This is a genomic window from Sphingomonas sp. UV9, assembly GCF_004101245.1.
Taxonomy (GTDB): domain Bacteria; phylum Pseudomonadota; class Alphaproteobacteria; order Sphingomonadales; family Sphingomonadaceae; genus Sphingomonas.
On record NZ_SCIN01000001.1, the window covers coordinates 1,050,351 to 1,105,798 of the forward strand.

The 55,448-nt window shown below is 65.3% G+C and carries 52 protein-coding genes, 3 tRNA genes and 1 pseudogene (1 of these 56 only partly in view); 35 read left to right on the forward strand and 21 right to left on the reverse strand.

Annotation, left to right across the window (positions count from 1 at the left end; translation table 11 throughout):
• Both rplM and rpsI read left to right on the forward strand, forming a co-directional pair.
• On the forward strand, nucleotides 1-142 hold the end of the coding sequence (gene rplM / locus EQZ23_RS04600) for a 50S ribosomal protein L13 (protein ID WP_060524218.1). It extends 338 nt beyond the left edge of the window; only the last 142 of its 480 coding nucleotides appear in the window; the start codon falls outside the window, past its left edge; it ends in the stop codon at nucleotides 140-142.
• Entirely contained in the window at nucleotides 142-699 is a 558-nt protein-coding gene (rpsI, locus tag EQZ23_RS04605) for a 30S ribosomal protein S9 (RefSeq protein WP_128453223.1), read from the forward strand. The genes rplM and rpsI overlap by 1 nt, the downstream gene beginning before the upstream one ends.
• A 284-nt stretch (nucleotides 700-983) precedes the next feature.
• On the opposite strand, the gene EQZ23_RS04610 is transcribed toward rpsI, so the two are convergent.
• Nucleotides 984-1,967 (reverse strand): polysaccharide deacetylase family protein, encoded by a 984-nt coding sequence (locus EQZ23_RS04610; RefSeq protein ID WP_128453224.1) that lies wholly within the window; start codon nucleotides 1,965-1,967, stop codon nucleotides 984-986.
• The gene (locus EQZ23_RS04615) at nucleotides 1,964-3,871 is read right to left on the reverse strand and encodes a histidine kinase dimerization/phospho-acceptor domain-containing protein (protein WP_240663235.1); all 1,908 of its coding nucleotides are present in this window, start codon (nucleotides 3,869-3,871) and stop codon (nucleotides 1,964-1,966) included. The genes EQZ23_RS04610 and EQZ23_RS04615 overlap by 4 nt, the downstream gene beginning before the upstream one ends.
• A 197-nt stretch (nucleotides 3,872-4,068) precedes the next feature.
• Here EQZ23_RS04615 and EQZ23_RS04620 point away from each other — a divergent pair, with 197 nt between their 5' ends.
• Nucleotides 4,069-4,536, forward strand: coding sequence for an Lrp/AsnC family transcriptional regulator (locus tag EQZ23_RS04620; protein WP_128453226.1), 468 nt, complete (start codon nucleotides 4,069-4,071; stop codon nucleotides 4,534-4,536).
• Nucleotides 4,537-4,925: 389 nt separating this feature from the next.
• Here the strand turns inward: EQZ23_RS04620 and EQZ23_RS04625 are convergent, their stop codons facing one another.
• Nucleotides 4,926-6,218: a hypothetical protein gene (locus tag EQZ23_RS04625; RefSeq protein WP_128453227.1), complete on the reverse strand. Its 1,293-nt coding sequence runs from the start codon at nucleotides 6,216-6,218 to the stop codon at nucleotides 4,926-4,928.
• Nucleotides 6,219-6,382: 164 nt separating this feature from the next.
• Between EQZ23_RS04625 and yaaA the strand changes: the two genes are divergently transcribed.
• The 5 genes from yaaA to EQZ23_RS04650 all read left to right on the forward strand — a co-directional run bounded on the left by yaaA (nucleotide 6,383) and on the right by EQZ23_RS04650 (nucleotide 11,646).
• The gene (yaaA, locus tag EQZ23_RS04630) at nucleotides 6,383-7,132 is read left to right on the forward strand and encodes a peroxide stress protein YaaA (protein WP_128453228.1); all 750 of its coding nucleotides are present in this window, start codon (nucleotides 6,383-6,385) and stop codon (nucleotides 7,130-7,132) included.
• Entirely contained in the window at nucleotides 7,129-7,815 is a 687-nt protein-coding gene (locus tag EQZ23_RS04635; protein WP_128453229.1) for an SDR family NAD(P)-dependent oxidoreductase, read from the forward strand. The genes yaaA and EQZ23_RS04635 overlap by 4 nt, the downstream gene beginning before the upstream one ends.
• Nucleotides 7,816-8,100: 285 nt before the next feature.
• Nucleotides 8,101-8,385, forward strand: coding sequence for a hypothetical protein (locus EQZ23_RS04640; protein ID WP_128453230.1), 285 nt, complete (start codon nucleotides 8,101-8,103; stop codon nucleotides 8,383-8,385).
• Between the two features lie 133 nt (nucleotides 8,386-8,518).
• Entirely contained in the window at nucleotides 8,519-11,299 is a 2,781-nt protein-coding gene (gyrA, locus tag EQZ23_RS04645) for a DNA gyrase subunit A (protein ID WP_128453231.1), read from the forward strand.
• Entirely contained in the window at nucleotides 11,296-11,646 is a 351-nt protein-coding gene (locus EQZ23_RS04650) for a DUF952 domain-containing protein (RefSeq protein ID WP_128453232.1), read from the forward strand. Before gyrA ends, EQZ23_RS04650 begins: the two co-directional genes overlap by 4 nt.
• A 253-nt stretch (nucleotides 11,647-11,899) precedes the next feature.
• On the opposite strand, the gene EQZ23_RS04655 is transcribed toward EQZ23_RS04650, so the two are convergent.
• A complete protein-coding gene (locus EQZ23_RS04655; RefSeq protein WP_128453233.1) occupies nucleotides 11,900-12,850 on the reverse strand; it encodes an alpha/beta hydrolase in 951 nt (316 codons plus the stop codon).
• A 41-nt stretch (nucleotides 12,851-12,891) separates the two neighbouring features.
• On the opposite strand from EQZ23_RS04655, the gene EQZ23_RS04660 reads away from it, so the two are divergent.
• Nucleotides 12,892-13,440, forward strand: a complete 549-nt coding sequence (locus tag EQZ23_RS04660) for an alpha/beta hydrolase fold domain-containing protein (RefSeq protein WP_128453234.1) — start codon at nucleotides 12,892-12,894, stop codon at nucleotides 13,438-13,440.
• A 23-nt stretch (nucleotides 13,441-13,463) separates the two neighbouring features.
• Here EQZ23_RS04660 and EQZ23_RS04665 read toward each other — a convergent pair.
• Together EQZ23_RS04665 and EQZ23_RS04670 are read right to left on the reverse strand one after the other, a co-directional pair.
• Nucleotides 13,464-13,540 (reverse strand) — tRNA-Arg (locus EQZ23_RS04665).
• A 50-nt stretch (nucleotides 13,541-13,590) separates the two neighbouring features.
• A tRNA-Arg gene (locus tag EQZ23_RS04670) sits at nucleotides 13,591-13,667 on the reverse strand.
• A gap of 94 nt (nucleotides 13,668-13,761) precedes the next feature.
• Here EQZ23_RS04670 and EQZ23_RS04675 point away from each other — a divergent pair.
• Nucleotides 13,762-14,271, forward strand: coding sequence for a hypothetical protein (locus tag EQZ23_RS04675; protein WP_128453235.1), 510 nt, complete (start codon nucleotides 13,762-13,764; stop codon nucleotides 14,269-14,271).
• A gap of 142 nt (nucleotides 14,272-14,413) precedes the next feature.
• Here EQZ23_RS04675 and EQZ23_RS04680 read toward each other — a convergent pair whose 3' ends face one another.
• The 3 genes from EQZ23_RS04680 to hemB are packed head-to-tail and all read right to left on the reverse strand — an operon-like array spanning nucleotide 14,414 to nucleotide 18,201.
• Complete coding sequence (locus EQZ23_RS04680; RefSeq protein ID WP_128453602.1) at nucleotides 14,414-16,618, reverse strand: fused MFS/spermidine synthase; 2,205 nt, start codon at nucleotides 16,616-16,618, stop codon at nucleotides 14,414-14,416.
• A gap of 46 nt (nucleotides 16,619-16,664) precedes the next feature.
• On the reverse strand, nucleotides 16,665-17,216 hold the full coding sequence (locus EQZ23_RS04685) for a GNAT family N-acetyltransferase (RefSeq protein WP_128453236.1): 552 nt from the start codon (nucleotides 17,214-17,216) through the stop codon (nucleotides 16,665-16,667).
• On the reverse strand, nucleotides 17,209-18,201 hold the full coding sequence (hemB, locus tag EQZ23_RS04690; RefSeq protein WP_128453237.1) for a porphobilinogen synthase: 993 nt from the start codon (nucleotides 18,199-18,201) through the stop codon (nucleotides 17,209-17,211). Before hemB ends, EQZ23_RS04685 begins: the two co-directional genes overlap by 8 nt.
• A 91-nt stretch (nucleotides 18,202-18,292) precedes the next feature.
• On the opposite strand from hemB, the gene EQZ23_RS04695 reads away from it, so the two are divergent.
• Nucleotides 18,293-19,177 carry a diacylglycerol kinase family protein gene (locus EQZ23_RS04695; protein ID WP_128453238.1) on the forward strand — a complete coding sequence of 295 codons (885 nt, stop codon included), beginning with the start codon at nucleotides 18,293-18,295 and terminating at the stop codon, nucleotides 19,175-19,177.
• A gap of 257 nt (nucleotides 19,178-19,434) precedes the next feature.
• Here the strand turns inward: EQZ23_RS04695 and EQZ23_RS04700 are convergent, their stop codons facing one another.
• A complete protein-coding gene (locus EQZ23_RS04700; RefSeq protein ID WP_128453239.1) occupies nucleotides 19,435-20,079 on the reverse strand; it encodes a peptidylprolyl isomerase in 645 nt (214 codons plus the stop codon).
• A gap of 112 nt (nucleotides 20,080-20,191) precedes the next feature.
• On the opposite strand from EQZ23_RS04700, the gene EQZ23_RS04705 reads away from it, so the two are divergent.
• From EQZ23_RS04705 to EQZ23_RS04730, 6 genes are read left to right on the forward strand one after another with little or no spacing between them, the layout of a single operon-like run.
• Entirely contained in the window at nucleotides 20,192-21,097 is a 906-nt protein-coding gene (locus tag EQZ23_RS04705) for an alpha-L-glutamate ligase (protein ID WP_128453240.1), read from the forward strand.
• Nucleotides 21,097-22,113 carry an LLM class flavin-dependent oxidoreductase gene (locus EQZ23_RS04710; RefSeq protein ID WP_128453241.1) on the forward strand — a complete coding sequence of 339 codons (1,017 nt, stop codon included), beginning with the start codon at nucleotides 21,097-21,099 and terminating at the stop codon, nucleotides 22,111-22,113. The genes EQZ23_RS04705 and EQZ23_RS04710 overlap by 1 nt, the downstream gene beginning before the upstream one ends.
• The gene (locus EQZ23_RS04715) at nucleotides 22,110-22,844 is read left to right on the forward strand and encodes an ATP-binding cassette domain-containing protein (protein ID WP_128453242.1); all 735 of its coding nucleotides are present in this window, start codon (nucleotides 22,110-22,112) and stop codon (nucleotides 22,842-22,844) included. Before EQZ23_RS04710 ends, EQZ23_RS04715 begins: the two co-directional genes overlap by 4 nt.
• Nucleotides 22,841-23,503, forward strand: a complete 663-nt coding sequence (locus tag EQZ23_RS04720; protein ID WP_128453243.1) for a methionine ABC transporter permease — start codon at nucleotides 22,841-22,843, stop codon at nucleotides 23,501-23,503. The genes EQZ23_RS04715 and EQZ23_RS04720 overlap by 4 nt, the downstream gene beginning before the upstream one ends.
• Before the next feature lie 8 nt (nucleotides 23,504-23,511).
• Complete coding sequence (locus EQZ23_RS04725; protein ID WP_128453244.1) at nucleotides 23,512-24,306, forward strand: MetQ/NlpA family ABC transporter substrate-binding protein; 795 nt, start codon at nucleotides 23,512-23,514, stop codon at nucleotides 24,304-24,306.
• 38 nt (nucleotides 24,307-24,344) lie between these two features.
• Nucleotides 24,345-25,313, forward strand: a complete 969-nt coding sequence (locus EQZ23_RS04730; RefSeq protein WP_128453245.1) for a magnesium and cobalt transport protein CorA — start codon at nucleotides 24,345-24,347, stop codon at nucleotides 25,311-25,313.
• Nucleotides 25,314-25,472: 159 nt separating this feature from the next.
• Here the strand turns inward: EQZ23_RS04730 and EQZ23_RS04735 are convergent, their stop codons facing one another.
• Nucleotides 25,473-26,462, reverse strand: a complete 990-nt coding sequence (locus EQZ23_RS04735; protein WP_128453246.1) for an NADP-dependent oxidoreductase — start codon at nucleotides 26,460-26,462, stop codon at nucleotides 25,473-25,475.
• A gap of 141 nt (nucleotides 26,463-26,603) precedes the next feature.
• Complete coding sequence (locus tag EQZ23_RS04740; RefSeq protein WP_128453247.1) at nucleotides 26,604-27,824, reverse strand: DUF2171 domain-containing protein; 1,221 nt, start codon at nucleotides 27,822-27,824, stop codon at nucleotides 26,604-26,606.
• Between the two features lie 295 nt (nucleotides 27,825-28,119).
• Here EQZ23_RS04740 and EQZ23_RS04745 point away from each other — a divergent pair.
• From EQZ23_RS04745 to EQZ23_RS04755, 3 genes are all read left to right on the forward strand, one after another.
• A tRNA-Ala gene (locus EQZ23_RS04745) sits at nucleotides 28,120-28,195 on the forward strand.
• 288 nt (nucleotides 28,196-28,483) lie between these two features.
• A complete protein-coding gene (locus tag EQZ23_RS04750) occupies nucleotides 28,484-28,777 on the forward strand; it encodes a hypothetical protein (RefSeq protein ID WP_128453248.1) in 294 nt (97 codons plus the stop codon).
• Between the two features lie 104 nt (nucleotides 28,778-28,881).
• Nucleotides 28,882-29,433 carry a glycine zipper 2TM domain-containing protein gene (locus EQZ23_RS04755; protein WP_128453249.1) on the forward strand — a complete coding sequence of 184 codons (552 nt, stop codon included), beginning with the start codon at nucleotides 28,882-28,884 and terminating at the stop codon, nucleotides 29,431-29,433.
• Nucleotides 29,434-29,490: 57 nt separating this feature from the next.
• Here EQZ23_RS04755 and EQZ23_RS04760 read toward each other — a convergent pair whose 3' ends face one another.
• A complete protein-coding gene (locus EQZ23_RS04760) occupies nucleotides 29,491-31,614 on the reverse strand; it encodes a prolyl oligopeptidase family serine peptidase (protein WP_206364162.1) in 2,124 nt (707 codons plus the stop codon).
• 126 nt (nucleotides 31,615-31,740) lie between these two features.
• On the opposite strand from EQZ23_RS04760, the gene EQZ23_RS04765 reads away from it, so the two are divergent.
• The gene (locus EQZ23_RS04765; RefSeq protein WP_128453603.1) at nucleotides 31,741-33,135 is read left to right on the forward strand and encodes an MFS transporter; all 1,395 of its coding nucleotides are present in this window, start codon (nucleotides 31,741-31,743) and stop codon (nucleotides 33,133-33,135) included.
• 246 nt (nucleotides 33,136-33,381) lie between these two features.
• Here the strand turns inward: EQZ23_RS04765 and EQZ23_RS04770 are convergent, their stop codons facing one another.
• A complete protein-coding gene (locus tag EQZ23_RS04770; RefSeq protein WP_128453251.1) occupies nucleotides 33,382-35,124 on the reverse strand; it encodes a DUF885 domain-containing protein in 1,743 nt (580 codons plus the stop codon).
• A gap of 126 nt (nucleotides 35,125-35,250) precedes the next feature.
• Here EQZ23_RS04770 and EQZ23_RS04775 point away from each other — a divergent pair, with 126 nt between their 5' ends.
• Nucleotides 35,251-36,075, forward strand: coding sequence for an alpha/beta hydrolase (locus tag EQZ23_RS04775; protein WP_128453252.1), 825 nt, complete (start codon nucleotides 35,251-35,253; stop codon nucleotides 36,073-36,075).
• A 103-nt stretch (nucleotides 36,076-36,178) separates the two neighbouring features.
• Here the strand turns inward: EQZ23_RS04775 and EQZ23_RS04780 are convergent, their stop codons facing one another.
• Together EQZ23_RS04780 and eno are read right to left on the reverse strand one after the other, a co-directional pair.
• Nucleotides 36,179-36,502 (reverse strand): septum formation initiator family protein, encoded by a 324-nt coding sequence (locus EQZ23_RS04780; protein ID WP_240663237.1) that lies wholly within the window; start codon nucleotides 36,500-36,502, stop codon nucleotides 36,179-36,181.
• A 25-nt stretch (nucleotides 36,503-36,527) separates the two neighbouring features.
• The gene (gene eno / locus EQZ23_RS04785) at nucleotides 36,528-37,808 is read right to left on the reverse strand and encodes a phosphopyruvate hydratase (RefSeq protein WP_128453253.1); all 1,281 of its coding nucleotides are present in this window, start codon (nucleotides 37,806-37,808) and stop codon (nucleotides 36,528-36,530) included.
• 142 nt (nucleotides 37,809-37,950) lie between these two features.
• Here eno and EQZ23_RS04790 point away from each other — a divergent pair, with 142 nt between their 5' ends.
• The 5 genes from EQZ23_RS04790 (at nucleotide 37,951) to EQZ23_RS04810 (ending at nucleotide 39,901) form a co-directional block, all read left to right on the forward strand.
• Entirely contained in the window at nucleotides 37,951-38,418 is a 468-nt protein-coding gene (locus tag EQZ23_RS04790) for a hypothetical protein (RefSeq protein WP_128453254.1), read from the forward strand.
• Nucleotides 38,419-38,422: 4 nt separating this feature from the next.
• The gene (locus tag EQZ23_RS04795) at nucleotides 38,423-38,776 is read left to right on the forward strand and encodes a phage holin family protein (RefSeq protein WP_240663239.1); all 354 of its coding nucleotides are present in this window, start codon (nucleotides 38,423-38,425) and stop codon (nucleotides 38,774-38,776) included.
• Nucleotides 38,773-39,045 (forward strand): phosphatase, encoded by a 273-nt coding sequence (locus EQZ23_RS04800; protein ID WP_128453256.1) that lies wholly within the window; start codon nucleotides 38,773-38,775, stop codon nucleotides 39,043-39,045. The genes EQZ23_RS04795 and EQZ23_RS04800 overlap by 4 nt, the downstream gene beginning before the upstream one ends.
• A 63-nt stretch (nucleotides 39,046-39,108) precedes the next feature.
• Nucleotides 39,109-39,588 carry a hypothetical protein gene (locus EQZ23_RS04805; protein ID WP_128453257.1) on the forward strand — a complete coding sequence of 160 codons (480 nt, stop codon included), beginning with the start codon at nucleotides 39,109-39,111 and terminating at the stop codon, nucleotides 39,586-39,588.
• Between the two features lie 82 nt (nucleotides 39,589-39,670).
• Entirely contained in the window at nucleotides 39,671-39,901 is a 231-nt protein-coding gene (locus EQZ23_RS04810) for a DUF4170 domain-containing protein (RefSeq protein WP_128453258.1), read from the forward strand.
• 117 nt (nucleotides 39,902-40,018) lie between these two features.
• On the opposite strand, the gene EQZ23_RS04815 is transcribed toward EQZ23_RS04810, so the two are convergent.
• From EQZ23_RS04815 to carA, 5 genes are all read right to left on the reverse strand, one after another.
• On the reverse strand, nucleotides 40,019-40,669 hold the full coding sequence (locus tag EQZ23_RS04815) for a rhomboid family intramembrane serine protease (RefSeq protein ID WP_128453259.1): 651 nt from the start codon (nucleotides 40,667-40,669) through the stop codon (nucleotides 40,019-40,021).
• A gap of 5 nt (nucleotides 40,670-40,674) precedes the next feature.
• Complete coding sequence (gene greA / locus EQZ23_RS04820; protein WP_128453260.1) at nucleotides 40,675-41,151, reverse strand: transcription elongation factor GreA; 477 nt, start codon at nucleotides 41,149-41,151, stop codon at nucleotides 40,675-40,677.
• A gap of 75 nt (nucleotides 41,152-41,226) precedes the next feature.
• Complete coding sequence (gene carB, locus EQZ23_RS04825; protein WP_128453261.1) at nucleotides 41,227-44,559, reverse strand: carbamoyl-phosphate synthase large subunit; 3,333 nt, start codon at nucleotides 44,557-44,559, stop codon at nucleotides 41,227-41,229.
• The gene (locus EQZ23_RS04830) at nucleotides 44,559-44,795 is read right to left on the reverse strand and encodes a hypothetical protein (RefSeq protein WP_128453262.1); all 237 of its coding nucleotides are present in this window, start codon (nucleotides 44,793-44,795) and stop codon (nucleotides 44,559-44,561) included. Before EQZ23_RS04830 ends, carB begins: the two co-directional genes overlap by 1 nt.
• Nucleotides 44,796-44,798: 3 nt before the next feature.
• Nucleotides 44,799-46,025 carry a glutamine-hydrolyzing carbamoyl-phosphate synthase small subunit gene (carA, locus tag EQZ23_RS04835; RefSeq protein WP_128453263.1) on the reverse strand — a complete coding sequence of 409 codons (1,227 nt, stop codon included), beginning with the start codon at nucleotides 46,023-46,025 and terminating at the stop codon, nucleotides 44,799-44,801.
• Between the two features lie 140 nt (nucleotides 46,026-46,165).
• On the opposite strand from carA, the gene EQZ23_RS04840 reads away from it, so the two are divergent.
• The 8 genes and pseudogenes from EQZ23_RS04840 (at nucleotide 46,166) to EQZ23_RS04875 (ending at nucleotide 54,932) form a co-directional block, all read left to right on the forward strand.
• Complete coding sequence (locus EQZ23_RS04840; RefSeq protein WP_128453264.1) at nucleotides 46,166-46,633, forward strand: GatB/YqeY domain-containing protein; 468 nt, start codon at nucleotides 46,166-46,168, stop codon at nucleotides 46,631-46,633.
• A 247-nt stretch (nucleotides 46,634-46,880) separates the two neighbouring features.
• Nucleotides 46,881-48,743 carry a DNA primase gene (gene dnaG, locus EQZ23_RS04845; RefSeq protein WP_128453265.1) on the forward strand — a complete coding sequence of 621 codons (1,863 nt, stop codon included), beginning with the start codon at nucleotides 46,881-46,883 and terminating at the stop codon, nucleotides 48,741-48,743.
• A complete protein-coding gene (rpoD, locus tag EQZ23_RS04850) occupies nucleotides 48,743-50,776 on the forward strand; it encodes an RNA polymerase sigma factor RpoD (RefSeq protein ID WP_128453266.1) in 2,034 nt (677 codons plus the stop codon). The genes dnaG and rpoD overlap by 1 nt, the downstream gene beginning before the upstream one ends.
• Nucleotides 50,777-50,812: 36 nt before the next feature.
• Nucleotides 50,813-51,382 (forward strand): sterol desaturase family protein, encoded by a 570-nt coding sequence (locus EQZ23_RS04855; protein WP_128453267.1) that lies wholly within the window; start codon nucleotides 50,813-50,815, stop codon nucleotides 51,380-51,382.
• 13 nt (nucleotides 51,383-51,395) lie between these two features.
• Nucleotides 51,396-52,169: a fatty acid desaturase gene (locus EQZ23_RS04860; RefSeq protein ID WP_128453268.1), complete on the forward strand. Its 774-nt coding sequence runs from the start codon at nucleotides 51,396-51,398 to the stop codon at nucleotides 52,167-52,169.
• Between the two features lie 26 nt (nucleotides 52,170-52,195).
• A pseudogene (locus tag EQZ23_RS04865) lies at nucleotides 52,196-52,330 on the forward strand (sigma factor-like helix-turn-helix DNA-binding protein); the annotation flags it as partial.
• A 175-nt stretch (nucleotides 52,331-52,505) separates the two neighbouring features.
• Entirely contained in the window at nucleotides 52,506-54,242 is a 1,737-nt protein-coding gene (locus tag EQZ23_RS04870; RefSeq protein ID WP_128453269.1) for an AIPR family protein, read from the forward strand.
• A gap of 147 nt (nucleotides 54,243-54,389) precedes the next feature.
• Complete coding sequence (locus EQZ23_RS04875; RefSeq protein WP_128453270.1) at nucleotides 54,390-54,932, forward strand: pseudouridine synthase; 543 nt, start codon at nucleotides 54,390-54,392, stop codon at nucleotides 54,930-54,932.
• Nucleotides 54,933-55,448 lie beyond the last annotated feature (516 nt).

A 55,448-nucleotide genomic window follows, 5' to 3' on the forward strand; every position in this document is an offset into this window, starting at 1 on the left:
CATGATCCCGCGCGGTCCGCTGGGTCGTGAGCAGATGCGCAACCTGCGTATCTTCAAGGGCACCGAGCATCCGCACGAGGCACAGAACCCTGCCGTGCTCGACATCGGCAGCATGAACCGCAAGAACAAGGTGGGCGCATAATGTCCGACAACCGCCAGTCGCTCGCCGATCTCGCGAGCCTGACCAACCAGCCCGCGCCGGCTGCTCCTGCCGAGCAGGCACTGCCGACCAGCGAAGGCGATATCGCAGCGCCGGTCTCGAACGAGCCCGTCCGCGAACCGATGCCGCTGCGCGAGCAGATCCTCGACAAGCAGGGCCGCGCCTATGCGACCGGCCGTCGTAAGGACGCCGTCGCGCGCGTCTGGGTCAAGCCCGGCACCGGCAAGATCACGATCAACGGTCGTGACCAGGAAGTGTATTTCGCACGTCCGACGCTGCGTCTCGTCATCAACCAGGTGTTCGGCATCACCGAGCGCGAAGGTCAGTACGACGTCGTCTGCACCGTCAAGGGTGGTGGCCTTTCGGGCCAGGCCGGCGCGGTCAAGCATGGCATCAGCCAGGCGCTGACCCGCTTCGAGCCGGTGCTGCGCGCCACGGTCAAGTCGGCAGGCTTCCTGACCCGCGACAGCCGCGTCGTCGAGCGCAAGAAGTACGGCAAGGCGAAGGCCCGTCGTAGCTTCCAGTTCTCGAAGCGCTAAATTCGCTTTCAGTACCTGCGTATCGAAAGGGCGGTCCGGCAACGGGCCGCCTTTTTTGGTTTGAGGGCTGCAGGACTCTCCAGCACGGTCATGATTTCGTCGAACGAAGCGTCGCGGATGCCGCAGCAGTCGAACTCGGCGAGCATTCTGCTAACAAGACATGGACACGCCGCCGGGCCCGGTTGTCGTGCAAGCGTCTTGTTATCCCGCGAAGGCGGGGGCCCAGTCTGGGTCCCTGCCTTCGCGGGGAAACACTCTACGCCTATCCCGGAACGCCACCGTCTTCATGCCAGCGCGGCGATGATCTCGTCGAGCGAGGCGTTGCGGATGCCGCGGCGGTCGAGGTCGCCGAGCATTGTCGTCCACCAGGCATGGAAGCACTTCAGGTCTGCGGCGTCGCGGACGTAGGGCGTGTGGCCGGGCGCGAGCGAGGGCGAATGGAAAGACAGGTTGAGCAGGCGGAGCCCTTCACCCACCGCGACCGCGACCGCTTCGAGCGCGGCGGCGATCGGCATGCCCTCGGGCGTCAGCGCTATCCGCGACAACAAGCGCGTGCGCGCGAACGCTCCCCTGCCCTTCGGCACGCGGCCTAGAGCACGGTACAGTCTACTGCCGCCCGATCGCGCGTGGCCGGTGAAAACGGTGGTCAGCGGCAGCTCGACGATGCCGTTCGATCGATACGCCCCCGCATCCGCCATCGAGAAATCCGGACCGCCATCGCTGCGATAGTCGTAACCGGGACGCACCGAGCTATCGATCCGGTAACCAAGCGCGGCCAGCAGTTCGAGACTGTGCGGGCCGATGCCGTAACGACCAGCGCGATACGCGCGCGGCGAACGCCCGAACGCCGAAGCGATCGCCCTCGTCAGCGTCTTGAGCTTGGCCGCCTCCAATTCACGCGGCAGGTTGCCCGCGTAGCTCGCCGTCGATGTCGCCGCCCCCTCGAACGGCGGATTGACCCAGGCGTGCAACTGCGTGCCGATCTCCGACCGCCCATCCTCGACGACGCGCGACAGGATCGCGCCCGAAGCGGGATCGGTGGCGATCGGGTGGTCGACCATGCAGTTGAGCGCGACGCCGCGCTCCGCGAACCGGCGGTGCGCATCGGGGAATGCCACCATCGCGGTCGTCGCGCGGTTGCGAGAATCGAGGGGGGCGCGCCAGTCGAACTCTTCCTCGACATCGACGAAGACGGTGAAGCGGGTGCCGAAATCGTCGGGCCAGACTACCCGCTGCGCATCGGCCGGCCGCGGGGGGCGGTAGGTCACCGCTGATCGTCGGCGGTGCGCTCCGCTTCCGCGACATCGACGACGGGGCGCTCGGCTTCCGCGACATCGGCGGCGGGAAGTTGCAGCGTGAGGCGTTCCGCGCCGATCTGGAGGACGCCGCCAAGTTCGACCGCGAGATTCTGCGCGAGACGCAGTGCAAAGCCGGTGCCGAGCAGCGGCGCGCCGTCAGCCTCCTGCTCGGCGTCGATGCTGAGCAGCACGTCGGTCGCATGCGCGGCGAGCGCGGCGGGGCGGTCGAACTCGATCGTGATCGTGTCGGCGACAGGCCGCACGACGATCCCGAGTTGTTCGCCCTGCCGCCCGGCCGACACCAGCGCCGCGAGCAGGCGGCCGACCAGCCGTTCGACCGCGCGATCGTCGCCGCGGACAGCGCAGTCGCCTGCGGGCATCGCCGCGGACAGGCTCGCCCCGCGCAAGGTGGCGAGCGGCTGCAAATCCTTCGTGACGCGGTCGAGCAATGCACGGACCGGTACGGTCGTCGGTCGCAGGTCGAGCGCATGGCCTTCGATTCGCGCGGCAGTATCGAGATCGTCGATCGCGGCGAGCAGGTCGCCCGCCTGCGTGCGGATCGCCGAGGCACGGTCGCGATAGGTCGGCGAGACCGGCCCCAGCAACTGCGTCTCGATCAGCTCGGCGAACCCGGCGATCGCGTTGGTCGGCGTGCGCAGTTCGTGGACGAGCTGGCGAAGTGAATCGGCGACGGGCGACGACGCACGCACCGGTGCGCGCGCCGGGTGCGCGGTCTCGTCGCGACGCGGGCGGCGCGCGGTGCCGCGAAAGCCGATGAAGCGGCCGGACGCGTGTTCGAACGCGGGCACGCCCGACAGCCGCCACGATCCGAACGCGTCCGACAGGCCACCGACTTCGAGCCGCGCGTCGCTGAACCGCGAGCGGCGACGGAACGCCCCTGCCGCGACGCCGTCGAGATGCGCTTCGCCCTGCTGTGCGGCATAGGCCAGCGACACGCCGACCAGTGCCGAGCGGGCGACGCCATCGACCATGCGGATGACGCCTTGGGCGTCGGTCTCGAACCGGAAGCTCTCGATCTCGGCGGCAGTCGGCGTCGGCGTGGCCGCTTCGGCGGTGCGGTCACGATTGAACGCCTCGATCCGCGCGACGAGATCGGAAATCTCGAACCGGTCTGCGGGCGTAGGTTCGCTCGGCTCGACGACGGGAGGCTCGCTCTCGGCCAGCTTGGCATGGCGAAACGCCTCCGCGACGAACGGCAGGCCGCGCGCGACCGCGCCAAGCGCCATGAACGGGGTTTCGCTTAGGGGGGCGGTGTAGAGGGGCGGTTCGGACGCATCGGTCGGAGGCGTCTCAACGGGGTCCGGTTCCACCATTCCGGCAACCGGCTGTTCGAGCACAGGCGGCTGTTCGAGCACGGGCGGCTCTTCAATAGGCAAAGGCTCGGCAGCGACCGGTTCAGCACGCTCGGCCTCGACCGGGACGTCGGGTTGCGGCAGCACGAAGTCGACCGAACCGAAGCTCTGCAAACCACGTTGGACCGATGCCGGCAGGTCGCGGCGATGGCGCAGCACAGAACGACCCGCGGGGGTCAGGCGCGGCAGGATTGCCAGCCATTCGTCAGGATCGAGCCTCGCGGTCCGCAGCACCGGTGCAGCGATCGCCAGCGCATCCTCGGCAAAGAACGCGACCAGGTTCGCATCGGGCCGGGCAAAGGCGAGCGCGCGAGCGCTGGCGGCGCGGACCTCGACCGGCACCGCCTGGCGTAACAGGCGTAATCGCGCGATAGCCGGTTCGTCGACCACCGTCCGACCGCGCCCCATCAGGTCCACCAGTTGACGCCACGCGGATTGCGCGCCGAAATCGGTGGCCATGTCGGCAGCGAGGATCGTCTTCAGGCTATCGTCGAACCGCACATCGCTCCCCGGTTGCCATGGGCCTACCATGCTCTCCGTACCGATTCCTTAACGTCGCCGCCCTAGCGACGGAACAGCGCATTTCGGCCGGACGGGAGGTTCGTCGCATAGTGGGACAATTGCGTTTCGCCGCAACAATCTTATCGCTATGAGGAATGAATCGCTTGGTTTGCGATGCCTATCGGGAGTTGCGTGAAATGAGTTTTGACCGGATCGATCGGCAGATCCTGTCGCTGTTGCAGGCCGACGGTCGGATGACCAATGTCGACCTGGCCGACCAGGTGGGCCTCACCGCACCGCCGTGCCTGCGCCGCGTCCGCGCGCTCGAGGAGGCAGGCGCGATCCGCGGCTATCACGCCGATCTCGATGCGGGCCGTCTGGGCTTCCCGATCACGGTATTCGCGATGGTGTCGCTGCGCAGCCAGGCCGAGCACGACCTCGCCGCGTTCGAGCATCATATCGCGGATATTCCGGAAATCCGGGAATGTCACATGCTTAACGGCGAGATCGACTTCATCCTGAAGATAGTCGCGGCCGATCTGAAGAGTTTCCAGGAGATCCTGACGACACACCTGACGCCCGCACCAAACGTGGCCAGCGTGAAGACGTCGCTGACGATCCGGACCGCGAAGGCGCTGTCGGGGATACCGGTGGTGGTGGACTAGGCTTGGCGCTTGATCCTCCCCCGCAAGGGGGAGGTGGCTGGCGCTTGCCAGACGGAGGGGGCGGTATGGGAAACCGCTGTTCCGTGCACTCCCCCTCCGACGCCTTCGGCGCCACCTCCCCCTGGCGGGGGAGGATCGAGGCGGCTGGATGTCTTTTTTGCTCCTCCCTGGAAGGGAGGGGGCGGGGGTGGGTCGGTTTCCGCGAGGTTCAAATCTCGCCGACACGAGCCGGCCTATCCACCCCCTGCCCCTCCCTTTCAGGGAGGGGAGCCTGACAGCTCTCCCTTTCAGCGGGTAGTTCGAGACGGCATGCTTGGCGGACGACACCTCAAACGAAAACGGGGCGGCATTGCTGCCGCCCCGTTTCCTTTCGACAAAGACTCGATCGCTTATGCGGCCGGTGCACCAAGCCAGGTGTTCCACAGGCCGGCAACGTCGGCCTTGGGCGAACCCTTGACCGCGGCGAACGCGGTTGCTGCGCCGGCCTTGTCGCCCGAACGGGCGAGCGCGATGCCCATGTGCAGGTTGACGTCGTCTGCGTCGACGCCGCCCTTCTGCAACGCCACGCGGTAGAGTTCGACCGCCTTGGCGTAATTGTTCTGGCCGAGGTACGCGTCGGCGGTACCGGCGGCGAGCTTGCCGTTGGCGGCGGTCGTTGCACGCTTTTCGAGACCCGCAAGCGGGCCGTCGGCAGCGATGTTCTTGGTCGCGTCGGCAAGCAGACCCTTGGCCATCGTGTTCGACGCCGGGATCTTGCCCTGCGCCATGCCTTCCTTGAGCACGGCCTGGGCTTCGCTCGGCAGGCCACGACGGTTCACGCTATCGGCATATTGCAGATAGTCGGTCTGGTCGGCGAGCGAGTTGGTCGCGCGCATCAGGCGGAAGATATCGACCTTCTGCGCTTCGTCGAGCGTGATCAGCGCGTTCTGCTGGATGCCCGACAGGATCAGCACGTCGCGCCAGTTCTTCGCGGACGGATAGGCGGTGATCCACTTCTTCAGCCACGCCATCGTGTCGGCGTTACGCTTCGCGGCGTACGACTTGGCGATCGCATAGCGGTAATATTCCTCGGGAGCCTTCTGGCCGGCCGCGGTCATCTGCGCGATGCTGGCGTCGAGATCGGCGGTCGCACCGGCGACGTCGCCGCTGTCCATCTTTGCCTTGATGATCTGCAACGACAGGTTCGGATCGGTGTAGCCGAGCTCCTTCGCCTTGGCGAAATACTGGAGCGCGATCGGATACTGCTTGCCGTTGAAGGCGAGCGCGCCACGGCGATACGCGTAGCGACCGCGATCGGCAGCGGGCGTGGCCGGATTGGCGATCAGCGCATCCAGCGGGCCGGCGAGCGTCGTCTCGTTGATCGGTGCGTTGGGGTTGGCGGTCTGTGCCGCAACCAGCTTCTCGTTCTCGAGCTGATAGCGCAAGGCCGCGCCGATATACTTTTCGTAATCGGTCTTCGCGGCGGCATCGATCTGGTCGATCGCAGTCTGCGCACCGGCGTAATCCTTGGCGGCAAGCGCGGTCTGCGCGGCGACACCGGGCTTCTGGACTTCGGGGCTCAGCTTCATCGCTGGCGCCGCATCGGCCTTCTTATCCTTGGCGAACGCGGGCGCCGACAGCGCGAGGCCGCTCGTGCCGGTGGCGAACGCCGCAATCAGTGCAAGCTTCGAAATGGTCTTCATGCGGAAACTCTCCCTTTGCGTCGGCCCCCCTCAGGTTGGCGGCGCGCGACGACGCTATATGATCCGCCATGCATACGTTCAAGCGAGCGGCTTGGATCCCGCAGATGTGCGATTGCGCGTGAACGGCAATTGAACGCGCCCCCCGCCATAGCTAGATCGCGGCCATGATCGCTGTCCTTTCGCCCGCCAAGACGCTCGATTACGAGAGCCCGCTGCCCAAGCTCAAGCCCACCACGCCGCGGTTTGCCGACGAGGCCAAAACGCTGGCGCATGCCGCGGCGCATCTGACGCAGAAGAAACTGTCGGAACTGATGCATATCTCGCCCGCACTGGCGAAGCTGAACGCCGACCGGTTCCGCGATTTCGACACACTGCCCGAGCGGCCGGCGATGTTCGCGTTCGCTGGCGACGTCTATACCGGGCTGGAGGCGAAGACGCTCGACGAGGCCGCGGTCGATTACGCGCAGGATCATGTGCGGATGCTGTCGGGGCTGTACGGGTTATTGCGTCCGCTCGACAAGATGCGGCCTTACCGGCTGGAGATGGGCACGCGCTGGGCCCCGCGGAAAACCAAGCTGACCGACTGGTGGGGCGACCGGATCGCCAAGCAACTCGCCGACGACGTCGAGGCCGAGGGGTCGGGCACGATCCTGAACCTCGCCAGCCAGGAATATTGGGCGGCGGCTGACGGCAAGCTGCCTTCGTCCATACGGGTCGTGGCGATCGATTTCCGCGAAGGCGAGGCGCAGAAATTCGTCAGCTTCCACGCCAAGAAAGCGCGCGGGATGGTCGCGCGGTGGCTGGTCGAGCACCGCGTCGACGACATCGAGGGGATCAAGGGCTTCGACAGCGATGGCTATGCCTATGACGCGGCGGGCAGCAGCGACGCGCAGTTCCGGTTCGTCCGCAAGTGAGCAGCGCGGTCGTCATCGGCGCCTCGGGCGGCATCGGCAAGGCGCTGGAAGAGGCGCTGATCGAGGAAGGCGCGTTCGACGGCGTCTTCGGTTTCTCGCGATCCGATAGCGGCGATCGTCATCTTGATCTGGAAGACGAAGTGAGCATCGCCGCGGCGGCGAAGCGCGTGGGCTCGCCGACCCTGGTGATCGTCGCGACTGGATTGCTCCACGACGGCGACAAGGGCCCCGAAAAATCGATGCGCGAGCTCGACCCGGTCTGGATGGCGCGCAACTTCGCGATCAACGCGATCGGGCCGGCGCTGGTGGCCAAGCATTTCCTGCCGACGATGCCCAAAGCGGGACGGATCGTGTTCGCGGTGCTGTCGGCGAGGGTCGGGAGCATCGGCGATAACAGGCTCGGCGGCTGGTACGGCTATCGCGCGTCGAAGGCGGCGTTGAACCAGCTGGTCCGGACGATCTCGATCGAGGACAAAAGGCGCAACTCGAGCGGCATCGTCGTCGGGCTGCACCCAGGTACGGTCGACACCGGCCTGTCGAAGCCGTTCCAGGGAAATGTAACGCCGGGCAATCTGTTCAAGGCCGACCGTGCGGCGGTACAGTTGCTCGACGTGATCGACGGGTTGCGGGCACCGGACAGCGGCAAGCTGTTCGCATGGGACGGGGTCGAGGTCACGCCGTAGCGGGTCGGCCGCCGTTTCTCTCCTAACATCCGTTTCCCACCCCCCCCACTTTCGTCACCCCAGCGAAAGCTGGGGTATCCCTCGTGGCGGGCGACGTTAGCCAAACGCGGAGATCCCAGCTTCCGCTGGGATGACGGGCGCGGGGAGCGATATCTCCTCTACGCCTTCGGCTCCCTCCAACCCACTCTCATGACGCAGATTTCACCTTCCTGCCACGGCGCCGTCAGGTGCCCGAGCTCACTCTCCTGCCCTCGTCCACCAAGGCCGAAACGAGAGGATACCAGCATGAAGAAGTCCCTCCCCCTCGCGATCCTCGCTGCGAGCGCGCTGTTCTCCGGTGGTGCCGCAATCGCCGCGACGCAGGCAAAGCCGATGACCGTCCAGCCCAAGACCGTCGCGAGCCACACTACCACCACCAAGACCACGACGCCGATGGGCAACACCAAGATCGCCAAGCGCACCACCACGGTCAGGAAGGGCCGCATGGTCACCGCCAAGCTCGCGAACGGAAAGACCGTCACCTACAATTGCGCGCTCGCCGGCAACAAGACCAAGGCCGCCTGCAAATAACCCCGAATTAGCGATGAAACCCTTCTCCCCCCTCGTACGTAGGCGCGTGCGTACGCGTGCGCGGGGGTAGTAAGCAGCCGACCCCTCGGCTAAGGTGTGTCATCATACCGACACAAGCCGAAAGCCTTCAGATTTGACCGACGAGACCATGCTCGCCGAACCCACCGGCGGCGAGCCAGCCGGCATCGCCACGATCTCGATCGTCGACGAGATGAAGTCGAGCTATCTCGACTATGCCATGAGCGTGATCGTCGCGCGCGCGCTGCCCGACGTCCGCGACGGCTTGAAGCCCGTCCATCGCCGTATCCTGTACGGCGCGCACGAGAGCGGCTTCGTCGCCGGCAAGCCCTACCGCAAGTCGGCGCGTATCGTCGGTGACGTGATGGGTAAATATCACCCGCATGGCGACAGCTCGATCTACGACGCACTGGCCCGCATGACGCAGGACTGGTCGATGCGCGTGCCGCTGATCGACGGTCAGGGCAACTTCGGCTCGATGGATCCCGATCCGCCCGCAGCGATGCGCTACACCGAGGCGCGTCTCGGCAAGGTGGCCAACGCGCTGCTCGGCGATCTCGACAAGGACACGGTCGACTTCACACCCAATTACGACGGCTCCGAGCGCGAGCCCTCGGTGTTGCCCGCACGCTATCCGAACCTGCTGGTCAACGGCGCGGGCGGCATCGCGGTCGGCATGGCGACCAACATCCCGCCGCACAATCTCGGCGAAGTGATCGACGCGTGCCTCGCGTACATGGACAATGGCGCGATCACGACCGAGGAACTGTTCGAGATCATCCCCGGTCCCGACTTCCCGACCGGCGCGATCATCCTCGGCCGTGCGGGCGCCAAGTCGGCCTATGAGACCGGCCGCGGCTCGATCATCGTCCGCTCGCGGCACATCGTCGAGGAGGGCAAGGGCGATCGCCGCTCGATCGTGCTCACCGAAATCCCGTTCCAGACCGGCAAGAACGGCTTGGTCGAGAAGATCGCCGAAGCCGCCAAGGACAAGCGCATCGAAGGCGTCAGCGACATTCGCGACGAGTCGAGCCGGATGGGCGTGCGCATCGTCATCGACCTGAAGCGTGACGCGACCCCCGACGTGGTGCTGAACCAGCTCTGGCGGCACACGCCCGCGCAGTCGAGCTTCCCCGCCAACATGCTCGCGATCCGCGGCGGCCGTCCAGAGCTGCTCAACCTGCGCGACATCATCGGCGCGTTCATCACGTTCCGCGAACAGGTCATCACGCGCCGCTCGAAGTTCGAGCTCGCCAAGGCGCGTGACCGTGCGCATCTGTTGCTCGGCCTCGTCATCGCGGTCACCAACCTCGACGAAGTCGTCAAGATCATCCGCGGATCGTCGAGCCCCGCCGAAGCCCGCGGCAAGCTGCTCGCGCGCGAATGGCCGGTCGAGGAGATCGCGCCGTACATCGCGCTGGTCGAGGCGGTCGAGGACAAGCAGCAGGAGGGCATCTACAAGCTGTCCGAGCCGCAGGTCCGCGCGATCCTCGATCTCCGCCTGCACCGCCTCACGCTGCTGGGCCGCGACGAGATCGGCGACGAGCTGAAGGCACTAGCCGCGACGATCGGCGAGTTGCTCCACATCCTCGGCGACCGCGCCAAGCTGTACGAAGTGATGCGCGGCGAATTGATCGCGATCCGCGACGAATTCGCCACCCCGCGCCGGTCCGAGATCGCCGCCGCCGCCAACGGCATCGACGACGAGGATTTGATCGAGCGCGAGGACATGGTCGTCACCGTGACCATGCAGGGCTATATCAAGCGCACCAGCCTCGACACGTTCCGTGCTCAGGCCCGCGGCGGCAAGGGTCGCGCGGGCATGTCGACCAAGGACGAGGACGTCGTCACCGAACTGTTCGTCACCTCGACGCACACCCCGGTGCTGTTCTTCTCGAACCTCGGCAAGGTGTATCGCTACAAGGTCTGGCGCCTGCCCGAGGGTGGCCCCGCCACGCGCGGCCGGCCGATGATCAACCTGTTGCCGCTGGCACCGGGCGAGACGATCTCGACCGTGCTCCCGCTGCCGGAGGATCTGAGCGAGTGGAGCCGCCTGCACGTGATGTTCGCGACGCAGCGCGGTACCGTGCGCCGCAATTCGATGGATGCGTTCACCAACGTGCCGTCGAACGGCAAGATCGCGATGCGCTTCGAGCCCGGTGAAAACGGCGAAGGCTCCGAGGACAAGCTGATCGGTGTCGCCTTGCTCAGCGAGCATGACGACGTGCTGCTCGCGACCCGCCTCGGCAAGGCGATCCGCTTTGCCGGCGACGACGTCCGCGAGTTCCAGAGCCGCACCTCGACCGGCGTGCGCGGCGTGACGCTGAAGGGCGACGACGAGGTCATCTCGCTGTCCGTCCTCCACCGTGTCGGCGCCACGCCCGAGGAGCGCGAGACGTATCTCAGATTCGCCCCCTGGAAGGGCGAGCGCGAGGGCGATCACGGGATGGGCGACGAGCGCTACAACGATCTCAAGGACCGCGAGCAGTTCATCCTGACGGTCTGCGAGAACGGTTACGGCAAGCTGTCGAGCGCCTATGATTATCGCCGCACCGGCCGCGGTGGGCAGGGCATCACCAACATCGACAACATCGCGCGCAACGGCCCGGTCGTCGCGAGCTTCGCCGCGGCAAAGGGTCATCAGCTGATGCTGGTCACCAACCAGGCCAAGCTGATCCGCACGACGCTCGCGTCACTGCGCGTCATCAGCCGCAATTCGGCGGGCGTGAAGCTGTTCGACGTTGCCAAGGGCGAGGTCGTCGTCTCGGCCGCGCGGATCGAGGAAACCGAGGACGAGGCCGAGATCAACCTGGCCGACGCAACCCCGGAGATCGCACCGGATACCGGCGCGACGATCGGCGACGACACGGCCGCAGGTCCGGAGGACGGCGAGTGAGCCGCGATCCGATCGCCTATAAAGTGCTGACCGGCGCGGAGCTGGCGACGCTGGAGAGCGGCAGCTTCGCGGGCGCGCCGGTGGATCTGGCCGATGGCTATATCCACCTCTCGACCGCCGAACAGCTGACCGAGACCGTCGACAAGCACTTCGCCGGCCAGTCGGACCTGCACGTCGCGGCGATCGATCTCGAAGCGCTCGGCGGCGACGTGAAGTGGGAAGAATCGCGCGGCGGCCAATTCTTCCCGCACATCTATGGCGGCCCGCTGCTGCTGGAGACGGTGCTGTCCTACGGACCGCTCGAGCGCGATGATGCGGGCAAGGTTAAGCTCCCGGTCGCCGGGTAATACGCGCCCAAAGATTGTTCTCCCGCGAAGGCGGGGCCCCAGACTGGGCTCCCGCCTTCGCGGGAGAACAAGGAAGGTGTGCGTCGTTACAGCGTGGCGTTGTCGACTATCCTGACACCACCCCGGCGAAGGCCGGGGTCCAATCGGGGACCGTCGCTAACGGAGCGCTGTCCTCAGTTACATCGACCTTTCCAATTGGGCCCCGGCCTCCGCCGGGGTGGATGTGTTTGGGTGTGCACTCTCAGGCTACGCATCACCCCGCCGCGAACGCAGCCCGCACGAACCGCGCGCAAGCCTCCGGCGCAGTGATCGGGATCATATGGCCGCCTTCGATCGTGTCGATTTTGGCACCCGGTATAACCGCCGCCGTCCGGTGGCCATGCCAGGCCGGATCGAGGATCGCATCCTGGCGCCCAAACAGAATCCGCGTCGGCACGGCGATCTCGGCATAGCGCCCGGTCATCGCAGTCACGTTGTCGTTCGCCCCCGCAAGATCCGCCGCAGCCGCCGCGATCGCGATCGGTCGCGCCGAGAGTGCACCCCCGCCGCGAGTCACGAAATCCTCCGGCACCGCTTCGGGTGCGAACACGCCTTCAAGGGTTTTTGTGGCGGTTAGCCGGCTCAACGGCGTGCCGAGCACCTGCGCGAACGCCAGCCGCGCGCTTGCCGGAATCCGGGCCAGCCCGCGGAAACTGTCGGGTACCTGTTCCATCGGCTGGGTAAGCGGTGCAATCAGGGCCAGCGCGCGGACCAGATGCGGATGGTCGAGCCCGACGGCGAGCCCGATCGCGCCGCCGAGCGAATGGCCGACGAACAACGGCCGATCGAGCCCGAGCTTCTGGATGAAGTCGGCAACGATCGCACCCTGCGCGATAATCCCCGGCGTCGTGTCACCGGTCGCAACCGAATAGCCCGACCCCGGCCGATCGACGACGATCACGCGGTATTCGTCCTTGAGCAGATCGACGAGCGCGTAGCTGAAGTTGCGCAACTGGCCGCCAAGGCCGTGGACCATGACGATCGTCGGGCCGCTGCCAACGTCGATATAGTGCAGCCGTGCGCCCGCTACGTCGAGGAAGCGCCCCTCCGCCGGCACCAGTTCCTCGGCGCGCCGCGCGACCCGGCTGGAATAGAGCGACAGCCCGATCCCCGACATCGCCGCCAGCACCGCGCCACCAATCAAGCCCTTGCCCGTCCGCTTCATCACGATCTCCTTCAAATCCGTTGTGGCCCGAACGCGCGGCTATGTCCAAAGTCCCAGCGTGCGTGGCGGAACCCGTCGTAACCGTCGAACGTCCGATGCGCGAAGGAGACATCGACGCATCGCGAATCGTCGTGTCGGGCGACAGCATCGGCGGGACGCTCGCGGCCGCGCTCGCTGCACGCACCGTTGCGGAAAACGGCCCTGCGCTGAGTGGCCAGATACTGCTCTACCCGAACACCGACCTGCGTGGCGACACCGACTATCCATCCCGCAAGAGCGAGAACGGCAACATTATCGACGCGACCTCGCTGGAACGGCAGATCGACCTGTACCTCGCCTCCCCTGAACCGCAGACCGATCCGCGCGCGTCACCGGTGCTGGCAGACGACGTAGGCGCCCTGCCCCCGACCTTGCTCGTGACATGCGAGAACGATCCGTTGCGTAACGAGAGCGAGGCCTATGGTCGCCGCCTGCGCGAGGCCGGCGTCGCGGTCGATCACCAAGCGTTCGACGGCATGACCCACGCCTTCCTGCAGTTCGGCGGACGGACCGGCGCGACTTCGCGGCTGCTCGGTCGCATCGCCGCGTAGCTGAAGGCCCGATGATAGAATAATGGTGCACCCAGAGCGATTCGAACGCCCGACCCTCAGATTCGTAGTCTGATGCTCTATCCAGCTGAGCTATGGGTGCATCGCCGTCCCGTGTCCGGTTCGACAAGCCCGCTATGAAGCGGAAAATCCTGGTGCACCCAGAGCGATTCGAACGCCCGACCCTCAGATTCGTAGTCTGATGCTCTATCCAGCTGAGCTATGGGTGCACTGGAGGGGCGCTGATAGCAGGCATTTTCGGAGGCGCAAGGGTTTGCCGCGAGAAAGTTGTGCGCGAGCGCCGGCCGGCATAGAGCGGCGGACATGAAACACGCCTTTTCGCTCCGCTTCGCATCGTTCGCGCTGGTTCTGGCAACCGGCGCGTGCAGCAAGGATCCGGACACCTATCCGTCGCTCGGTCTCCGCCCGGTCGAGAAGCTCGGGTTCGCGGAGCCCGAGGTGAAGGCGGCGGTGGCGGCGCCAGACCCCGCGCTCGACAAGGATATCGCGGCGATCTCGGGCAAGCTCGACGCGGTCACGACGGGCTTCACGCGCGATGCGGCAAAGGCGGAGGCGCTGGCCCGGTCGGCGCGCGGTGCGGCAGTCGGCAGCGATGCATGGATCACCGCGCAGACGGCGCTGGCGGGGCTCGACGACTGGCGCGCGCAGAGTTCGTCGCTGGTGAGCGATATCGAGGCGCTCGCGACCGACCGTGCGGCGAAGCTCCAGCCGGAGTATCCCGCGCTCGCGACGATCCGGGCAAAGGCGCAGGCGGAGACCGATCGCCAGAGCGCCACGATCAGCCGTATCCAGTCGAGTATGCCCGCAGCGTGAGTGCGCCCTTCTAATCCTCCCCCGCCAGGGGGAGGTGGCTGGCGCTTGCCAGACGGAGGGGGAGGTAAGCGACCACGTCTGTTCCGTGTCCTCCCCCTCCGTCGCTTCGCGCCCCCCCCCCTGGCGGGGGAGGATCGGGGGCCTAGAATCCCTTCAGCAACGGCAGGATCGTCGAGTAATCGTCGGTCCACGCCGTGAAACCCTTGCGCGGGGCCAGCGGGGTCCAATCGCGGTCCTTCGCGCGCAACGCCGCGATGCCGCGCGGGTCACGCGACAGCGCCACCCAGTCCGACGCCGAGGCGCGGTCGACGAGGAGGCTCGACGGGCGGTATTTGATCTCGACCGCGATCCAGCCGCCCTCCTGCGCCGCAGCCGCGATCACCGGTTCGAGGTCGATGAACCGGTTCGAGATATGCACCAATAACAGCCCGTCGCGCGCCAGCACCCGCCCGTACGTCGCGAACGCCTCGCGCGTCATCAGGTGCATCGGCACAGAATCCGACGAGAACGCATCGAGCGCGAGCAGATCGAGGCTGTTGGTTGCGTCGTGCGCGAGCGCCACGCGCGCGTCGCCCATCCGGATATCCGGGTTCGGCAGGCACCGCGACAGATAGGTGAACTGGCCGGTGTCGCGCGCGATCCGGACGACCGCCGGGTCGATCTCATAGAACCGCCAGCGCTGACCGGGCTTTGCGTAACACGACAGCGTACCCGTCCCGAGCCCGACGACGCCGATCCGCGCGTGCGGGCCGTACAACCCGGTAGCGGCCTGCATCGCCTGCCCGACGCCAGAGCCCGACGCATAATAGGTGGTCGGCGTCCGCTCGCGTTCCAGCGAACCGCGCAGCTGGAGGCCGTGCACGGTCGTGCCATGATCGAGCTCCCGCAAACCGCCATTGGGGCCAGGCTCGTCGCGGATGGTATAGACACCGAAATAGCTCCGCACCCGCGCGCCCGGATCGATCGAGAGCTCGAGACTGCGATACCCGCCGAAGAGGACGAGCGCTCCTGCCAGCACGATCATGTACGGCATGCGGGCACCGATCACGGCAAAGCCCAGCGTGGCGATGACGAGGAAGTCGAGGCCCTGCCGGCTCTCGCCGAACACGCCGCTGGGGTCGGTAATCCGCAGCCCGGCGACGATCGCCATCAATGCGGTGATGCCGGCAAGCGCGATCCACTTGGTCCGCCCCTTCGCCATCCAGAGAGTGCGAAACTGGCCGACGAGATACATTTGCGGCACCAGCGCGCCCGCCGCCAGGATCAGCAGCGGATATTCGTAGGTCCAGTCGAACACCACCGGCGCCACCAGCGCGGCGAACACCCCGCCCAGCGCGCCGCCCGCCGACATGGCGAGGTAGAAGCCGGTCAACCGATCGGGCGCGGGGCGCTTGCGGTACAGCGTGGTGTGCAGCGCGACCGAGATCATGAACAGCAGCACCAGCGCGATGCCGGCGCTGAAGAACGGGCGCGCGTTGACGCCGCCCATGATAATCCCGCCGAACAGCAAAATCGTGATCGGCGCGATCCGCGTCAGCAGGTCGGCAAGCCAGCGGTCGTTCGCGAACGCCACGCTGAAGCTCAGCAGGTACAGCCCGAGCGGGATCACCCACAGCAGCGGCATCGCGACGATATCGGTCGTGATATAGGTCGAGGTCGCCAGCATCATCCCCGACGGCACGAGCGCCAGCGCGATCCAGTGCGCAATTCGTTTGGCGCCCGGCGGCGCGCTGGTGGCGGCGACGTGATCTACCGCAGCGGTCTTCGGCAGGCGCGTGGCGCAGGCGAGCACCAGCACGATCAGCAGCAGATAACCGCCGCTCCACAACAGGCTCTGCCCGTGGACCGCCATCAGCGGCTCGACCAGCAGCGGGTACGCGATCAGCCCCGCGAAACTGCCGAGATTGGATGCTGCGTACAGCGCATAGGGATCACCGCCGCCGCTCGCTGCACTGAACCAGCGCTGGATCAGCGGCGCCTGCGCGGAGACCGCAAAGAACAGCGGCCCGATCGACAGCCCGAGCAGCCATGGCACCCAAAGTGCCGGCTGGGCATCTGCCGACGGCGCCATCGCGACCAGCCCGATTGGCAACCACAGCACTGCGACGATCAGCACGCCGAGATGGATCGCCGCCTGCGCCCGCGGCCGCATCCGCCCGAGCCAATGCGCGTACGCATAGCCCGCGAGCAGCAACGCCTGGTACACCAGCATCGCCGAGTTCCACACCGCTGGTGCACCGCCGAGCCGCGGCAGCGCCATCCGCGCGACCATCGGCTGGACGAGGAACAGCAGGAACGATCCGGTCAGGATCGTCGCCACGAACATCGTCCGGCACCAGCGCGCCATCAAAGGCTCGGGCGCAGCGGAATGCCCGTGCGCAGCCAAATGGTTGTCAGACATGGGTGGGACGGTCGATTCTGTAGAGGATATGGCGCTTTAGCGGGCTGTCTTCCGCGACGGAGGGATGGTCGAAATCACCGTCGCTCACCCGCCACATGCCGAGCTTTTCCATAAGCTGCCAACTCGCGATGTTGGTATGCACGGTGATCGCGACGACGTGATCCGTACCGGGCAAGGTCCAAGCATGGGCGAGCGCGGCCCGAGCGGCCTCGAACGCATAGCCCTGCCCCTGATGCTGCCGTTCGAAACGCCAGCCGAATTCCATGCTGCCCTCGATCGGCATGCCTGCCTTGGCTGGCTTGATACCGCATATGCCGATCAGCATGCCGTCCGATACGCGCTCGACAGCCCAGCCGCACGTACCATGATCCTCGAAGGCGCCGCGCTGCCGCTCGAATGCGCCATCGTCCTCGGCGCGCGATCGCAGCGGGCCGAGATACCGCATCGTGTCGGGATCGTTGCCCAACGCGTGAAACGCGTCGCGATCCCGCTCGAGCCAAGATCGCAGGACCAGTCGCCCGGTCTCGATCCGGACCTCACCCATTCAGCAGCTTCGCCGCATGCGCCGCGTGGTACGTCAGCACGCCCGAGCAGCCGGCGCGCTTGAACGCCATCAGCGTCTCCAGCACCATCGCGTCGCGCTCGGCCGCCCCGGCCGCGACCGCATGCTCGATCATCGCATACTCCCCCGACACCTGGTACGCGAACACCGGCACCTCGAACGCCTGGCGAACGCGGGCGATGATGTCGAGATACGGCAGGCCGGGCTTGACCATCACCGTGTCGGCACCCTCGGCCAGGTCCATCGCGACCTCGCGGATGGCTTCTTCGGCGTTGGCGCTGTCCATCTGGTAGGTTTTCTTGTCGCCCTTCAACAGCCCGCGTGAGCCGACCGCATCGCGGAACGGCCCGTAGAACGCGCTGGCGTACTTGGCGGCGTAGGACATGATCTGCACATTGTGGTGCGAGTCCGCCTCCAGCGCGCTGCGGATCATGCCGATCCGGCCGTCCATCATGTCCGACGGCGCGATGATGTCGGCACCCGCCTTCGCCTGGTTCAAGGCCTGCGCGACCAGCATTTCGGCGGTGGTGTCGTTGACGACATAGCCCGCCGCGTCGACCAGCCCGTCATGACCGTGGCTGGTATAGGGATCGAGCGCGACGTCGGTCAGCACGCCGATTTCGGGCACCGCATCCTTCAGCGCGCGGATCGCCTGACACATCAGATTGTCGGGGTTGAGCGCCTCGCGCCCGTCCTCGGTGCGCCGCTCAGGCTGCGTGTACGGGAACAGCGCAAGGCACGGGATACCCAGATCGCGCGCCTCGCGGCCCCGCGCGACGATGCCGTCGACCGACCAGCGCGATACGCCCGGCAGGCTGGCGATCGGTTGCTCGACGCCCTCCCCGTCGGCGACGAACAACGGCCAGATCAGGTCGGCGGGAGTCAGCACCGTCTCGGCGTGGAGGCGGCGGCTCCAGGCGGAGGCACGCGTGCGACGGAGGCGAAGCGCGGGATAGCTTGCGGTCATGCGCGGGCTTTGCGGGATGCGCGCGGGCCAATCAAGCGTTACGGGTTGAGCGTTACGGGTGCGAAACCGCATTCCGTGCGTTGGGGTGCTCATGCCGAACGATACGATCACCTCCGCCGCGCTCGTCGTCAACGCCAAGTCGCGTAAAGGACAGAAGCTGTTCAAGCGCGCGTGCGCGGCAATGTCGGGACTGCCGTACGAGGTCGACGCACACGCGGTCGAGGATCCGAAGGATCTGGAGGCGACCGTGCTACGGGCGCTGGCGAAGAAGCCCGACCTGCTGATCCTCGGCGGCGGCGATGGCACGGTCAGCGGGCTGGTCGACCTGATGGTCGGCCATGACGTCATCCTAGGCGTGCTCCCGCTCGGCACCGCCAACAGTTTTGCGCGCACGCTCGGCATTCCGCTGAACATCGAAGGCGCGGTCGAGGTGATCCGCACCGGCAAGCCGCGCCGCATCGATCTCGGCATGATCGACGGCGATTATTTCGCGAACTGCGCGGCGATGGGCATCAGCCCGAAGATCGCCGCTACCGTGCCGCACGGCCTGAAGAAGGTGTTCGGCAAAGTCGGCTATCTCACTTGGGCGGCCTACCAGTATCTCCGCTTCCGCCCGTTCACGCTGATCGTCGGCGAGGGCCCGACTGCGGTGAAGATCCGCGTCGTCGAGGTACGAATCTCGAACGGGCCGTATCACGGCGGCACCGAACTGGTGGATGCGGCGGCGGTCGATTCGGGCGAGATCGTCGTGCAGGCGGTGATGGGCCACGTGAAGCGCCGGCTCGTGCAGAACTGGGTCTCCAGCGTCTTCCGCCTCGACTCGCGCCATGAAAAGGTGCGCGATTTCCGGGGGAAGAGCCTGAAGATCAACACCATCCCGCCGCTACCGATCTCGATCGATGGCGAGGTGCTGGCGCGGACGCCGGTGACGGCGAAGGTGGCGGCGGGGATTATCCGGGTGATGGCGCCGGCTTGAAAGGACGACGACGTCTGAGACTAGCGCCACCGACCGCACACTGTTGTTCTCCCGCGAAGGCGGGAGCCCAGTCTGGGTCCCCGCCTTCGTGGGGAAACAAATTGGGAAGGGTTACCCATCCCCAACACCACCCCGGCGAAGGCCGGGGCCCAATTGGGGGCCGTCGCTAACGAAGGGTGCGCACCGTTACTTCAGCCTTCCCAATTGGGCCCCGGCCTTCGCCGGGGTGGAAATTTGGGGCGATGTAAGGTCTTTCCCTACTTAACCCGCCGCACCGTCAAGACCCGCACCGGCGCCGCGATCATCTGCCCCTTCATCACCCCCAACCCCGCATTCGGCGACGTCGGCGCAGCGAGGATGCGTTTCACCACGTCCATTCCCGCGACGACATGCCCGAACGCCGCAAACCCATCCTTGTCGCCGCGCCCCGATGGGTCGGCATCGAGCGACAGCACCGGTCCAACGGTAATGAAGAAATCCGCCGTCGCAGTCCCCGGCGCAAACCGCGCGAGCGAGATCGTCGCATCGACGTGCGACAGCCCCGTCTGGCTGGTCGGCTCATGCTTCACCGGCGGCAACAGTCGCTTCGCCTCACCCTGAGGCCCGCCCTGGATCAGTCCGGAATCCGTGCCCAGCTTCATCGCGCGGTAGAAGGTCACCCCGTCCAGCCGCTTCTGGTCGACGTACCGCAGGAAGTTCGCGGTCGTTAGCGGCGCGCGATCCTTCTCCAGCGCAAGCGTGATCGGCCCCTCGCTGGTCGTCATCACGATCGAGACGGTCGCCGCCGGCACGGCCGCGACCGGGGCGGCAGGCGGCGTAACCGCGGGGACGGTCACGGTCTGTGCCAAAGCGGAAACGGCACACAAGGCAGCAAGCGCCGCGCTCAGGAATTTGAAGGTCATGCCACAGGCTAGCCGCTCGCACGCACTCTGTCAGCCGGACCCGCCGCAAATTGCCGCCGGCAAAGTTTTGCTTGGGTTTGCACGCCCGGCCGTAATGCGTATCCGCAGTGGAATGACCGATCTCGCCATTGTCTACGAACACCCGCTCTGGTTCGAACCCTTGTTCGCCGCGCTCGATCGCCGCGGCGTCGATTTTACGCGCGCCACGCCCGACGGGCATTGGAACCCCGCCGACCAGACCGCCCCGGGCAGCGTGGTGTTCAACCGGATCGCGATGTCGAGCTTCCTGCGTAACGACGAGCACCCGATCTTCGACACGATGGCGATGCTCGATCACTGGCGGCGCACGGGTGCGCGCGTGATCAACGGGACCGACGTGCTCGCGATCGACGCGTCCAAGGCGCGCCAATTGTCGCTGATCGCGTCGCTCGGTCTCGCGATCCCCGAGACGCGCGTCGTCCACCGCGCCACCGACGTCGTCCCCGCCGCACAGATGCTCCGCTTCCCGCTGGTCGTGAAGGCAAACATCGGCGGATCGGGCGCGGGCATCATCCGCTTCGACAGCCTCGACCAACTCCGTGCCGCCGTCGCCGATAGCGGCCTGCCGGACAGCGTCGACGGCGTGCTGCTGGTGCAGGAATATGTCCCCGTCCGCGATGGCACGATCACCCGGATCGAGACGCTCGACCGCAAGTTCCTCTACGCGATCGAGGTCGCGGGCGGCGGTGCGTTCGATCTCTGCCCGGCGGATGCGTGCGTCGTCCCCGGCTCGGGGATCAAGATGGCCGCGGTCGAGCCCTCGCAGACCCTGCGCGACGCCGCCGAGGCGGTCGCGCGCGAAGTCGATCTCGATGTCGGCGGGGTCGAGGTGATGATCGACGACCGTGACGGCGTCGCGCGCTTCTACGACATCAATGCGCTGTCGAACTTCGTCGCCAAGCCGCTCGACGTCCTCGGCTGGGATCCACACGACCGCCTCGTCGATTACCTGGTCGACCAAATCGAGAAGGCTCTCTGATGCGCTACGGTTACTGGACTCCTGTCTTCGGCGGCTGGCTCCGCAACGTCCCCGACGAGGGGATGGAGGCGAGCTGGGCCTACACCAAGGCGCTGACGCAGAATGCCGAGCGCTGGGGCTACGACCTGACGCTGATCGCCGAGCTGAACCTCAACGATATCAAGGGTGTCGAACAGCCCGCGCTCGATGCATGGTCGACCGCGGCGGCGTTGGCGGCGGTGACCGACAGCATCGAGCTGATGGTCGCGGTCCGCCCGAACTTCCACCACCCCGCGCTGTTCGCCAAGGCCGCCGCGAATATCGACCGGATCTCGGGCGGGCGCCTCGCGCTCAACGTAGTGTCGTCCTGGTGGGCGGATGAGGCCAGGCAATACGGCCTCCAGTTCGACCAGCACGATGATCGCTACGCGCGGACCGCCGAGTGGCTGACCGTGGTCGATGGCCTCTGGACCCAGGAACGCTTCGATTTCGCCGGGCAATTCTACACCACCGAGCAAGCGATCTGCTCCCCGAAGCCCGCCAAGCGCCCCACCGTCTATGCCGGCGGCGAAAGCGAAAAGGCCAAGACGCTGATCGCCGCGCAGTGCGACGCGTACGTCATGCACGGCGACCCCGCCGCCGCGATCGCGCCCAAGATCGCCGACATGGCCGCGCGCCGGGAAGCCGCAGGCGGCGCCCCGATGCAATACGGCATGGCCGCCTACGCGATCGTCCGCGACAGCGAGGCGGAGGCGAAGCGCGAACTCGACCGCATCACCAGCGTCAGCGAACTCCCCGCCGGCTACGCCAATTTCGACCAGTGGCTGTCGGGCACGCAGCTCGAACGCGAGATGAAGATCCAGGAATATTCGGTTTCCAACCGCGGCCTGCGCCCCAATCTGGTCGGCACGCCCGAACAATTGAAGGAGCGCGTCGCGGAATACGAAGCCGCCGGGCTCGACCTGCTTCTGCTCCAGATGAGTCCCCAGGCCGAGGAAATGGAGCGGTTCGCGGCGCAGGTCATGGGGTCCGCATGATCCGCCTCGTCGACGTCTCCAAAACCTACCCGACAAGCGACGCCGCCGCACTCGACGCCGTGTCGCTGGAAATACCCGCGCGCGGCGTGTTCGGCGTGATCGGCCAGTCGGGCGCAGGCAAGTCGACTCTGATCCGCCTGATCAACGCGCTCGAACGCCCGAGTTCGGGCCGGATCGAGATCGACGGCGTCGACGTCGCGTCGCTCTCGTCCGCGAACCTGCGCACGCTGCGGCGGCGGATCGGCATGATCTTCCAGAATTTCGGCCTGCTCTCGTCGCGCACGGTCGCCGCCAACGTCGCCTTCCCGCTGGAACTCGCCGGTGTGCCCAAAGCCGAACGGGATACGAAGGTTGCCGCGCTTCTCGAGCGCGTAGGCCTGTCCGATCACGCCGCGAAATACCCCGCCCAACTCTCCGGCGGCCAGAAGCAACGCGTCGGCATCGCCCGCGCACTCGCCACAGACCCGGACATCCTCCTCTGCGACGAAGCGACCAGCGCGCTAGACCCCGAAACCACCCGCTCGGTCCTTACACTCCTCCGTGACCTAAACCGAGATCTCGGCCTGACGATCGTCCTCATCACCCATGAAATGGACGTCGTCCGCTACGTCTGCGACCGCGTCGCGGTGCTCGAGCGCGGCCAGGTCGTGGAGACCGGCGCGGTCACCGGTATCTTCGCCGACGCCAAGCATCCGGCGACCCGGCGGATGCTGGCGGCGCTCGCTGCATGAGCTTCTTCGCCAACATCGACTGGTCCGACATCGGCCAGGCGTGCCTCGACACGCTGATCATGCTCGCCGGATCGCTGATCCTCACGATCGCGCTCGGCCTCCCGCTCGGCGTGCTGCTCTACCTCACCGGGCAAGGCCGCCTGTCGCAGAACCGCGTGGCCAACGTCGTGCTCGGCGTCATCGTCAACATCCTCCGCTCGGTGCCGTTCATCATCCTGCTGATCGTGATGATCCCGCTAACCGTCATGCTCGTCGGCACCTCGCTCGGCGTCGCCGGCGCGATCCCGCCGCTCGTCGTCGGCGCCGCGCCCTTCTACGCGCGCCTCGTCGAGGGATCGTTGAAGGAAGTCGACCGCACCACGATCGAGGCGGTGCAGGCGATGGGCGCGACCACGCGCCAGATCGTCACCGGCGCGCTGATCCCCGAGGCGCTGCCCGGGCTGATCGCCGGCGCGACCGTCACCGCGGTCGCGCTCGTCTCGTTCACCGCGATGGCCGGCGTAGTCGGTGCCGGCGGGCTCGGCGATCTTGCGATCCGGTTCGGCTATCAGCGGTTCCAGACCGACGTCATGGTCGTCACGGTCGTGCTGCTGGTCGTCCTCGTCCAGATCCTCCAATATGCCGGCGACGCGCTCGCCCGCCACTTTACCCGCCGCTAGGAAACGCCATGAACCGCCGCACCCTGCTCGCCTCGATGTCGCTGCTCGCGCTAGCCGCCTGCGGTGGCGCAAAGACCAATGACGGCAAGACGCTGACCGTGGCCGCGACCGCGGTGCCGCATGCCGAGATCCTCGAGTCGATCAAGCCGACGCTCGCCAAGGAAGGCGTCGACCTCCAGATCCGCGTCTTCAACGACTACGTGCAGCCCAACCTTCAAGTCGACCAGAAGCAAATCGACGTCAGCTATTTCGAGACCAAGCCGTATCTCGACGAGTTCAACGCCTCGCGCGGCACGCATCTGGTGACCTATGCCGGCGTCCATGTCGAACCGCTCGGCGCCTATTCGCGCAAGTGGAAGACGATCGCGCAGGTGCCGAACGGCGCCACCGTCGCGATCCCGAACGAGCCGAGCAACGGCGGCCGCGCGCTGCTGTTGTTGCAAAAGGCCGGTCTGATCACGCTCAAGACCCCGACCAATCCGCTGTCGACGCTCCGCGATATCGCCACCAACCCGCGCAACCTGCAGTTCAAGGAACTGGAAGGCGCCACCCTGCCCCGCACCCTCGGCGAGGTCGATCTCGCGCTGATCAACACGAACTACGCGCTCGATGCGAAGCTCAACCCCGTCCGCGACGCGCTCGCGATCGAGGACAAGAATAGCCCCTATGTCAATTTCGTCGTCGGCCTGCCCGGCGGCGAGAAGGACCCGCGCGTCGTCAAGCTGATCGCGGCGCTTCGCAGCCCGACGACCAAGGCGTTCATCGAGCAGCATTATCAGGGTGCGGTCCTGCCGGCGTTCTGATACCGGCGCGAGCCTTGTTCGGGTAAAGTCGAGGCTCCATGACGGTCGTCGCCGCGTATCTCTATCGCCATGGCAAACGCGTCCGCGCGGTCTCGATCGACGAGAAGGTCGATTGCCCGGCTGACCGGTCCGAGTTCGTCTGGATCGGAATCTGCGATCCGAGCGACGACGAGATGCGGACGTTGCAGGAGCAGTACAACCTGCATCCCCTCGCGGTCGAGGATGCGATCAAGGCGGACCAGCTGCCCAAGATCGACGTCTATGGCGACCAGCTGTTCGTGGTCGCGCGCACAGCCCAACTCGAAGGCGACAAGATCGCGTACGGCGAGACCGCGATCTTCGTCGGCCACAGCCATATCATCAGCGTCCGCCACGGCTCCGCGCGTTCGCACAAGGCGTTGCGCGAACAGCTCGAAGCCGCGCCGACCTTGCTGGTCAACGGCGTCGACTATGTCCTCCACGCGATCCTCGATTACGTCGTCGACGGCTATCTGCCGATCGTCGAGAGCATCGAGGACGAGGTGCTGGCGATGGAACAGCGCATCATCGATGCCTTTCTGGGCCGCGAGGAGATCGTCCGGATCTTCGGCCTGCGCCGCGAGATGATCCGCTTCCAGCGCATCCTCGGGCCGATGGGCGAGGTCGCGAGCAAGATCGTCCGGCTCGACCTTCCGTGCATCGACGGCAACGTAAAACCCTATTTCAGCGACGTGCTCGACCATGTCCGCCGCGTCCAGACGATGGTGGACGGCCTGCGCGAAGTGCTGACATCGGTGTTCGAGTTCAGCAACCTGCTCGAACAGCAGCGCACCGGCGCGATCACGCGCCAACTCGCCGCCTGGGCTGCGATCCTCGCCGTCCCGACCGCGATCGCCGGCATCTACGGCATGAACTTCGAGAACATGCCCGAGCTGAAGACCGAATACGGCTATTTCGTCGTGTTGGCCGTCATCGCGGTGGTCTGCGGCGCGCTGTATCTAAAATTCAAACAGGCGAAGTGGTTGTAGAGACGCGTGGTACCCGACCGCTAATCCTCCCCCGCCAGGGGGAGGTGGCTGCCACTTGCCAGACGGAGGGGGCGGTAAGGGAAACGCCTGTTCCGTGCCCTCCCCCTCCGTCGCCTCCGGCGCCACCTCCCCCTAGCGGGGGAGGATTGAACGCCAGACTCAAACCTTGACGAGCATCTTCCCCATATTCCCACCCGAGAACAGCCCCAGGAACGCATCCGGCATCGTCTCGAGCCCCTCGTGCACCGTCTCCTGCCGCTTCAGCGTACCCGCCGCCAGCATCCCGCCCATGTCCTTGTAGAACTCGTCGGCGCGGCTCATGAAATCGCTGACGATGAAGCCGCGGATCTGGATGCGGTTGCCGATCAGCCGCGCGAGATACTTCAGCTGCGTCGCCGCACCGCTGTTGTAGACGTCGATCATCCCGCAAACCGCGAACCGCGCGTGCATGTTCGCATGCGCCAGCGCGGCGTCGAGATGCTCGCCCCCGACATTGTCGAAATACACGTCGATGCCCTTCGGTGCGGCCTGGCCAAGCGCCTTCACCACCGGCACGTCGCCCTTGTAGTCGATCACCGCATCCGCGCCGAGCGACTTCACCCACGCGCATTTCTCCGCGCCGCCGGCCGAGCCGATCACCGTCATGCCCTTGGCCTTGGCGACCTGCACCACGGTCGACCCGACCGCACCCGCCGCCGCGGACACGAACACCGTGTCGCCCGCCTTGGCCTCGGCGACCGCGAGCAGCCCGAAATAGCCGGTCATCCCCGGCATGCCGAGCTGCCCCAGAAACGCCTGTGGCGGCACGTCGAGCGCGGGCAGCTTCTGGACCTGCGCGGCGGGCACGACGGCCTCGTCGCGCCAGCCCGCCATGTGCAGCACCATGTCGCCGACCTTGATGCCGTCGTCGTTGCTCTCGACCACTTCGCCGACCGCGCCGCCCTGCATCGCCTCGCCCAGCGCGAACGGCGGGACATAGCTCTTCACGTCGTTCATCCGCCCGCGCATGTACGGATCGACCGACAGCCAGCGGTTCGCGATCCGCACCTCGCCGGCGCCGAGCGCGGCCGTATCGAGATCGATCATTGCGAAGTCGGTATGCTTCGGCATGCCTTGCGGACGTGCCTTCAGGCTCCATGCACGGGCCATAATCTTGCTCCTGTCGTTGAATTTCGTACACCGGGTATGGCAAAACCGCCCCCGCGCGCAACCCGCAAAAAAGCCCGGACGTTTCCGCCCGGGCTTCGGTCAGACCGCCGTCAGCAGACGCCGATCCTCAGTATCGCGCGATCAATAGCCGCCCGAAAAGCTCTTCCCCGGCGTCTGCCCGGTGGTGCCCGCAGCCGTCCCGGTGGTCGTCGTGCCCTGGTCGCGCTCGGTCCCGGCCCCGCTGGATGCACCGTAAGTAGCCGAACCGGCGTCCTTCTTGTCGCCCCCAGTCCGGTCGCCATAGTCGAACATCGCCGAGTTGCGCTCTTCTTCCTTCCACGCCGCCTTGGCTTCGTCCGCCGACTTCGACAGCGTCACCTTGCCGTCGACGGTCTTGATCCAGCGCGACGGAATCGAGTGATGGACGCCGCCCGCATCCTTGTCGTTCTTGGTCAGCAGGATGCGGTCGCCCTTCACCTTGTCGACGGTGCCGACATGGCTCCCGTCGGAGCCGACGACTTCCATATGCTCGGCGACTTGCGACAGCGAGCTCCGCTGGCCCTGACGCTCGGTGCGCCACGACGAGAACTCGTTCTCGAACTTCGACCGGTTCTCGTTCCGATATTCGTCATAATCGCGGTCGAGCGCGGCGATCTGCGTGCTGCGCCAGTTATGATAATGGTCGTCGTGAGGATTGGACGTTCGGCCACCCGACGGGCGATCGGTAGGCTGATCGTACCGTGCATCCGCCTCGCGCCGACGCTCGGCCTCGTCGTCGCCGAACCACGAGCGAACCTCGTCACCCGCCCGCGCGATGAACCCACGATCGTCATAATCATAGCCTTGGGGCTGGCGACCATATCCGCCGCGGTTGCCATCGTTCCGATCGGCATTCCCGCGACGATAATCGTCGTCCGCGTGACGGTTGCGCCCCACGTCCTCGAAGCGCCGACCGTCCGACGCATAGCTGCCGTGATACTCGGTATCGCCCGAATTCTGGCTGCGCTGGCCATAGTCCGACCGACCATAGCCCTGCTGGCCGTAAGTCTGGCCCGAGCCCTGGCTATAGCGCGACTGACCATAGCGGTCGTCGCCCGATGGCTGCTGACGATCGTTGTGACCGCCATAATCGCGGTTTCCCTGATCGCGGTTCTGTTCGCGTCCGTACTGATCGCGACTACGCTGCTCCTCACGTCCGCGATCATTGTGACGATCGAACTCACCGGCTGCTGCATAATCGCGCGCACTGGATCGACCGTAATCGCCGCCATCGGAACGGAAATCACGACCATAGTCCTGAGAATTTGGCCGACCGTAATAGTCGCCCGATTGGCGATCTCGGGTATTGCGTTCGTAGACCATAGGAGCCTCCTAATTGCTGTCCTGCGGCTGCCAGCCTCGTCGGTCGCTCTAGTCGATCGCGGGGCCGTACATTCCGAGGACAACAAACGTCCAGCCAGTCAATTGTTCCTGCATTTGCCGTAGCTTGACGGCGACACGACGCAACGCTGCGACGACGTACCCGACCGGGATCAAAGCATAGGCCGCGCTGAGGGCACACTGCCCCGACGGGCTCCGAAAAACCGGCTGACCAAGCCAGTTGCATCCCAGAAACCGGCCCGCTAAATGCGCGATCATGGCCTTTGGCCGACCGCGCGGGGCCGTAGCTCAGATGGGAGAGCGCTGCAATCGCACTGCAGAGGTCAGGGGTTCGATTCCCCTCGGCTCCACCAGCGCAACACGGTGACAATTAAACGTTTCGCCCCGCTTCCTCACGATCGTGGAGGAGCGGCACCAACGCCGTCTCGTCGCCGCAGTCCCGTAGTCGCTCGCGAACCGCGCGAGAGGGGCTGGCTCAGGAAACGGCCGGATATGCCATGGCGGAAGCCGTGGCATCGTGACGCGAACCGGCAATATTCGCTGGAAACCTGTACCGCAGCCGACAAAGCCGTTCAGGAACGATGTCTCTCGATAGCCGTATCAGCGGCACATCCCGATCGTCGGGTTCGAGAGGACATCTCATGAAGTTTACGCATCTCATCGCCGCCGGGTTGGCCTTTGCGACGCTCGGCCTCGGCGCCGCCGCTCCTGCCGAGGCGCAGCGCGATCGCGGGTATAGCCAGCAGTATCGCGGCAACGACCATCGCGGCGACCACCGTGGCGACCGTCGCGATTTCCGCCGCAACGATCATCGTGGCGATCGCCATGACGACCGCCGTTATCGCGGCCGCGGCAACGATCGTCGCAACTGGAACAACAATCGCCGTTGCCGCACCGAATGGCGCAACCATCGTCGCGTGCAGATCTGCCGCTGATGCAAGCCGATCCGGCGCGTAGTATAGTGCGTCGGCAACTGGCGGGCGGTGGCATGATGTCGCCGTCCGTCCCTGCATGTGAACCCTTGACGAGGATTTGGATCATGAAGCGTTTCTTCGGCACGGCTGCGGTTATTGCGGCGACCTGCCTTTCCGTTGCCACGCCGGCGCTCGCGCAGTCGCAGGCCGACGATGCGCGCTTCGCCGCCGCCCAGGCGCGGCTCGACAGCGAATTGCAGATCTTCCGCACGGAATTCGATCGCTACCAGTCGGTGCGCGGCAATCGCGGCGGCTATGCGCCACAGACCGGCTACCGCACCGCCCCCGATCGCAGCGGCGACTATCAGGACGCCTATCCCGACGAGCGCGACGAGGGCAATTACGATCCTTCGCGCTATTATCGCGCCGGGCCGAACTACCAGGAGCGCACGCTGGCGACCGACGACCGAGTCTATGCCGGGCAGGATGGCCGCTATTACTGCAAGCGCAACGACGGCACGACCGGGCTGATCATTGGTGCAGCGGGTGGCGGCATCCTCGGCAACGTCATCGATGGCGGCCGTTCGCGGATTGTCGGGTCGCTGCTGGGCGCGGCCGCGGGTGGCCTTGCCGGCCGCGCGGTGGAGCAGAGCAACAACCAGGTCCGCTGCCGCTGAGGTTGTGACCGATCCTCCCCCGCAAGGGGGAGGATTACGATACCCTCTTCCGCCCCCCTACTTCGCCGGCCCGACCAGCTTCTGCGCGAAATACGTCATCTGCAGCGCCTGCAACCGCGCGCCCTGCTCGATATCCGCATCGCCCGAATGCCCGCCCGCGGTATCCTCGTAGAACAGATACGGCAGGCCATATTCCTTCAGCCGCGCCGCGAACTTGCGCGCATGCTGCGGCCCGACGCGGTCGTCCTTGGTCGTCGTCCAGATATACGGCTCCGGATACGCCACGCCCTTCTTGATGTTCTGATAGGGCGAGATCGTCTCGAGGAACGCCTTCTCCGCGGGCACCGTCACCGAGCCGTATTCGTCGACCCACGACGCGCCGGCGGCGATCCCCTCGTAGCGGATCATGTCGAGCAGCGGGACCTGGATCGTCACCGCCTTCCAGAGATCGGGATGCTGGTTGAACTCGACCCCCATCAGCAGGCCGCCGTTCGACCCGCCATAGATGCCAAGCTTCTGCGGGCTGGTCAGCTTACGCGCGAACAGGTCCTTCGCGACGGCGGCGAAGTCGTCGTAGATCACCTGCCGCTTCGTCTTGCGCCCGGCGTCATGCCATTTGGGCCCGAACTCGCCGCCCCCGCGGATGTTGGCGAGCACATAGGACCCGCCCCGCTCGAGCCACAGCTTGCCCGTGCTCCCCGAATAGCTCGGCGTCATCGATACCTGGAAGCCACCATACGCCGTCATGATCGTCGGCGTCGTCCCGTCGAGCGCGATGCCCTTTTTGTGGACGACGAAATACGGCACCTTCGTCCCGTCGGTCGAGGTCGCCTCAAATTGCTCGACGACGTCGTTCGACGCATCGAACTTGGGCGGCAGCGTCTTGATCGCTTTCGGCGCGGCCCCGGCGGCGGCATCGAGCGCGTAGAGGGAGGTCGGCGTCAGGAAGCCCGTCACCGTCAGATACGCGTCGTCGCTGCGATCGGTCGTGCTGGCGACATCGATCGAGGCATTGTCGGGCAGCGCGATCGGCGTGGCGGTCCAGCCGCCTGCCCCATGCGTAAAGACCGAGGCGCGCCCGCGGACATTGTCCGACACCACCAGCAACAGCTTCGACTTGGTCAGCCCCATCCCGTCGACCGACTGGCGCGGCCCTGGCGCGAAGACAATCACCGGGTCGATCTTGCCCTTCTCGACCTCGGCAAGCGGCGCCGACGCGATCGCGCCCTCGGGAATCTTACCCCACGGATCGCTGGTCGAGAAGATCACCTGGCCGTCGATCATCCCCGACGGGAACGTCCGATCCGGCAAATCGAGCGGCCGCGTGCCCGCTGGCGTCCACACCAGTTTGTCCGCGCCGAAGAACGTCTTGCGCCGCTGGATCACGACCAGCCGGTTGCCCTTCTCGTCGGTCAGCACGTCGGCGCCGGTCGGCCCCTGGTCGGTCGCCGCCCCGCGATACACTTCGGTCGCGGCGGTCAGTGGCGCCCCGCGCTTCACCTGCTTCAACACGAACGCATAACCCGATTGCGTCGTCGTCCCCGCCCCCCAGTCGCGCGCGACCAGCAGCGTATCCTTGTCGGCCCAGGTCGCATCCTGCTTCGATTTCGGCAGCATGAAGCCGCCCTCGACGAACGCGCCGGTCGACAGGTCGAACTCGCGGTACGTCACTGCGTCCTCGCCACCCTCCGACAGCGCGACCAGGCACAGCCGCTCCTCGGGCAGGAGGCAGGTCGAGCCCTTCCAGACCCACTGCTTGCCCTCGGCCTTGCCCAGCGCATCGAGATCGAGCGCGGTCGTCCATTTCGGCGTCGCGCTCGCATAGTCGGCTGCACTCGTCCACCGCCACAGCCCATGCGGGTGGTCGGCATCGCGCCAGAAATTATAGATCCGCCCGAACATCTGGTTCGGCATCGGGATTCGATCCTTCGCCGACGCGATCGCCAACGCCTCGGCGTAATACGTCTTGTAGCGCGGATCGTTCTGGAGCCGCGGCAAGGTCTTCGCATTCTCCGCCTCGACCCAGGCGAGCGGCTTGGCGCCATCCTTGTCCTCGAGCCAGATATACGGATCGGCGGCGGTAGCTGCGGTATTGGGAGTCTTGGTCATCGGCGCGACTTGGGCGGTCGCGGCCGTCCCCGCAAGCAGGGTCGCCGCTGTCGCAAACAAGATACCACGCATATACAACTCCCTACCGTCACCCCGGACTTGTTCCGGGGTCCACCGATCCGCATAGCAAATCGCCGAGAGTGTGCGGCACGGTGGTCCCCGGAACAAGTCCGGGGTGACGAAGTGAGTCGAAGAAAAATGCAGGACGGCCTCGCCAAGCCGCAGCGCTTCATCGCGATCGCCGCGATCTCGGCCGGCACCGCGCTCACGGTGATCGACGGCGGCATCGCCACCGTCGCGCTGCCGACGATCGCGCACGACCTGAACGTCGGCAACAGTGCGGTCGTCGCGGTGGTGACGGTCTACCAGTTGATCCTGGCGATGGCGCTGCTGCCGTTTTCGGGGCTTGGCGACCGGATCGGTCTGAAGCGGATGTATCAATACGGCCAGCTGGTCTTCACAATCGCGACGTTGCTGTGTTTCTTCGCAAAGAGCCTGCCGTTCCTGCTCGTCGTCCGCGCTGCGCAGGCGCTGGGCGCTGCGGCGGCGCTCAGCGTCTCGTCGGCGCTGATCCGGTCGATCTATCCCGCCCGACAACTCGGTCGCGGGCTCGGGATCAATTCGGTGATCGTGTCGAGTTCGGCCGCGCTCGCCCCGACGCTCGGCGGGCTCGTGCTCGCCATCGCGCCCTGGCCATGGGTGTTCGCCAGCGCGGTGCCGTTCGCGGTTTTGAGCCTCGTGCTCGGCCGCGCGCTGCCCGAACCCAGCCGCCGCGACGCGCCGTTCGACGTGCTAGGCGCTGTCATGTGCGCGGCGATGATCGGGCTCGTCATCGGCGGCGCCGAGAGCGCGGTGCACGGCGACAGCCCGATCGTATCGGCCGCAATCGTCGCGACCGGCGTGGCGATCGGCTGGTTCTTCGTGCGCCGCGAACAGGGCGAGACGAACCCGATCCTGCCGATCGACCTGCTCGCGCGCCCGGTCCTCGCGCTGTCGGCGATCGGCGCGTACGCGGCGTTCATCGCGCAGATGACTTTGCTGCTGTCGACGCCGTTCCGCCTGACGCACGCGTATGGATTTTCGGCCGCCGAGGTCGGCGCGGCGATCGCGCCCTGGCCGCTGGCGAACATGGTGGTCGCGCCGCTCTCGGGGTGGCTGTCGGATCGCTATCCCGCCGGGATTCTCGGCGGGATCGGCATGGGCGTCTCGATCTGCGCATTGCTGCTGCTGGCGCACATGCCGCTGGAGCCCAGCTATTTCGACATCGCGTGGCGGATGGCGCTGTGCGGGTCGGGGTTCGGGATGTTCATGGCGCCCAACGCGCGGCTGATCATCGGGTCTGCACCGCGCGAGCGGGCGGCCGCGGCGGGTGGGCTCGTGTCGACGGTGCGGCTGGTCGGCCAGACGACCGGCGCGACCGTGGTGGCCGCGTTGCTGGCGATGGGGGTCGGCGCAGGCACGACGCCGCCGCTGGTCGCCGCCGGGCTGGCGCTGGTGGCGGGGCTCTGCAGCCTGTCGCGGCTAAGGCCCTCGATCCGCAATCCGCAGACCGAGGAAACACGAGACGTCCAACCGGCGCCGCAGGCGCGGTGAGGCTTTAGACAGAAGAATGTTCACCCGCGAAGGTGGGTGCCCAGTCTGGGCTCCCGCCTTCGCGGGAGACCATGGTTCAGGAGAGCATTCCTCCTCCCCAGCCACCCCGGCGAAGGCCGGGGCCCAATTGGGGGACGGAGGTAACGGAGCGCTGCCCTCCGTTACTGTGACCTCTCCAATTGGGCCCCGGCCTTCGCCGGGGTGGTAGTTGGGGGGAGGGTTGAGACCCTCTCCCCCCCCCCCCAATCAGAACGCCGCCGTCGCCTTCGCCTCCCCCATCATAGCCTTGCGCACCAACGGGATCGGCGGCCCGCCATAGCTCAGCAACTGGTCGTGGAACGCCTTCCACGCCTTCCGCCCGCCCCGGCTCGCGGTCCAGTCGCTACGCAACTTGCGGATCATCAGCTTGCCCATCGTGTAGTTCAGATACGCCGGATCGTACGTCCCCCGCGCCGCCTGCTGCCGCGCATTGCCCTCGTCCTGATAGCATTCGTCGACGAACATCCGGAACGACTGCTCCTGCGACATGCCCTTCGCGTGCATCCGGATCGCCGACAGATAGCGGCAATCACGCAGCAACGCGTTCGAGATCTGGCCGACATGCGTCTCCGCGTCCCCTCCGTTGAGCCCCGCCTCGAACATCATCTCCTCGGCATAATGCGCCCACCCCTCGGCGAACGCGTACCCGACGAACAACCGCCCGAAGAGCGACGGCGAGCGGTTCGCATGCAGGAACTGGACGAAATGCCCTGGCATCACCTCGTGGACGGAGGTGAACAACAGGTCGTCTTTCCCCGGCACGAACGCGTCCTGCACCGCCTTGGTCCAGGTGGGGTCGGGCGGCGAGATGTAATAGATCGACGGCACGCCCTTCTCGAACGGCCCGGGCGGATCGATATACGCCGAGTTCTGCCGGTTATAGGGCGGCGATTCCTCGACCAGCGCCTGCTCGGTACCGGGGATCGTCACCAAGTCGTGATCGATCACGAACTTGCGCAGCGTCGGGATCTGTCGCCGCGCCTCGGCGACCGGGCCGCCGACCGGCTTGTTCGCGTTCATCTTGTCCATGCACGCGGGGATCGTCTGGCCCTTGGCGAATATCCCGCAGGCCTGCGCGAGCGCCGCCTGGTTGCGCTTGAGATCGGCGACGCCCGCCGCCTCCAGTTGCGCCAGCGGCGTATCGACGCCCTCGGTGGCGGAAACCATCCGCGCGAACTTGTCCGCGCCCAGCGCAAACCCCTGCGTCGCGGTCGCGCGCTGGCCCTCGGTCCATGCGCCCAGATCGTGCATCGCCTTCGCCGCCGCCTGCGCCGCGTCGGCCAGCTGCTTCTGCGCCGCCGCATCCTTGACGCCCGCAAACGCCTTCACCGCGTCGCCCGCATAATAATCGGCAAAGCCGTTAAACGCCGCCGCGCCGTAATTGACGAAGCTCAGCGGCATCGGCGTCTTCAGGTTAGCCTTGATGTTCCCCGTCGCCGCCGGGATCTTCTGCAGGAACGCGGTCAGTGCCTTCATCCGCGTCGGCGCATCGGCATAGTCGCGCGCGATATACGTGTTCGGGTCGAGCCCCGCGCCGACGTACCAGGCCGGGTTGGTATGCGGCTGGTCCGCATCCTCAAGCCAGAACAGCTTTCCCTTGGCGACCTGCACCAGGTAATCGCGCTCGAACGCCTCGGCGGGCTTCAGATCCTTGAACGCCCCCGCCCTGTCGATCGCGCTGTGCAGGAAGTCGGCCTGCCGCTTCAGCCCCGCGGCGCTCCAGTCGCCGAGCCCGCCGTCATAGTCGTGCCTGCCCTGATAGACCGCGTTCGCCGGATCGATCTTGAACCAGCCTTCGATGAAGCCGTCGCGGAACCCGGCCCAGTCGCTCTTCGCGGCGGGTGCGGCAGGCGCGGTCGGCGCCTGCGTGTTACCGCCGGTCTGTGCAGGGCCGCACGCGCTCAGCGCGAGCACCGCGCCGAGCGCCGTCGTCAAAAGTCCGATCCGCATCGCGTCTCCAGTTCCGATTCGTATACGGATGCTATGCTGCCAGCCGAAGCGCCGCTGCGCCAGTGCGCGGAACGGCGATCACGGCGAGCCGTTGAGTGTGCACGTCCTCGATCCGCTGGAGACCCCATGCCCTTTATCAAAACCCGCGACGGTACCGACCTCTACGTCAAGGATTGGGGCAGTGGTCGCCCGGTCGTGCTGCTCCACGGCTGGCCGCTCAACGCCGACAGCTGGGACGCGCAGGCAATGGCGCTCGCCGAAGCCGGCTTCCGCGCGATCGCCTATGACCGCCGCGGCTTCGGCCGGTCGGGCCAGCCCTGGTCGGGCTATGACTATGACACGCTGACCGACGATCTCGCCGACGTGATGGAAGCGACCGGCGTGACGGACGACGCGACGTTGGTCGGCTTCTCGATGGGCGGCGGCGAGGTTGCGCGCTACATGAGCCGCTACGACGGCAAGGGCGTGGTCGCCGCCGGGCTGATCGCGTCGGTCGTACCGTACATGCTCAAGACCGACGACAACCCCAACGGCGTAGATGCGGAGACGCTCGCCGGGATCGGCGCAGGAATCGAGGACGACCGCCCGGCGTTCTTCAAGACGTTCCTCCAGCAGTTCTTCGGCGTCGGTTTCATCACCTCGCCGGTCAGCGACGAGATCGTCGACTGGGCCTGGGGCCTTGCGATGCAGGCGGGGTTGAAGCCGACGCTGGCATGCGCGGACTCGTTCGGCCACACCGACTTCCGCGCCGACCTCGCGGCGTTCCGCGTGCCGACGCTGATCGTGCACGGGACGAGCGACAAGACCGTCCCGATCGACGCCACCGGCCGCGCCGCCGCCAAGGGCATCGCGGGTTCGCAGCTGGTCGAATATGACGGCGCACCGCACGGCCTGACGGTCACGGAGAGCAAGCGTTTCACCAACGACCTGCTCACGTTCCTAGGGCGCTAACCCCACCAATCCGTCATCCTGACCAAAGTCAGGATCCAGAGCCACGAACGAAAACGTCCGTGGCTCTGGATCCTCGATCAAGTCCAGGATGACGGGGCGGGACTCAGTTCCCCAGCGGAACGATAACCTCGTCCGGATGCGCGACGTTCAGTTCCCTGCGGACCATCTCGTCGACCATATCCGGGTTCGCATGATCCGGGTTCAGCAACGCCACCCGGTTCTTCAGCACCTCGCGCTTACGATCGAGCGCCGCATAATCCTGCTCGCGCTTGGCCAGCTGCCGCTTGTAATCGCCGTACGCGAACATTCCGTTCGGCCCGAGCACGGCATACGCGCCAAAGAACGCCATCAGCGTCAGCCCCAGCGCCGGCCACGCGGCCTTGCGCATCGTCTTCCGCAGCTTCGAACTCGTTGTCACGCGTGCCATGCCCGTCCTCCCGACTTCCAGCCTATCAGCCACCAATCAGGATGTCGCGGCCCGCATAGCGTGCGGCGTCGCCCAGCTCTTCCTCGATGCGGATCAGCTGGTTGTACTTGGCCAACCGGTCCGACCGCGCGAGGCTGCCCGTCTTGATCTGACCGCAGTTGGTCGCGACCGCGAGATCGGCGATCGTCGCGTCCTCGGTCTCGCCCGAGCGATGCGACATCACCGCTGTGAACTTCGCGCGCTGCGCCATCGATACCGCGTCGAGCGTCTCGGTCAGCGTGCCGATCTGGTTGACCTTCACCAGCAGCGAGTTGGCATAGCCACCCTCGATGCCGCGCTTCAGGCGCTTCGGGTTGGTCACGAACAGATCGTCGCCGACGAGCTGTACCTTGTCGCCGATCAGGTCGGTGAGCATCTTCCAGCCCTCCCAATCGTCCTCGGCCATGCCGTCCTCGACCGAGAAGATCGGGTAGCGACGCGTCAGGTCGGCGAGATATTCCGCCATCTCGCCGCTATCGAGGATCTTGCCCTCGCCCGAGATGTCGTACTTGCCGTTCTTGTAGAATTCGGTGGCGGCGCAATCGAGCGCGAGCATCACGTCCTCGCCGGGCTTGTAGCCGGCCTTCTCGATGCTCGACATGATGAAGTCGAGCGCCTCGGTCGTGCTGCCGATGTTCGGCGCGAAACCACCCTCGTCGCCGACGCTGGTCGACAGGCCCTTCTCGCTCAGGCCCTTCTTGAGCGTGTGGAAGATCTCCGAGCCACAGCGGACCGCCTCGAGGATGTTCGACGCGCCGACCGGCACAATCATGAATTCCTGGAAATCGATCGGGTTGTCGGCATGCTCGCCGCCGTTGATGATGTTCATCATCGGCACCGGCAGCAGATGCGCCTGCACGCCACCGACATAGCGATACAGCGGCAGGCCGCGCGCTTCGGCCGCGGCCTTGGCGACGGCCAAGCTGACGCCGAGGATCGCGTTCGCGCCCAGCCGGCTCTTGTTCTCGGTGCCGTCGAGCTCGATCATCGCGCGGTCGAGGTCCGACTGGTCCTCCGCGTCCATGCCGAGCACGGTGTCGGTGATCTCGTCATTGACCGCATCGACCGCGCCGTCGACGCCCTTGCCGCCCCAACGGCTCTTGTCGCCGTCGCGCCGTTCGACCGCCTCGTGTGCGCCGGTCGATGCGCCCGATGGCACCGCCGCCCGGCCGAAGCTTCCGTCTTCGAGGAGCACGTCGACTTCGACGGTCGGATTGCCGCGACTATCGAGGATCTGGCGTGCATGAAGGTCGATGATTGCGGTCACGTAACGATGCTCCTATCTTTCCCGGGGCCGGGTCGTTCGCGCAGCCTCTACCGCCTGACGCCTTATCGAGCAATCGCGCCCGCGGCCGGGAACCGTGCCATCGCACCGGTGTTGAGAGTGTAACAATTCGAAAGGGACGATCATGGCCGACACCGACGCAACGCCAATGGGCGAGAGCGACTTCACCGCCGACAGCAACACGCACGTCGCTGCCCCGCTCAAGGGGTCGACGACCGACACCAAGCAGGCGATCAAGGACGGCGCGACCAAGTACACCGCACAGGCTGCCGACAAGGCACGCTCGTTCGCCGACGACGGCAAGGCACGGGCCGGCACTGCGCTCGACCAGATCGCCCAGCTGCTGACCGACGCCGCAGGGCAGGTCGATGAAAAGCTCGGCGCGCAATATGGCACCTATGCGCGCAGCGCCGCTGACAGCGTCTCGGGCTTCGCCGACCAGGTGAAGGCGAAGGACATGGACGAGTTGATCGACGACGCACGCGAGCTCGTCCGCAAGTCGCCCGCGATCGCGGTCGGTGCGGCGGCCGCTGTCGGCTTCGTGATTGCACGGCTCGTGCAGTCCGGCGTCGATGCCAATCCGAAGGGCTGACGCGTTGTCGGATCCCGTGACCTTCGCGGTCGGCGACGACGAGAGTCTCTCGTCGATCGTCGGCCGGCTGGCGACCGAGACGCGCAGCCTCGCGACGGCCGAAGTGGCCGTCTACAAGGCGAAGTTCGGTGAGACGGCCACGGCCTACAAGTCGGCCGCGATGTTCTTTGCGATCGCCGGGGTGTTGGCACTGGCCGCACTGATCGCACTGCTGGTCGGTGCGATCTTGACCGTGGCGACGCTGGTGGGGCCAGGATGGGCGACCGCGATCGTCGTCGTCGCCGTGCTGGTCATGGCGGGCATATTGGCGATGATCGGCAAGTCGAAGCTTCAGACGAAGAGCGAGCCCGTATCATGACATCCGCCAAAGTCGCCGCCGCCGAGATCGAAGCGGCCCTCGCCCGCCAGCGCGTCATGATGACCGTCGGGCAGCTACAGGACCGGCTCAACCCGAAGCGGCTTGCGCTGAACGCCAGTCGCGACGTCGCCGATGCCGGCACCGCCGCGCTGACCGCCAGTGTCGACACGGTAAAGCGCAACCCGGGGCCAACCGCTGGCCTTGCCGCAGTCGCCGGGCTGTTCTTGGCGCGCCACCGGATCGTCGGCCTGTTCCGGCGCGGCCGCTGACCCGCGTTACCCTGAAGTTCGAGCGTTGAGAGACACGCGACCTGACCGAAAAAGGATATTCCCATGACCGACGGCAAGACCACCGCCCACGACACCACCCAGGAAGCCGAAGGCCGCCTTCGCGAAGGCTATGACAGCGTCCGCGAGACTGCGTCGAAGGTCTATCACGACGCGGGCGAGAAGGCCGCAGAGGTACTGGACGCCTCGCGCGATACTGCCAAGCGCACGGTCCAGAGCCTCGAATCCAATCCACTCGGCATCCTCGTCGGCGGCTTGGCCGTCGGCGTGCTCGCCGGCGCATTGCTGCCGCGCTCGGCCCGCGAAAAGGAACTGCTGGCACCGGTTGGCAAGCGGATCGGCGAAACCTTCGTCGCCGCGACCGCAGCGGCCAAGGCTGCCGGTCAGTCCGAACTGGGCGAACTGGGCCTCACCAAGGCCAATGCCCGCGATCAGGCCAAGGGCCTGCTCGATGGCGTCGTCAAGGCGCTGACCACCGCGGGTACCGCAGGTGCGAAGGCCGTTTCGCAAAAGCCCGCCGCCTGAAAAGAGCGCGAGCCTTAGGGTTCAAACCCTGCGCTGAACACGCTAGGGAGGCGGTAACCCCCCTCCCTAGGACAGCCATCGCATGAGCAAGCTCCACCTCGTCTTCGGCGGCCGCGTCAGCGACCCCCGCACCCTCGATTTCAACGATCTGAACGCGATCGAATTCGTCGGCGTGTTCCCCGACTATGCCAGCGCCGAAAAGGCTTGGCGTGCCGCAGCGCAGCGTACCGTCGACGATGCCGAGATGAAGTTCGTCGTCGTGCATCTCCACCGCATGCTCGAACCGAACCTGACCGGCACGACGGCGGCGTAAGACGCCGCGTCGTGCGCCCGAAGCACACGCGACCATCCCACCTCCCGTCATCCTGACGAAAGTCAGGATGACGGGAGGGCTGGAATTAGCGACCGCACTCCGCCCCCGAGCGAAGCTTCAAGCCGCCCGGTAATGCCAGAGAAGCAGCGGCCGAGCCAACACCAGCCCAGCCAGAAACCCACCGATATGTGCGCCGATCGCAATCGGCCCGTTCGCGCCAACCGAGGTGCCGAACCCGGCGAGTCCCATCAGTAACTGGATCCCGATCCACGCCGCGGCGAGCCAGACCACATGGACGACCCCCGAAGGCACCGGCCCGATCGCCTTCGCGCGTCGCTCGCCATACAGCAGCGCATAGGCCCCGACGACCGCCGAGATCGCGCCACTCGCGCCAATCATCGGCGCGGTAGACTCAGGCCCAAACGCCCAATGCCCCGCCGCCGCCGCATAGGCGCCAACGACGTACAGAATGACGAGCCCAAGCGGCCCCAAAGCGCGCTCGACGAACTGCCCGCAATACACAAGCATCACGAGGTTCAGCGCAATATGCGCCCAACCACCATGGATCAGCGTCGCGGTCAGCGGCGTCGCGAGCGCAGGAATTGCAAAGATATGCTCGCTCGGAATGCCGAGATCGGTCATCCGCAACGGGATGAAACCGGCGTTGATCGCCCAATAAGGCAGCACGTTCGCAAGCAACAGAAACGCGGAGACGATGATCGTTACGATCGTGATGATCGCCGTCGCCCGCGTCTCGAAAAACTTCATATCGGTCAGATGAACTCAATCTTGGACACGACGTAATAGCGCTCGCCGGCGGGCACCGTCACTTCGACCTCTTCGTCGAGCTTGCGCCCGATTAGCCCGCGGCCCAGCGGCGAGTTGTACGAGATGCGGCCGGTCTTGGCGTTCGCCTCGGTCTGGCCGACGATCTGATACTTGATCGGCTTGTCGTTCTCGTCGAGCAACGTCACCGTCGCGCCGAACACGACCTTGTCGCCCGACAGGTCCTTCGGATCGATGATCTGCGCACGGCTCAGCTTGTCCTCGATGTCGGAGATCGATGCCTCGACTTGGCCCTGGCGTTCCTTCGCGGCATGATATTCCGCGTTCTCGCTCAGATCGCCATGCGCGCGTGCCTCTTCGATCGCGTCGACGATCGTCGGACGTTCGGCCTTCAGGCGCTTGAGATCCGCACTGAGCGTCTCATAGCCTTCCTGCAGCATCGGCATCTTTTCGACGGTCGCCATCATCTCGTCCCCAAATCCATTTCCCCGCGCGGCGCCCTGTACCAGCACCGCCCACACATCACGCTCATGTCGGGATCAGTTGTGCGACTGCGAATAATAGGATTGCAAGGGCCGTACTTCAAGGCTGTGCGTCGAAAGCTTGGCGATCGCCTTGGCCGCCTCGAGCGAAGCGGGTGCGGTCGTGAAGTACGGAATACGCTGCCCGAGCGCCGAAGCGCGGATCGGCTGCGAGTCCTTCAGGCTCTGCCACCCTTCCGTCGTGTTGAAGATCAGCGCGATATCGCCGTCCTTGATCCGGTCGACGATATGCGGCCGCCCTTGCGCGACCTTGTTGACCTTCTCCACCGGAAGCCCCGCGCGCGCGAGGTGATCAGCGGTGCCGCCGGTCGCGACGATCGAGAAGCCGGTGTCGACCAGCGCCTTGACCGCCTCGACGATCATCGCCTTGTCGCCGTCCTTCACGCTGACGAAGACGCTGCCCTTGGTCGGCAGGATCGTCCCCGCCCCGAGCTGTGCCTTGGCGAACGCGATCGTGAAATCGGGATCGATTCCCATGACTTCGCCGGTGGACTTCATTTCGGGTGACAGGACCGGATCGACGCCGGGGAACTTGTTGAAGGGGAACACCGCCTCCTTCACCGCATAATAATCGATATGCCGGTCGATCTTGGGCAGGTCCTTCAGCTGCTCGCCCGCCATCACGCGCGCTGCGATCTTGGCGATGGGCGCGCCGATCGCCTTGGCGACGAGCGGCACGGTGCGCGACGCGCGCGGATTGACCTCGATGAGGTAGACCAGCCCGTCCTTCACCGCGAACTGGATGTTCATCAGGCCGACGACCGACAAGGCATGCGCGAGCGCCACCGTCTGCCGCTCGATCTCGGCGATGATCTCCGCCGACAGCGAATAAGGCGGGATCGAGCACGCGCTGTCGCCCGAATGGACGCCCGCCTCCTCGATATGCTGCAACACCCCCGCAACGACGACATCGGTGCCGTCGCAGATCGCGTCGACATCGACCTCGATCGCATCGCGCAGATACTGGTCGATCAACACCGGCGAGTCGCCCGACACCTGCACCGCGGTCGCGATATAATGTTCGAGCTGCCCCAGCGTATCGACGATCTCCATCGCCCGCCCGCCGAGCACATAGCTCGGCCGCATCAGCACCGGATAGCCGATCCGCTCCGCCGCAGCGACCGCCTCGTCGCGGCTGCGCGCGAGGCCATTGGCGGGCTGCAACAGCCCGAGCTTGGTGATCAGCGCCGCGAACCGCTCGCGGTCCTCCGCCAGATCGATCGCATCCGGCGTCGTCCCCAGGATCGGAATCCCGGCGGCTTCGAGCGCACGCGCGAGGTTCAGCGGGGTCTGCCCACCGAACTGCACGATCACCCCGACCAGCGTCCCGTTCTGCTGCTCGACATGCAGGATCTCCAGCACGTCCTCCGCGGTCAGCGGCTCGAAATACAGCCGGTCCGACGTGTCGTAATCGGTCGACACGGTCTCCGGGTTGCAGTTGACCATGATCGTCTCATAGCCCGCATCGGCGAGCGCGAAGCAGGCATGGCAGCAGCAATAATCGAACTCGATCCCCTGCCCGATCCGGTTCGGCCCGCCGCCGAGGATCACGATCTTCTTGCGGTCCGTCGGCTCGGACTCGTTCTCGGGCTCGCCGAAGCTCGGCGCCTCATAGGTCGAGTACATATACGGCGTCTTGGCATCGAATTCGGCCGCGCACGTATCGATCCGCTTGAACACCGGCCGCACGCCGAGCTTCACGCGGTGGGCGCGCACCTCGTCCTCGGTCACGCCGCCGGTCATCGCCTTGACGACCTCGTGGATCAGCCCCGAGCTGCGCGCGATCCCGCGGTTCATGCCCCGCAGATTGACCGATTGCAGCGCCAGCCACGCGAGCCGCTTGTCGCTGAACCCCATGCTCTTCAGACGACGCATGCCCGTCGCGTCGATCGGTAGGCCGTCCTTCATCACCTCGGCCTCGGCCGCGATGATCTCGGCGATCCGCTCGAGGAACCACGGATCGTATTTGGCGATCGCGTGCACCTCGGCGACGGTGAAGCCCTCACGCAGCGCCTGCGCCGCGACCAGCAGCCGGTCCGGCGTCGCAATCGCCAGCGCCGCCTCGATCTCCGCACGCGGCGCGCCGACCAGATGATCGACCTGGTTGAAGCCGCTCAAGCCCGTCTCGAGCCCGCGCAACGCCTTCTGCATCGATTCATGGATATTGCGGCCGATCGCCATGACCTCGCCGACCGACTTCATCGCGGTGCCCAGCGTGCTCGACGCGCCCTTGAACTTCTCGAACGCGAAGCGGGGAATCTTGGTTACGACGTAATCGATCGTCGGCTCGAAGCTCGCGGGCGTAGCCCCCGTAATGTCGTTCTCGATCTCGTCGAGCGTGTAGCCGACCGCGAGCTTGGCCGCGACCTTGGCGATCGGGAAGCCCGTCGCCTTCGATGCCAGCGCGGACGAGCGCGAGACACGCGGGTTCATCTCGATGACGATCAGCCGGCCGTCCTTCGGATTGACTGCGAACTGTACGTTCGAACCGCCTGTTTCGACACCGATTTCGCGCAACACCGCGATCGATGCGTTGCGCATGATCTGGTATTCCTTGTCGGTCAGCGTCAGCGCCGGCGCGACCGTGATCGAGTCGCCGGTATGGACGCCCATCGGATCGACATTCTCGATCGAGCAGATGATGATCGCGTTGTCGTTGCGATCGCGCACCACCTCCATCTCATATTCTTTCCAGCCGAGCAGCGATTCCTCGATCAGCACTTCGGTGGTCGGCGACAAATCGAGCCCGTTGCGGACGATCGCGATGAACTCCTCGCGGTTATACGCGATGCCGCCGCCAGAGCCCCCCATCGTGAAGCTCGGCCGGATGATCGACGGAAGACCCGTCTTCTCAAGGCCTTCCAACGCTTCTTCGACAGTATGTGCGATCACCGAGCGCGCGCTTTCGAGGCCAATCCGGTCCATCGCGTCGCGGAACTTCAGCCGGTCCTCCGCCATGTCGATCGCATCGGCATCCGCCCCGATCATCGTCACGCCGAACTTCTCGAGCGTACCGTCATGGAACAGCGCGAGCGCGGTGTTCAGCGCGGTCTGGCCGCCCATCGTCGGCAGGATCGCGTCAGGACGCTCCTTCTCGATGATCTTGGCGACGATCGCGGGGGTGATCGGCTCGACATAGGTCGCGTCGGCCAGCTCGGGATCGGTCATGATCGTGGCGGGGTTCGAATTGACGAGGACGATGCGATAGCCCTCCTCCTTCAACGCCTTGATCGCCTGCGTGCCCGAATAATCGAACTCGCACGCCTGGCCGATGACGATGGGTCCTGCGCCGATGACGAGGATCGAGGAGATGTCGGTGCGTTTTGGCATTATTGTCCTTGCGCGAAGTGCGCGGTCCCGAGTTTCACAAGTTGCTCAAAGGCTTCTTTGGAAAGCCGCAAGCTTTGAGATCGCTTGCCAACAAGCTTACGATCCTTCGACCCGTAGCTATCGATTTGAACGAATTTCTCGCCTTCAAAGTCTAACAGAATGATCGATGCGTCCGCGTCACTTTGCTTGGAAGATCGCTCAGGCTGATAGATCTTAAGTGCGCGGACCGTTGCCATCGCTCAGTTTCCTTCGGTAGGCCGAAGAGCAGTTACAAACCGCTCGAAGAGGTACAAGCTATCCTGCGGTCCCGGGCTAGCTTCGGGATGATACTGCACCGAGAATGCCGGCTTGTCGGTCAGCTCCAGCCCCGCATTCGACCCGTCGAACAGCGACACATGAGTCTCGCGGACGTTGGCCGGCAGGCTGTCGCGCTCGACCGCGAAGCCGTGGTTCATGCTGGTGATCTCGACCGCGCCGTCGCTCAGCCGCTTGACCGGATGGTTGGCGCCGCGGTGGCCCTGGAACATCTTGGTCGTGGTCGCGCCGACCGCGAGGCCGAGCAGCTGGTGGCCCAGACAGATGCCGAACAGCGGCTTGCCCGTCTCCAGCAGCTGGCGGATCACCGGCACCGCATATTCCCCGGTCGCGGCGGGATCGCCGGGGCCGTTCGACAGGAAGATGCCGTCGGGCGCGAGCGCCATCACCTGCTCGAAGCTGGCGGTGGCGGGGACGACGGACACGTTCGCGCCGGCCTCGACGAGGTTGCGGAAGATGTTGCGCTTAGACCCGTAATCGATCGCGACGACATGCGGGCGGGCCGCACTCGCGGTCTCGCTTGCCTGCCCGGCGGCAGACGACTCGCCGTAGCCGAAGCCCAGCCGCCAGGTGCCGCCCGGCGCCTGGTCGCCCCAGCCATAATGCATCTCGGTCGAGACCTGCTTGGCGAGGTCCATGCCCTCCAGCCCCGGCCAGGCCTGCGCCATCGCCAGCAGCGCGGCCACGTCGAACTCGCCGTTCGCCGCGTGCGCGATGACGCCGTTGGGCGCACCGGCCACGCGGATCCGGCGCGTCAGCGCGCGCGTGTCGATGCCCGACAGGCCGATCCGCGCATGGCGCTTCATCCAGCCATCGAGCCCCTCGACGGCGCGGAAACTCGACGGCTCGGTCACGTCCTCGCGGACGATGATGCCCAGCGCATGCGGATCGTCCGCCTCGATATCGTCGGGGTTCGCGCCGACGTTTCCAATATGCGGAAACGTGAAGCAGATCATCTGCCCGGCGAACGACGGATCGGTCAGCACTTCCTGATAGCCGGTCATCGCGGTGTGGAAACACACTTCGCCGACCGCACTGCCCTCTGCGCCGAACCCGCGACCCCAGATCACGTCGCCATTGGCGAGGACGAGCACGCCGGTGGCGCCGGCAGGCTTTGCCGAAGACATGGGTGTAGGCTGGGCGTCGGCCATCAGGCTGGGCACTCTCTTTACGTTGACGATGTCGCTAAGTGGTGTCCGCTAAGGCCGGCGTGCCGCAGCGTCAATCTGTTAAACGGGCGGCGGACGCGCTATCCCGTCGGGCTATCCCGAACCGCCTGAAAGACCAGTACATGATTCGCGACGACATCAAGGCTGCGCAGCTGACCGCCATGAAGGCCGGCGACAAGCAGAGCCGCAACGCTATCTCGTTGATCCAGGCCGCGATCAAGAACCGCGACATCGAGGCGCGCGCGCCCCAGTCCAGAGACGGCAAGGCCCCCGACAGCGACGACGCGCTGGTGGTCGAAGTTTTGCAGAAGATGGTGAAGCAGCGTCGCGAGTCGATCGAGATGTTCAGCAAGGGCGGCCGCCAGGAGCTCGCCGATGCGGAGTCGGCCGAGGTCGCGGTGATCGAACGCTTCCTCCCCGCGCAGATGAACGAGGCGGAAACGACGGCTGCGATCCTGAAGATCAAGGACGAGCTTGGCGCGACCGGCATGAAGGACATGGGCCGCGTAATGGCCGAACTGAAATCGCGCCACGCGAGTGAACTCGACATGAGCAAGGCGAGCGGCCTGGTGAAGGCCGCGCTCTCGTAAGAAGATTGTGTTCGCGCGGAGGCGCGGAGGCGCAGAGGTGTTGCGCTCGCCGGGAGCGGGCGTGCACTACTATCGCCGCGCAGCGGCCCTGTAGGATCGACAATAGCGCTGACGCGCAGCATTAGTCCCGAACGCACCACCTCCGCGCCTCCGCGCCTCCGCGCCTCCGCGCGAACAAACCCTGTTTCTTCTCCTCTTCGGATTGCAGGTATCACCCTGAAAGTGATACCGAGCTATACTCGCGCGCATGGCCCTGACCCCGCAATTTCTGGACGAGCTGCGCGGCCGCACATCGCTGTCGGCGCTGGTCGGCAAGACCACCAAGCTCACCAAGGCCGGGCGCGAGCATAAGGGCTGCTGCCCGTTCCATAACGAGAAGACGCCGTCGTTCTACGTCAACGACGACAAGGGCTTCTACCACTGCTTCGGCTGCTCCGCCCACGGCGACGCGATCAAGTGGATGACCGACCAGCGCGGCCTGCCGTTCATGGATGCGGTCAAGGAACTCGCCCAGGCGGCCGGGATGGACATGCCCGCGATGGACCGCCAGTCCGCCGCCAAGGCCGAACGCGCCAAGGGCCTGCACGAGGTCATGTCTGACGCCGCCGACTGGTTCACCGAACAACTCAACGGCCTCCCCGGCGCCGACGCCCGCGCCCTGCTAGACCGCCGCGGCATCACGCCCGACACCGCCCGCGCGTTCGGCATGGGGTTCGCCCCCGACAGCCGCGGCAAGCTCAAGACCGCGCTGAAAACCTACGGCGACCAGCTGCTGGTCGAGTCCGGCATGCTCATCAACGTCGAGGGCAAGGACCCGTACGACCGGTTCCGCGGCCGACTGATGATCCCGATCCGCGATCCGCGCGGCCGGACGATCGCGTTCGGCGGGCGCGTGCTCGACGGCGGCGAGCCCAAATATCTCAACTCCCCCGACACGCCGCTCTTCGACAAGGGCCGCACGCTCTATAATCTGGACAAGGCCGCCCCCGCCTCGCGCAAATCCGGCCGCGTCCTCGTGGTCGAAGGCTATATGGACGTCATAGCCCTCGCCCAGGCCGGGTTCGGCGAAGCGGTCGCCCCGCTCGGCACCGCGCTCACCGAAGCGCAGCTCGAGCGGCTGTGGCGGATGGTCGACGTGCCGTTGCTCTGCTTCGACGGCGACAGCGCAGGCCAGAAGGCCGCCCTCCGCGCCGCCCACCGCGCACTCCCCCTGCTCGCCCCCGGCCGCAGCCTCGCCTTCGTGACGCTCCCGCAAGGCCAGGATCCCGACGATCTCGTCCGCTCGGGCGGCCCCGGGGCGTTCGAGGCGCTGCTGCAAAAACCCGAACCGCTCGTCGAGCGCCTCTGGGCGTCCGAAGTCGCCGCCGAGGCACTCGACACCCCCGAACAGCGCGCCGGCCTCAAGCGCCGCCTGCACGAGCTTGCCGAAGGGATCGCCGACGCATCGGTGAAGCAGGAATACCAGTCCGAGTTCAAGGACCGCTTCTACAAGCACTTCAAACCCGTCCGCGCGCCCTTCGTCCCCCGCGGCGAACGCCCCAAAGGCGGCTGGAAGCCCCCCCTCGCCCCCGTCACCGAGGATGCGAAGGCGTTTCTCGCCACCGGAATCGACCGCGTGCTCGCCAAGGCAGTGCTCGCCGGGCTGATCCGCCATCCCGTTGAAATCGCCCGCCACATGGAGGTGCTGGGCTCGCTACAAATGATCGACGGCGCACTAGGTCGGCTGTTCGAGGCGGTCGTGGATGTTGCACTTGAGGACCAGAAGCTTGATAGCGGGCGACTTCTCACCATATTGGCGAGGTCCGGTTTCAATTCAGTCGCGAGTGATCTGTTGCGAGCCGATACGATGCCCTACTCGTTCACGCAGACCACGGCCGATCCCGACCGCGTCCGCGCCGACCTCGACGAGGCGATCGCGATCATGGTCGCCCGTCCCGAGGTCGATGCGGCGCTGAAACAGGCGACCGCGGCGATGCAGACGCACTTCACCGAAGAGGCGTTCGAACGACAAGTGGCTATGGTAAGAGAGAAACAGGCGTTGGAAGTCCGACTTGCAAATCTTGTACAGTCGAACGAAGACGCCCGAGCGTTGGGTACCGAGGGCGATTGATGGCTAAGGCGAACATGGCGGAACCCGCCGAGACGAACGACACCGGCGATGCGCCGCTGATCGACATGAACGATGCGTCGATCAAGAAGGTCATCGCGCGCGCCAAGAAGCGCGGCTACATCACCTATGAGCAGCTCAACGAAGCGCTGCCGCAGGGCGAGATGTCGTCCGACCAGATCGAGGACATCAGCGCCGCGCTGAGCGAGATGGGCATCAACATCGTCGAGAACGACGAAGCCGGCGAGGACGGCGAGACCGAGCCCGCCAAGGACGACGAGGACGAGCCGGAGGCCGCCGACGCGGATGCCGACGCGGGCCCCGCGATCGAGAAGAAGAAAGAGACGATCGATCGCACCGACGATCCGGTCCGCATGTACCTGCGCGAGATGGGCGCGGTCGAGCTGCTCAGCCGCGAGGGCGAGATCGCCATCGCCAAGCGGATCGAGGCGGGTCGCGACACCATGATCCTCGGCCTGTGCGAATCGCCGATCACCTTCAACGCGATCATCGACTGGTCGACCGCGCTCAACGAGGGCACGATGCAGCTGCGCGAGATCATGGATCTCGACGCGATGCTGTCGAAGGACCCCGCGCCGGAAGCCATGGCCGACGACGCCGAAGCCGACGACGGCGAGATCAGCGAAAAGAACGCCGGCCCCTCGTTCAAGGAAGAGGCCGAGCCCGAAGAGCCGTCGGTCGACGAGGACGAGGAGGGTGACGGCGAACGCCGCGGCCCCCGTGCGTCCGACGACGAGGAGGAGGACAACACCCTCAGCCTCGCGCAGATGGAAGAGCAGCTGAAACCGATCGCGCTCGAGCGTTTCGCCAGCATCACCGCGCTCTACAAGAAGTTCAGCAAGATCCAGCAGAGCCGCGTCGACGCGATGGGCATCGGTGGCGAATTCTCGGCCGCCGACGAGCGCAAATACCAGAAGCTGCGCGAGGAACTCACGGCGGAGGTCGAGAGCGTCCAGTTCCACAACGCCAAGATCGAATATCTCGTCGATCAGCTCTATGCCTATAACCGCCGCCTCACCGCTTTGGGCGGCCAGATGCTGCGCCTCGCCGAGCGCCACAAGGTGCCGCGCAAGGACTTCCTCGATCGCTATATCGGTCACGAGATCGACGAGAACTGGCTGGCGACGGTCAACAAGGTCGACAAGAAGTGGACCGCGTTCGTCGCCAACGAGAGCGACGCGGTCGAGCGCATCCGCGCCGAGATCGCCGACATCACGCAGCAGACCGGCATGGCCCTCGTCGAGTTCCGCCGCCTCGTCAACATGGTCCAGAAGGGCGAGCGCGAGGCGCGTATCGCCAAGAAGGAAATGGTCGAGGCCAACCTGCGTCTCGTGATCTCGATCGCCAAGAAATACACGAACCGCGGTCTGCAGTTCCTGGATCTCATCCAGGAGGGCAATATCGGCCTGATGAAGGCGGTCGACAAGTTCGAGTATCGCCGCGGCTACAAGTTCAGCACCTATGCGACCTGGTGGATCCGCCAGGCTATTACCCGCTCGATCGCCGACCAGGCCCGCACGATCCGCATCCCGGTCCACATGATCGAGACGATCAACAAGCTGGTCCGCACCAGCCGCCAGTTCCTCCACGAGCAGGGCCGCGAGCCCACGCCCGAGGAAATGGCCGAGCGCCTCTCCATGCCCTTGGAGAAGGTGCGCAAGGTGATGAAGATCGCCAAGGAGCCGATCAGCCTCGAAACGCCGATCGGCGACGAGGAGGATTCGCATCTCGGCGACTTCATCGAGGACAAGAACGCGATCATCCCGGTCGATGCCGCGATCCAGGCGAACCTCAAGGAAACCGTCACGCGCGTTCTGGCGTCGCTGACCCCGCGTGAGGAACGCGTGCTGCGCATGCGCTTCGGCATCGGCATGAACACCGATCACACGCTCGAGGAAGTCGGCCAGCAGTTCTCGGTCACCCGAGAACGCATCCGCCAGATCGAGGCGAAGGCGCTGCGTAAACTCAAACACCCCTCACGCTCGCGGAAAATGCGCAGCTTCCTGGACCAGTAACGCCCCGAAACCCCTTATGCGACGACGGAATATTCGATGATCTGGTACGAGAAAATCGCAATCGTCGTCGCCATGGTGCTCTTCATGGAATGCTTCGCCTGGGCGGCGCATCGCTATGTCATGCATGGCTGGGGATGGGGCTGGCACAAGTCGCATCACGAACCGCACGAGGGGTGGTTCGAGAAGAACGACCTCTACGCGATCACCTTCGCGGTGATCGTCGTCGCGCTGTTCGTGGTCGGCATGTGGTACCAGTGGGTCTGGTGGGCGGCGTTCGGCATCACCGTCTATGGCGGCATCTACGCGTTCGTCCACGACATGCTGGTGCATCAGCGCGGCGGCTTCCGCTGGGTCCCCAAGCAGGGCTATTTCAAGCGCCTGCTCCAAGCCCACCGGTTGCACCATGCCGTCGAAGGCCGCGACGGCACGGTCAGCCACGGCTTCCTGTTCGCCCCGTCGCCCGCCAAGCTGAAGGCCAAGCTCGCCGCCAGCAAGGCCGCGCAGCGCTCGAACCGCCCGTCTTCCCCAGCGGTGGCCGCGAATACTGCTGCCACCATGCCCCGCCCCCCGGTTCGCGATGCCGCGCTCGACCGCCGTGCCGTCTGACGCAGGCGCCGCTATGCATGCCCCGACACATCCCGGCCGTGCGGACAGCACCGCTGCACCGAGAATAGCAGCGCGGCCGCTGACCGGTCTGGCGATCGCCGCCGGGCTGGTTGCTTGCTGGCTGGCGATCCACATCTGGGGGATCTTCTTCTGGCACTGGAGCACCGCCACGGTGGCGCTGGCAATGCTGCTGGTCGCGATCCAGACGTGGCTGAGCACCGGCCTGTTCATCGTCGCGCACGACGCGATGCATGGCACGCTCGCGCCCGGCCACCCCCGCCTCAACCGCGCGGTCGGCACGCTCTGTCTCGGCCTGTACGCCAGCCTGTCGTTCCGCGCACTGCTCCCCAAGCACATGGCGCATCACCGCCATGTGGGCTCCGCCGACGATCCCGATTTCAACGCCGACGATCCCCACCGGATCCTGCCATGGTTCGTGCGGTTTTTCGTCGGCTATTATACGCACGGCCAGATCGTCCGGATCACCCTGATCGCGCTGCTCTACATCTTCGCGTTCGGCGCGCCGCTCGGCAACATCGTGGTCTTCTGGGCGATCCCCGCGCTGCTGGCGCTGGGGCAATTGTTCGTGTTCGGCACCTATTTGCCGCACCGCCACGCCGACGCGCCCTTCGCCGACCATCACCGGGCGCGCAGCGCGACGCTGTCGCCGGCGCTATCGTTGCTCTCGTGCTTCCATTTTGGCGGCTATCATCACGAGCACCATCTGTACCCAGGGACCCCCTGGTGGCAGCTGCCCTCGCGACGTCCGATCGCGAGCAAGGACTGACCTGAAACCTATGTCGGCATCGGCATGAACACACGCTCGAGGACATCGGCCAGCAATTCCCGGACACCCGCGAACGCATCCGCCAGATCGAGGCGAAGGCGCTGCGGAAGCTGAAGCATCCGAGCCGGAGCCGGAAAATGCGGAGCTTCCTCGACCAGTAAGGGTTGCGGAATTTCTGATCGAACGAACGGGCCGCGTTGGAAACACCGCGGCCTTTTTGTACCTTCGGTTTCGATATACCAGTCAACCAACGATTAACTTTGAAAATCGAGCGCAAATAAAGGTTTCAGATTTGACCGGCTATGCTAGCTTTCATGCTTAGCATGGGGGCAATCAGTGAATCCTGTAATCAAAGCACAAGTCGGCGATTTTGCAGCCAACGAAGATTTACAAGGCCGATCTGAAAGCGAGTTATTCGAGATCTACTCGATTTATTCAGTTTTGAGCGGTGGTCTCGGAGAAACCATTGATCCGACCGATGCCCACCTTTCCGGTAGCGAGTTCGGAATGGATGGAGTTGCCATTCTGGTTCAGGGCAGGCTGATTTCTGATACGACTGATGCCGAGCAAGCAATTGCCGATATTAAAAACCCGATGATTGATTTTTGCTTTTTCCAGTCCAAAACTGGAACCGCATTCGACTACGGCAATATTTCTAAGTTTTTTGATTCTATCAGCGGTTTTTTTGATGGCACTATGGCGGGGGAGAGCCCGCAATTAGACGACCTCATGGCAGCTAAGGACCTACTTTACGGAAAAGCTGTAGGTCGCCGCAATCCTGGTGTTCATGCTTATTACATTTGCACCGGAAATTACGATACACCGCCGAGAATAGAAAAGTTGATTAAATCGACTCAGACACAATGGGCCGATTTAAATATATTTGACCCAGAATCAGCGACTATACATATGGTGGGCGCCAAGGAATTACAAAAGTTCTATCGCGCCGCATCCAGTTCCGTTGAAGCAACAATTGAGTTTCCTAGAAACGTAGTACTCCCGGTCCATGGTAGCGTCGAGGAAGCCTACCTCGGCTATTTAACGGCTGAAGAAATTATCAAGATCGTTGGCATTAAAAACGACGATGGCGATATAGTGGAGATAAACAAATCGGTATTTTTTGATAATATTAGAGATTTTGACCCTGAGTCGAAAATTAACAAAGACATATCCCAGACTCTGAAGTCAGGAGAGGGAAATGACTTTATATTTCGCAATAACGGCATCACCGTTGTTGCTAAATCGATCGATAGAACTGGCGATAGATTCAGAATTGAAGACTACCAGGTGGTAAATGGATGCCAGACCAGCAATATAATTTTTAATAATCGCGAGAGTTCAGCAGGCGTCAATATACCGTTTCGGCTTATCGGAACGAAGGACGATGACTTCATTTCCTCAATTATCGCCGGCACTAATCGCCAGAATCCTGTCAGAGAAGAACAATTTTGGGCTCTTCGCCCTTTTATGAAGAATTTCGAGGAATATTGCCAATCTCTAGACGACGACCATCGGATATTTTTCGAACGACGTGAGAATCAATTCCGTGGCCAGAAGGTCGAAAAAGCTCGAATCATCCAGCCATCAACGCTTATGAAAGCGGTCGCGGCTGCAATCTTAAATCAACCGAACCGATCCGCGCGTGACTACCGTGGGATTACTGCCGAATATCAAGACAAGCTATTTTTAGACGATCACGATGTTAGATTATATTATGCCTCCTGCTACTTGTACTACAAGCTGGACTACTTATGGCGCAATCAGAAGATTGATAGCGCGCACAAGATTTATAGATTTTATATTATGGCTGCAATTGGTAAGAAAATAATTGCTGCCGGCAATGTCTTCTCTCAGAAGAAGCAGGATATTGAATCAGCAGCTTCGAAGATTATTGCGCTGTGCGACAACGAGCAAAAACTTAAGAGCGCTGTCGAGAAAACAGCCGCTATGTTAAATCGGCGAGTATCAATGCTCGATGCCTCGACACGAGAAAAGCTGAGAGATACAATTCGATCAGAGAGCTTTGCAAAGTTCTTTGATACCGATCTTTCGGCCGAAAAAATACTTGACTGACATGTCTATCAGATAGGCAGACGAGCGAAAATCATTCCCCGCCTATTGTCGCACAGAACGCCCGAACGGTGATAATGCGGGGAACGTTTTCCAGGCAGAATGGCATCGCCGCTCGACCCTGCGGTCAGCAGGGCCCTAAAGAGGTCCATGCCCCGCCTCATCCTCTTCAACAAACCCTACGACGTCCTCAGCCAGTTCACCGACGCGGGCTCGCCGACGCCGCGCGCGACGCTGTCGCAGTTCGTCGACGTACCCGGCGTCTATCCGGCGGGGCGGCTGGATCGGGACAGCGAGGGGCTGTTGCTGCTGACGGACGACGGCCGCGTCCAGGCGCGGATCGCGGACCCGCAGTTCAAGCTGCCGAAAACCTATCTCGTGCAGGTCGAGGGCGAGCCCGACCCGGCCGCGCTCGACCGGTTGCGCCACGGTGTCGTGCTGAAGGACGGCCCCACCCGCCCCGCCGACGTCGACCGGATCGACCCGCCGGACCTCTGGCCACGCGTGCCCCCGATCCGCGTGCGTGCGCGCATCCCCGATTGCTGGCTGCGCATCACGATCCGCGAAGGCCGCAACCGCCAGGTCCGCCGCATGACCGCCGCGATTCAGCACCCCACGCTCCGCCTCGTCCGCTGGAGCATCGGCGAGTGGACCGTCGCCGACCTGGCGCCTGGCACGTGGCGCGACGCCTGAAGGTGGCTTAACGCCCACACCCACGTCATCCTCACGAACGTCAGGACCCAGGGTCACGAACGCGGCGTTGCCTGGCTCTGGGTCCTGACGTTCGTCAGGATGACGGAGAAGGGTGGCGACAAACCGTCAAAACTCCCTCCCCTTCAGGGGAGGGTCGGGGTGGGGAGCGCCGCACACGCGCCCTTGGAGATCGAGCCCGCCCTCACAGCGTCGCTCTACGGGGAAGCCCCCCACCCCCGCCCCCTGCCCTGAAGGGGAGGGGTGAAACAAACGCTGTCCTACACGCCGGATACCGCGCAGCCTCATCCGATGTCCGCCCCCTGCCCCCGATGGACCGCAGCCTCGCCCGACCCGAAACACAGACGCGCGGGGGGATTCCGAGCGGCACGTAGCGTGAACTTCGTGAACTTCCGCGCGGCCCCCAACCCGCCGCGACTCGCCCCCCGCGCAGCCGCGTCACACCGCCCCCGACGATGGCTCGACCAAGCCCCCGGACACGAAAAAGGGCGCGGGGAC

What these genes read in the sequence shown, in the direction of transcription:
- rpsI (WP_128453223.1), top strand. Translation starts at nt 142, where the DNA reads ATGTCCGACAACCGCCAGTCGCTCGCCGATCTCGCGAGCCTGACCAAC.
- EQZ23_RS04620 (WP_128453226.1), top strand. Translation starts at nt 4,069, where the DNA reads ATGAGTTTTGACCGGATCGATCGGCAGATCCTGTCGCTGTTGCAGGCC.
- EQZ23_RS04625 (WP_128453227.1), bottom strand. Translation starts at nt 6,218, where the DNA reads ATGAAGACCATTTCGAAGCTTGCACTGATTGCGGCGTTCGCCACCGGC.
- yaaA (WP_128453228.1), top strand. Translation starts at nt 6,383, where the DNA reads ATGATCGCTGTCCTTTCGCCCGCCAAGACGCTCGATTACGAGAGCCCG.
- EQZ23_RS04640 (WP_128453230.1), top strand. Translation starts at nt 8,101, where the DNA reads ATGAAGAAGTCCCTCCCCCTCGCGATCCTCGCTGCGAGCGCGCTGTTC.
- EQZ23_RS04655 (WP_128453233.1), bottom strand. Translation starts at nt 12,850, where the DNA reads ATGAAGCGGACGGGCAAGGGCTTGATTGGTGGCGCGGTGCTGGCGGCG.
- EQZ23_RS04660 (WP_128453234.1), top strand. Translation starts at nt 12,892, where the DNA reads ATGTCCAAAGTCCCAGCGTGCGTGGCGGAACCCGTCGTAACCGTCGAA.
- EQZ23_RS04675 (WP_128453235.1), top strand. Translation starts at nt 13,762, where the DNA reads ATGAAACACGCCTTTTCGCTCCGCTTCGCATCGTTCGCGCTGGTTCTG.
- EQZ23_RS04680 (WP_128453602.1), bottom strand. Translation starts at nt 16,618, where the DNA reads ATGGCGCGCTGGTGCCGGACGATGTTCGTGGCGACGATCCTGACCGGA.
- EQZ23_RS04685 (WP_128453236.1), bottom strand. Translation starts at nt 17,216, where the DNA reads ATGGGTGAGGTCCGGATCGAGACCGGGCGACTGGTCCTGCGATCTTGG.
- hemB (WP_128453237.1), bottom strand. Translation starts at nt 18,201, where the DNA reads ATGACCGCAAGCTATCCCGCGCTTCGCCTCCGTCGCACGCGTGCCTCC.
- EQZ23_RS04695 (WP_128453238.1), top strand. Translation starts at nt 18,293, where the DNA reads ATGCCGAACGATACGATCACCTCCGCCGCGCTCGTCGTCAACGCCAAG.
- EQZ23_RS04700 (WP_128453239.1), bottom strand. Translation starts at nt 20,079, where the DNA reads ATGACCTTCAAATTCCTGAGCGCGGCGCTTGCTGCCTTGTGTGCCGTT.
- EQZ23_RS04705 (WP_128453240.1), top strand. Translation starts at nt 20,192, where the DNA reads ATGACCGATCTCGCCATTGTCTACGAACACCCGCTCTGGTTCGAACCC.
- EQZ23_RS04710 (WP_128453241.1), top strand. Translation starts at nt 21,097, where the DNA reads ATGCGCTACGGTTACTGGACTCCTGTCTTCGGCGGCTGGCTCCGCAAC.
- EQZ23_RS04715 (WP_128453242.1), top strand. Translation starts at nt 22,110, where the DNA reads ATGATCCGCCTCGTCGACGTCTCCAAAACCTACCCGACAAGCGACGCC.
- EQZ23_RS04720 (WP_128453243.1), top strand. Translation starts at nt 22,841, where the DNA reads ATGAGCTTCTTCGCCAACATCGACTGGTCCGACATCGGCCAGGCGTGC.
- EQZ23_RS04725 (WP_128453244.1), top strand. Translation starts at nt 23,512, where the DNA reads ATGAACCGCCGCACCCTGCTCGCCTCGATGTCGCTGCTCGCGCTAGCC.
- EQZ23_RS04730 (WP_128453245.1), top strand. Translation starts at nt 24,345, where the DNA reads ATGACGGTCGTCGCCGCGTATCTCTATCGCCATGGCAAACGCGTCCGC.
- EQZ23_RS04735 (WP_128453246.1), bottom strand. Translation starts at nt 26,462, where the DNA reads ATGGCCCGTGCATGGAGCCTGAAGGCACGTCCGCAAGGCATGCCGAAG.
- EQZ23_RS04740 (WP_128453247.1), bottom strand. Translation starts at nt 27,824, where the DNA reads ATGGTCTACGAACGCAATACCCGAGATCGCCAATCGGGCGACTATTAC.
- EQZ23_RS04750 (WP_128453248.1), top strand. Translation starts at nt 28,484, where the DNA reads ATGAAGTTTACGCATCTCATCGCCGCCGGGTTGGCCTTTGCGACGCTC.
- EQZ23_RS04755 (WP_128453249.1), top strand. Translation starts at nt 28,882, where the DNA reads ATGAAGCGTTTCTTCGGCACGGCTGCGGTTATTGCGGCGACCTGCCTT.
- EQZ23_RS04760 (WP_206364162.1), bottom strand. Translation starts at nt 31,614, where the DNA reads ATGCGTGGTATCTTGTTTGCGACAGCGGCGACCCTGCTTGCGGGGACG.
- EQZ23_RS04765 (WP_128453603.1), top strand. Translation starts at nt 31,741, where the DNA reads ATGCAGGACGGCCTCGCCAAGCCGCAGCGCTTCATCGCGATCGCCGCG.
- EQZ23_RS04770 (WP_128453251.1), bottom strand. Translation starts at nt 35,124, where the DNA reads ATGCGGATCGGACTTTTGACGACGGCGCTCGGCGCGGTGCTCGCGCTG.
- EQZ23_RS04775 (WP_128453252.1), top strand. Translation starts at nt 35,251, where the DNA reads ATGCCCTTTATCAAAACCCGCGACGGTACCGACCTCTACGTCAAGGAT.
- EQZ23_RS04780 (WP_240663237.1), bottom strand. Translation starts at nt 36,502, where the DNA reads ATGGCACGCGTGACAACGAGTTCGAAGCTGCGGAAGACGATGCGCAAG.
- EQZ23_RS04790 (WP_128453254.1), top strand. Translation starts at nt 37,951, where the DNA reads ATGGCCGACACCGACGCAACGCCAATGGGCGAGAGCGACTTCACCGCC.
- EQZ23_RS04800 (WP_128453256.1), top strand. Translation starts at nt 38,773, where the DNA reads ATGACATCCGCCAAAGTCGCCGCCGCCGAGATCGAAGCGGCCCTCGCC.
- EQZ23_RS04805 (WP_128453257.1), top strand. Translation starts at nt 39,109, where the DNA reads ATGACCGACGGCAAGACCACCGCCCACGACACCACCCAGGAAGCCGAA.
- EQZ23_RS04810 (WP_128453258.1), top strand. Translation starts at nt 39,671, where the DNA reads ATGAGCAAGCTCCACCTCGTCTTCGGCGGCCGCGTCAGCGACCCCCGC.
- EQZ23_RS04815 (WP_128453259.1), bottom strand. Translation starts at nt 40,669, where the DNA reads ATGAAGTTTTTCGAGACGCGGGCGACGGCGATCATCACGATCGTAACG.
- greA (WP_128453260.1), bottom strand. Translation starts at nt 41,151, where the DNA reads ATGGCGACCGTCGAAAAGATGCCGATGCTGCAGGAAGGCTATGAGACG.
- carB (WP_128453261.1), bottom strand. Translation starts at nt 44,559, where the DNA reads ATGCCAAAACGCACCGACATCTCCTCGATCCTCGTCATCGGCGCAGGA.
- EQZ23_RS04830 (WP_128453262.1), bottom strand. Translation starts at nt 44,795, where the DNA reads ATGGCAACGGTCCGCGCACTTAAGATCTATCAGCCTGAGCGATCTTCC.
- carA (WP_128453263.1), bottom strand. Translation starts at nt 46,025, where the DNA reads ATGGCCGACGCCCAGCCTACACCCATGTCTTCGGCAAAGCCTGCCGGC.
- EQZ23_RS04840 (WP_128453264.1), top strand. Translation starts at nt 46,166, where the DNA reads ATGATTCGCGACGACATCAAGGCTGCGCAGCTGACCGCCATGAAGGCC.
- dnaG (WP_128453265.1), top strand. Translation starts at nt 46,881, where the DNA reads ATGGCCCTGACCCCGCAATTTCTGGACGAGCTGCGCGGCCGCACATCG.
- rpoD (WP_128453266.1), top strand. Translation starts at nt 48,743, where the DNA reads ATGGCTAAGGCGAACATGGCGGAACCCGCCGAGACGAACGACACCGGC.
- EQZ23_RS04855 (WP_128453267.1), top strand. Translation starts at nt 50,813, where the DNA reads ATGATCTGGTACGAGAAAATCGCAATCGTCGTCGCCATGGTGCTCTTC.
- EQZ23_RS04860 (WP_128453268.1), top strand. Translation starts at nt 51,396, where the DNA reads ATGCATGCCCCGACACATCCCGGCCGTGCGGACAGCACCGCTGCACCG.
- EQZ23_RS04875 (WP_128453270.1), top strand. Translation starts at nt 54,390, where the DNA reads ATGCCCCGCCTCATCCTCTTCAACAAACCCTACGACGTCCTCAGCCAG.